At 69.1% G+C, this 56,295-nt stretch carries 60 protein-coding genes (2 of these 60 only partly in view); 38 read left to right on the top strand and 22 right to left on the bottom strand.

Translation table 11 applies throughout. The features are described 5' to 3' along the window. The 4 genes in view from MOM01_RS13780 to MOM01_RS13765 are tightly spaced (at most 37 nt apart) and all read right to left on the bottom strand, a layout consistent with a single transcriptional unit that may run on beyond the window. Positions 1-1,073 carry the beginning of an ATP-dependent helicase gene (locus tag MOM01_RS13780; protein ID WP_241385988.1) on the bottom strand. It extends 3,487 nt beyond the left edge of the window, so only the first 1,073 of its 4,560 coding nucleotides appear in the window; its start codon is at positions 1,071-1,073; its stop codon lies off the left edge, out of view. A gap of 28 nt (positions 1,074-1,101) precedes the next feature. Further along, a complete protein-coding gene (locus MOM01_RS13775; RefSeq protein ID WP_241385987.1) occupies positions 1,102-1,662 on the bottom strand; it encodes a hypothetical protein in 561 nt (186 codons plus the stop codon). A 37-nt stretch (positions 1,663-1,699) separates the two neighbouring features. Beyond that, entirely contained in the window at positions 1,700-3,094 is a 1,395-nt protein-coding gene (locus tag MOM01_RS13770) for an FAD-binding oxidoreductase (protein ID WP_241385986.1), read from the bottom strand. Next, positions 3,091-4,641, bottom strand: coding sequence for an AMP-binding protein (locus MOM01_RS13765; protein WP_241385985.1), 1,551 nt, complete (start codon positions 4,639-4,641; stop codon positions 3,091-3,093). The genes MOM01_RS13770 and MOM01_RS13765 overlap by 4 nt, the downstream gene beginning before the upstream one ends. A 95-nt stretch (positions 4,642-4,736) precedes the next feature. Between MOM01_RS13765 and MOM01_RS13760 the strand changes: the two genes are divergently transcribed. From MOM01_RS13760 to MOM01_RS23440, 3 genes are read left to right on the top strand one after another with little or no spacing between them, the layout of a single operon-like run. Then, positions 4,737-4,994, top strand: a complete 258-nt coding sequence (locus tag MOM01_RS13760) for a DUF7218 family protein (RefSeq protein ID WP_241385984.1) — start codon at positions 4,737-4,739, stop codon at positions 4,992-4,994. Between the two features lie 38 nt (positions 4,995-5,032). Then, the gene (locus MOM01_RS13755) at positions 5,033-5,497 is read left to right on the top strand and encodes a hypothetical protein (protein ID WP_241385983.1); all 465 of its coding nucleotides are present in this window, start codon (positions 5,033-5,035) and stop codon (positions 5,495-5,497) included. After that, positions 5,449-5,727 carry a pyridoxamine 5'-phosphate oxidase family protein gene (locus MOM01_RS23440; RefSeq protein ID WP_374112302.1) on the top strand — a complete coding sequence of 93 codons (279 nt, stop codon included), beginning with the start codon at positions 5,449-5,451 and terminating at the stop codon, positions 5,725-5,727. The genes MOM01_RS13755 and MOM01_RS23440 overlap by 49 nt, the downstream gene beginning before the upstream one ends. Here the strand turns inward: MOM01_RS23440 and amaB are convergent. After that, the gene (gene amaB, locus MOM01_RS13750; protein ID WP_241385982.1) at positions 5,678-7,183 is read right to left on the bottom strand and encodes an L-piperidine-6-carboxylate dehydrogenase; all 1,506 of its coding nucleotides are present in this window, start codon (positions 7,181-7,183) and stop codon (positions 5,678-5,680) included. The two genes, MOM01_RS23440 and amaB, sit on opposite strands and share 50 nt — an antisense overlap. Before the next feature lie 36 nt (positions 7,184-7,219). Here amaB and MOM01_RS13745 point away from each other — a divergent pair, with 36 nt between their 5' ends. The 3 genes from MOM01_RS13745 to MOM01_RS13735 all read left to right on the top strand — a co-directional run bounded on the left by MOM01_RS13745 (position 7,220) and on the right by MOM01_RS13735 (position 9,979). Then, on the top strand, positions 7,220-7,684 hold the full coding sequence (locus tag MOM01_RS13745) for an Lrp/AsnC family transcriptional regulator (protein WP_241385981.1): 465 nt from the start codon (positions 7,220-7,222) through the stop codon (positions 7,682-7,684). 68 nt (positions 7,685-7,752) lie between these two features. Next, positions 7,753-9,087, top strand: coding sequence for an L-lysine 6-transaminase (gene lat / locus MOM01_RS13740; protein ID WP_241385980.1), 1,335 nt, complete (start codon positions 7,753-7,755; stop codon positions 9,085-9,087). Positions 9,088-9,145: 58 nt separating this feature from the next. After that, positions 9,146-9,979 (top strand): tyrosine-protein phosphatase, encoded by an 834-nt coding sequence (locus MOM01_RS13735; protein WP_241385979.1) that lies wholly within the window; start codon positions 9,146-9,148, stop codon positions 9,977-9,979. Between the two features lie 33 nt (positions 9,980-10,012). On the opposite strand, the gene MOM01_RS13730 is transcribed toward MOM01_RS13735, so the two are convergent. The 7 genes from MOM01_RS13730 to MOM01_RS13700 form a co-directional block, all read right to left on the bottom strand. Continuing rightward, on the bottom strand, positions 10,013-10,309 hold the full coding sequence (locus MOM01_RS13730; protein ID WP_241386117.1) for a VanZ family protein: 297 nt from the start codon (positions 10,307-10,309) through the stop codon (positions 10,013-10,015). A 65-nt stretch (positions 10,310-10,374) separates the two neighbouring features. Then, on the bottom strand, positions 10,375-10,803 hold the full coding sequence (locus MOM01_RS13725) for a DUF1707 SHOCT-like domain-containing protein (protein ID WP_241385978.1): 429 nt from the start codon (positions 10,801-10,803) through the stop codon (positions 10,375-10,377). 46 nt (positions 10,804-10,849) lie between these two features. Next, positions 10,850-11,227 (bottom strand): DUF1707 SHOCT-like domain-containing protein, encoded by a 378-nt coding sequence (locus tag MOM01_RS13720; protein WP_241385977.1) that lies wholly within the window; start codon positions 11,225-11,227, stop codon positions 10,850-10,852. Between the two features lie 120 nt (positions 11,228-11,347). Further along, complete coding sequence (locus tag MOM01_RS13715; protein WP_241385976.1) at positions 11,348-13,138, bottom strand: acetyl/propionyl/methylcrotonyl-CoA carboxylase subunit alpha; 1,791 nt, start codon at positions 13,136-13,138, stop codon at positions 11,348-11,350. Positions 13,139-13,259: 121 nt separating this feature from the next. Next, complete coding sequence (locus MOM01_RS13710; RefSeq protein ID WP_241385975.1) at positions 13,260-14,696, bottom strand: condensation domain-containing protein; 1,437 nt, start codon at positions 14,694-14,696, stop codon at positions 13,260-13,262. 7 nt (positions 14,697-14,703) lie between these two features. After that, positions 14,704-15,117 (bottom strand): SufE family protein, encoded by a 414-nt coding sequence (locus MOM01_RS13705; RefSeq protein ID WP_241385974.1) that lies wholly within the window; start codon positions 15,115-15,117, stop codon positions 14,704-14,706. Then, on the bottom strand, positions 15,114-16,007 hold the full coding sequence (locus tag MOM01_RS13700; RefSeq protein WP_241385973.1) for a sulfurtransferase: 894 nt from the start codon (positions 16,005-16,007) through the stop codon (positions 15,114-15,116). Before MOM01_RS13700 ends, MOM01_RS13705 begins: the two co-directional genes overlap by 4 nt. Positions 16,008-16,069: 62 nt before the next feature. Between MOM01_RS13700 and MOM01_RS13695 the strand changes: the two genes are divergently transcribed. Beyond that, a complete protein-coding gene (locus tag MOM01_RS13695) occupies positions 16,070-16,498 on the top strand; it encodes a group III truncated hemoglobin (protein ID WP_241385972.1) in 429 nt (142 codons plus the stop codon). Here MOM01_RS13695 and MOM01_RS13690 read toward each other — a convergent pair. The 3 genes from MOM01_RS13690 to MOM01_RS13680 form a co-directional block, all read right to left on the bottom strand. Beyond that, a complete protein-coding gene (locus MOM01_RS13690; RefSeq protein ID WP_241385971.1) occupies positions 16,495-17,157 on the bottom strand; it encodes a Maf family protein in 663 nt (220 codons plus the stop codon). The genes MOM01_RS13695 and MOM01_RS13690 overlap by 4 nt on opposite strands. Position 17,158: 1 nt before the next feature. After that, entirely contained in the window at positions 17,159-17,485 is a 327-nt protein-coding gene (locus MOM01_RS13685) for an acyl-CoA carboxylase subunit epsilon (RefSeq protein WP_241385970.1), read from the bottom strand. 214 nt (positions 17,486-17,699) lie between these two features. Beyond that, on the bottom strand, positions 17,700-19,340 hold the full coding sequence (locus MOM01_RS13680; RefSeq protein ID WP_241385969.1) for an acyl-CoA carboxylase subunit beta: 1,641 nt from the start codon (positions 19,338-19,340) through the stop codon (positions 17,700-17,702). Between the two features lie 117 nt (positions 19,341-19,457). Here MOM01_RS13680 and MOM01_RS13675 point away from each other — a divergent pair, with 117 nt between their 5' ends. The 4 genes from MOM01_RS13675 to MOM01_RS13660 all read left to right on the top strand — a co-directional run bounded on the left by MOM01_RS13675 (position 19,458) and on the right by MOM01_RS13660 (position 23,026). Continuing rightward, positions 19,458-20,303: a biotin--[acetyl-CoA-carboxylase] ligase gene (locus MOM01_RS13675; protein ID WP_241385968.1), complete on the top strand. Its 846-nt coding sequence runs from the start codon at positions 19,458-19,460 to the stop codon at positions 20,301-20,303. An 82-nt stretch (positions 20,304-20,385) separates the two neighbouring features. Beyond that, on the top strand, positions 20,386-20,949 hold the full coding sequence (locus MOM01_RS13670) for a PH domain-containing protein (RefSeq protein ID WP_241385967.1): 564 nt from the start codon (positions 20,386-20,388) through the stop codon (positions 20,947-20,949). Positions 20,950-21,024: 75 nt separating this feature from the next. Beyond that, a complete protein-coding gene (locus tag MOM01_RS13665) occupies positions 21,025-21,708 on the top strand; it encodes a response regulator transcription factor (protein WP_241385966.1) in 684 nt (227 codons plus the stop codon). Between the two features lie 10 nt (positions 21,709-21,718). Continuing rightward, positions 21,719-23,026, top strand: coding sequence for a sensor histidine kinase (locus MOM01_RS13660; RefSeq protein ID WP_241385965.1), 1,308 nt, complete (start codon positions 21,719-21,721; stop codon positions 23,024-23,026). A gap of 9 nt (positions 23,027-23,035) precedes the next feature. Here MOM01_RS13660 and MOM01_RS13655 read toward each other — a convergent pair whose 3' ends face one another. Then, the gene (locus MOM01_RS13655; protein WP_241385964.1) at positions 23,036-23,569 is read right to left on the bottom strand and encodes a GtrA family protein; all 534 of its coding nucleotides are present in this window, start codon (positions 23,567-23,569) and stop codon (positions 23,036-23,038) included. A 214-nt stretch (positions 23,570-23,783) separates the two neighbouring features. Here MOM01_RS13655 and MOM01_RS13650 point away from each other — a divergent pair, with 214 nt between their 5' ends. The 7 genes from MOM01_RS13650 to MOM01_RS13620 all read left to right on the top strand — a co-directional run bounded on the left by MOM01_RS13650 (position 23,784) and on the right by MOM01_RS13620 (position 31,242). After that, on the top strand, positions 23,784-24,998 hold the full coding sequence (locus MOM01_RS13650; protein WP_241385963.1) for a 5-(carboxyamino)imidazole ribonucleotide synthase: 1,215 nt from the start codon (positions 23,784-23,786) through the stop codon (positions 24,996-24,998). After that, complete coding sequence (gene purE, locus MOM01_RS13645; RefSeq protein WP_308196987.1) at positions 24,991-25,503, top strand: 5-(carboxyamino)imidazole ribonucleotide mutase; 513 nt, start codon at positions 24,991-24,993, stop codon at positions 25,501-25,503. Before MOM01_RS13650 ends, purE begins: the two co-directional genes overlap by 8 nt. Positions 25,504-25,514: 11 nt before the next feature. Continuing rightward, the gene (locus MOM01_RS13640) at positions 25,515-26,705 is read left to right on the top strand and encodes a sensor histidine kinase (RefSeq protein ID WP_241385962.1); all 1,191 of its coding nucleotides are present in this window, start codon (positions 25,515-25,517) and stop codon (positions 26,703-26,705) included. A gap of 9 nt (positions 26,706-26,714) precedes the next feature. Next, positions 26,715-27,428: a response regulator transcription factor gene (locus tag MOM01_RS13635; RefSeq protein ID WP_308196986.1), complete on the top strand. Its 714-nt coding sequence runs from the start codon at positions 26,715-26,717 to the stop codon at positions 27,426-27,428. A gap of 113 nt (positions 27,429-27,541) precedes the next feature. Continuing rightward, the gene (locus MOM01_RS13630) at positions 27,542-28,327 is read left to right on the top strand and encodes an ABC transporter ATP-binding protein (protein WP_241385961.1); all 786 of its coding nucleotides are present in this window, start codon (positions 27,542-27,544) and stop codon (positions 28,325-28,327) included. Further along, positions 28,324-30,768, top strand: a complete 2,445-nt coding sequence (locus MOM01_RS13625) for an ABC transporter permease (RefSeq protein ID WP_241385960.1) — start codon at positions 28,324-28,326, stop codon at positions 30,766-30,768. The genes MOM01_RS13630 and MOM01_RS13625 overlap by 4 nt, the downstream gene beginning before the upstream one ends. Positions 30,769-30,861: 93 nt before the next feature. Then, positions 30,862-31,242, top strand: coding sequence for a hypothetical protein (locus MOM01_RS13620; protein WP_241386114.1), 381 nt, complete (start codon positions 30,862-30,864; stop codon positions 31,240-31,242). On the opposite strand, the gene MOM01_RS13615 is transcribed toward MOM01_RS13620, so the two are convergent. Further along, positions 31,220-31,930, bottom strand: a complete 711-nt coding sequence (locus tag MOM01_RS13615; protein ID WP_241385959.1) for a TIGR03089 family protein — start codon at positions 31,928-31,930, stop codon at positions 31,220-31,222. The two genes, MOM01_RS13620 and MOM01_RS13615, sit on opposite strands and share 23 nt — an antisense overlap. A 100-nt stretch (positions 31,931-32,030) precedes the next feature. Next, positions 32,031-33,506, bottom strand: a complete 1,476-nt coding sequence (locus MOM01_RS13610; protein ID WP_241386113.1) for an LCP family protein — start codon at positions 33,504-33,506, stop codon at positions 32,031-32,033. 318 nt (positions 33,507-33,824) lie between these two features. On the opposite strand from MOM01_RS13610, the gene rfbD reads away from it, so the two are divergent. From rfbD to MOM01_RS13590, 4 genes are read left to right on the top strand one after another with little or no spacing between them, the layout of a single operon-like run. Beyond that, complete coding sequence (gene rfbD / locus MOM01_RS13605) at positions 33,825-34,694, top strand: dTDP-4-dehydrorhamnose reductase (protein ID WP_241385958.1); 870 nt, start codon at positions 33,825-33,827, stop codon at positions 34,692-34,694. Between the two features lie 59 nt (positions 34,695-34,753). After that, entirely contained in the window at positions 34,754-35,656 is a 903-nt protein-coding gene (locus MOM01_RS13600; protein WP_241385957.1) for a glycosyltransferase family 2 protein, read from the top strand. A 13-nt stretch (positions 35,657-35,669) separates the two neighbouring features. Next, on the top strand, positions 35,670-36,755 hold the full coding sequence (locus MOM01_RS13595) for a sugar phosphate nucleotidyltransferase (RefSeq protein WP_241385956.1): 1,086 nt from the start codon (positions 35,670-35,672) through the stop codon (positions 36,753-36,755). A 14-nt stretch (positions 36,756-36,769) separates the two neighbouring features. Then, the gene (locus tag MOM01_RS13590) at positions 36,770-37,534 is read left to right on the top strand and encodes an SGNH/GDSL hydrolase family protein (protein ID WP_241385955.1); all 765 of its coding nucleotides are present in this window, start codon (positions 36,770-36,772) and stop codon (positions 37,532-37,534) included. Positions 37,535-37,559: 25 nt separating this feature from the next. On the opposite strand, the gene MOM01_RS13585 is transcribed toward MOM01_RS13590, so the two are convergent. The 3 genes from MOM01_RS13585 to cofD are packed head-to-tail and all read right to left on the bottom strand — an operon-like array spanning position 37,560 to position 40,473. Continuing rightward, positions 37,560-38,111 (bottom strand): NUDIX hydrolase, encoded by a 552-nt coding sequence (locus MOM01_RS13585; protein WP_241385954.1) that lies wholly within the window; start codon positions 38,109-38,111, stop codon positions 37,560-37,562. 2 nt (positions 38,112-38,113) lie between these two features. Continuing rightward, positions 38,114-39,484, bottom strand: a complete 1,371-nt coding sequence (locus MOM01_RS13580) for a coenzyme F420-0:L-glutamate ligase (protein WP_241385953.1) — start codon at positions 39,482-39,484, stop codon at positions 38,114-38,116. Then, entirely contained in the window at positions 39,484-40,473 is a 990-nt protein-coding gene (gene cofD / locus MOM01_RS13575) for a 2-phospho-L-lactate transferase (protein ID WP_241385952.1), read from the bottom strand. The genes MOM01_RS13580 and cofD overlap by 1 nt, the downstream gene beginning before the upstream one ends. A 334-nt stretch (positions 40,474-40,807) precedes the next feature. On the opposite strand from cofD, the gene MOM01_RS13570 reads away from it, so the two are divergent. Next, positions 40,808-41,074, top strand: coding sequence for a WhiB family transcriptional regulator (locus MOM01_RS13570; RefSeq protein ID WP_241386112.1), 267 nt, complete (start codon positions 40,808-40,810; stop codon positions 41,072-41,074). 134 nt (positions 41,075-41,208) lie between these two features. Here the strand turns inward: MOM01_RS13570 and MOM01_RS13565 are convergent, their stop codons facing one another. Then, positions 41,209-41,703: a metallopeptidase family protein gene (locus MOM01_RS13565; RefSeq protein WP_241385951.1), complete on the bottom strand. Its 495-nt coding sequence runs from the start codon at positions 41,701-41,703 to the stop codon at positions 41,209-41,211. Positions 41,704-41,790: 87 nt separating this feature from the next. Here MOM01_RS13565 and MOM01_RS13560 point away from each other — a divergent pair, with 87 nt between their 5' ends. The 15 genes from MOM01_RS13560 to hpf all read left to right on the top strand — a co-directional run. Then, positions 41,791-42,186, top strand: a complete 396-nt coding sequence (locus MOM01_RS13560) for a DUF3499 domain-containing protein (protein WP_241385950.1) — start codon at positions 41,791-41,793, stop codon at positions 42,184-42,186. 78 nt (positions 42,187-42,264) lie between these two features. Further along, positions 42,265-43,635 carry a phosphomannomutase/phosphoglucomutase gene (locus MOM01_RS13555; protein ID WP_241385949.1) on the top strand — a complete coding sequence of 457 codons (1,371 nt, stop codon included), beginning with the start codon at positions 42,265-42,267 and terminating at the stop codon, positions 43,633-43,635. A gap of 123 nt (positions 43,636-43,758) precedes the next feature. After that, a complete protein-coding gene (locus MOM01_RS13550; RefSeq protein ID WP_241385948.1) occupies positions 43,759-44,844 on the top strand; it encodes a tobH protein in 1,086 nt (361 codons plus the stop codon). Continuing rightward, a complete protein-coding gene (gene manA, locus MOM01_RS13545; RefSeq protein ID WP_241385947.1) occupies positions 44,844-46,118 on the top strand; it encodes a mannose-6-phosphate isomerase, class I in 1,275 nt (424 codons plus the stop codon). The genes MOM01_RS13550 and manA overlap by 1 nt, the downstream gene beginning before the upstream one ends. A 194-nt stretch (positions 46,119-46,312) precedes the next feature. Continuing rightward, the gene (locus MOM01_RS13540) at positions 46,313-47,557 is read left to right on the top strand and encodes an alkane 1-monooxygenase (protein WP_241385946.1); all 1,245 of its coding nucleotides are present in this window, start codon (positions 46,313-46,315) and stop codon (positions 47,555-47,557) included. Between the two features lie 5 nt (positions 47,558-47,562). After that, complete coding sequence (locus MOM01_RS13535) at positions 47,563-47,730, top strand: rubredoxin (protein ID WP_241386111.1); 168 nt, start codon at positions 47,563-47,565, stop codon at positions 47,728-47,730. Further along, positions 47,727-47,912, top strand: a complete 186-nt coding sequence (locus tag MOM01_RS13530) for a rubredoxin (protein WP_241385945.1) — start codon at positions 47,727-47,729, stop codon at positions 47,910-47,912. The genes MOM01_RS13535 and MOM01_RS13530 overlap by 4 nt, the downstream gene beginning before the upstream one ends. A gap of 83 nt (positions 47,913-47,995) precedes the next feature. After that, on the top strand, positions 47,996-48,601 hold the full coding sequence (locus tag MOM01_RS13525) for a TetR/AcrR family transcriptional regulator (RefSeq protein WP_241385944.1): 606 nt from the start codon (positions 47,996-47,998) through the stop codon (positions 48,599-48,601). 100 nt (positions 48,602-48,701) lie between these two features. After that, positions 48,702-50,171, top strand: coding sequence for an adenosylhomocysteinase (gene ahcY, locus MOM01_RS13520; protein WP_241385943.1), 1,470 nt, complete (start codon positions 48,702-48,704; stop codon positions 50,169-50,171). Positions 50,172-50,201: 30 nt separating this feature from the next. Beyond that, a complete protein-coding gene (locus MOM01_RS13515) occupies positions 50,202-50,867 on the top strand; it encodes a dTMP kinase (RefSeq protein WP_241385942.1) in 666 nt (221 codons plus the stop codon). Between the two features lie 5 nt (positions 50,868-50,872). Then, the gene (gene mtrA / locus MOM01_RS13510; RefSeq protein WP_277609669.1) at positions 50,873-51,550 is read left to right on the top strand and encodes an MtrAB system response regulator MtrA; all 678 of its coding nucleotides are present in this window, start codon (positions 50,873-50,875) and stop codon (positions 51,548-51,550) included. Positions 51,551-51,618: 68 nt separating this feature from the next. Continuing rightward, complete coding sequence (mtrB, locus tag MOM01_RS13505) at positions 51,619-53,271, top strand: MtrAB system histidine kinase MtrB (protein ID WP_241385941.1); 1,653 nt, start codon at positions 51,619-51,621, stop codon at positions 53,269-53,271. Next, entirely contained in the window at positions 53,268-55,052 is a 1,785-nt protein-coding gene (gene lpqB / locus MOM01_RS13500) for an MtrAB system accessory lipoprotein LpqB (protein ID WP_241385940.1), read from the top strand. The genes mtrB and lpqB overlap by 4 nt, the downstream gene beginning before the upstream one ends. 37 nt (positions 55,053-55,089) lie before the next feature. Then, the gene (locus tag MOM01_RS13495) at positions 55,090-55,734 is read left to right on the top strand and encodes a ComF family protein (protein ID WP_241385939.1); all 645 of its coding nucleotides are present in this window, start codon (positions 55,090-55,092) and stop codon (positions 55,732-55,734) included. Positions 55,735-55,967: 233 nt separating this feature from the next. Then, positions 55,968-56,295: the beginning of a ribosome hibernation-promoting factor, HPF/YfiA family gene (hpf, locus tag MOM01_RS13490; RefSeq protein WP_241385938.1), read on the top strand. 341 nt of this gene lie beyond the right edge of the window; the window shows 328 of its 669 coding nt (coding positions 1-328); its start codon is at positions 55,968-55,970; the stop codon falls past the right edge of the window.

The raw sequence follows: 56,295 nt of genomic DNA, 5'->3' as shown, positions 1-56,295 counted from the left end.
TCCTCGATCAGAGCGCGCTGGTCCTTGCTCACGGAACCGTGATGGGCCCGCGCCAGCACCGGTGCCGCGCCGGCGGACGTCTCGGTGGGTGAACCGAGCTGCGCGGGTGGCGCGCCGTCGCCGTCCACCGGATTCCCCGAACGTTCCGCGTAGATCTCGTTGAGCCGGGCGGTGAGACGTTCGGACAGCCGACGGGAGTTGGCGAACACGATCGTCGACCGGTGCTCGGTGATGAGATCGACGATCTGCTCCTCGACGTGCGGCCAGATCGAACCGGCCTGCGGCGTGGGGGAGAAGGATTCCTCGTCGGGTTCGGACACGCCGAGCTCGGTCATGTCCTCGACGGGTACGCGCACCGTCAGATCCCACTTCTTGGCCGACGGCGGGGCGACGATCCGGATCGGGGCCGAACCCACGAGGAAGCGTCCCACCTCCTCGTGCGGACGCACGGTGGCGGACAGGCCGATCCGCTGGGCAGGGGCCCGCAACAGCAGGTCGAGCCGCTCGAGCGACAACGCGAGATGCGCGCCGCGTTTCGTCCCCGCCACGGCGTGGACCTCGTCGACGATCACCGTCTCGACACCGGCGAGATTCTCGCGGGCCGACGAGGTGAGCATGAGGAAGAGGGACTCGGGCGTCGTGATGAGGATGTCGGGCGGGGTCCGGGCGAGTGCGCGCCGGTCGGCCTGCGAGGTGTCGCCCGACCGGACCCCGACGGTGATCTCGGGCGGGGTCAGGCCGAGGCGCTTCGCTGTCTGGGTGATGCCGACGAGAGGTGACCGCAGATTCCGCTCGACATCCACGGCGAGCGCCTTCAGCGGCGAGACGTACAGGACCCGGGTGCGGTGCGTGCGCGCGGCGTGTTCGTCCGCAGGGGTGGACGAGAGCCGGTCGAGCGACCACAGGAACGCCGAGAGCGTCTTGCCGGAGCCCGTGGGTGCCACGACGAGTGTGTGGGCCCCCGACGAGATCGATTCCCACGCGCCGAGCTGTGCCGGTGTGGGAGCGTCGAACGCCCCGGCGAACCATTCGCGGGTCGGCGCGGAGAAACGATCCAGGATGTCGGCCACCATTCCATGGTGCACCCGCGGACCGACAGGCTCAGTCCTCGAATGCGAACCGGGCGATCTGACGGCAGTGCTCGTCGGCGCGGCTGCTGCGCCCACCGCGCATGAGTTCCGTGACCAGCATCCGCGCAGGAGCACGCCAGGGCAGGGCGTCGAACTGCGACCGGGCGGCGGGCTCGTCGCTCCACAACACCGACACGACGGGGCCCTCGTCGACGAGGGTGAGCGCGGGCACGGCCCCCGCGGCCTGCTCGAAGGTCGTTCCCGTGGTCCTGTCGAATTCGGCGCGCGACAAGCGGACGTATCCGCCGAGACGGCGGTCGCCTCCGGAGAGATCGAGATACACACCGGCGACCTCGAGGTCGCCGACGTGGAGGACGACCAGAGGCTGCCGCGGATCGGCCGGATCCGAAGGCGGGAGGCACACGACCGACCAGTACTCGCATTCGCTCATGCGGGCGTTCGGCACGATCGACGAGACGACGTCTCGAAGCCAGGCCGTGACGGATGCGAATTCGGGATACCGCTCGAGTTCGCGGTACTTGGTCTCGCGCAGCGGCAGGGCGGCCGTCGTCGGGGTCACACGGGTGTTCACGCGACGATTATGACCGCTGTCGTTGTGGCGTGGATCATCAGAGCACGACGCCGGGATTGAGGATCGCGTTCGGGTCGAGCGCGTCCTTGATCCGCTGGGTCAACGCCATCACGTCCGGCCCCACCTGGCCGGGCAGCCAGGCCTTCTTCAGCCGCCCCACGCCGTGCTCCCCGGTGATGGTGCCGCCCAGGTCGATCGCCAGGTCCATGATCTTCCCGAAGACGGTGTGCGCCCGCGCGGTCATGTCCTCGTCGGCGGGGTCGTAGACGATGAGCGGATGGGTGTTGCCGTCCCCGGCATGTGCGATCACCGCGACGGTGACGTCGTGTGCGGCGGCGAGTTCGGCGATTCCGTTCACGAGCGCCGGCAGGGCGGGGATCGGTACCCCGACATCCTCGAGCAGCAGACTGCCCGTGCGTTCCACCGCCGGGATCGCCATGCGCCGCGCCACCGTGAACGCTTCGCCCTCCTCCGGATCGTCCGTCGCGAAGACGTCCTCGGCGCCGGCCTCACGACAGGCCCGCACCATGATCTCGATCTCCTCGGCCGCCGCCGCGCCGGGCGCGTCCGAGCGGGCGATGAGCATCGCCTCGGTGCGGCGTTCGAGTCCCATCCGGAGCATGTCCTCCACCGCGCCGACGGTGGGCCGGTCCATGAACTCGAGCATGGCCGGCCGGAGCACCGCGGTGATCGCCACGACGGCGTCGGCGGCTGCCTGAACGGATCCGAAGGTCGCGACCATCGTGGACGCGGGTGGCGGGGGTGGGACGAGCCGCAGGGTCACTTCCGTGATGACCCCGAGGGTGCCCTCGCTTCCCACGAACAGCTTCGTCAGCGACAGGCCCGCGACGTCCTTGACCCGCGGACCGCCGAGCCGCACCGCGGTGCCGTCGGCGAGGACCACTTCGAGGCCGAGGACGTAATCGGTGGTCACCCCGTACTTCACGCAGCACAGACCACCGGCGTTGGTGGCGGCGTTCCCGCCGATGGTGCAGATCTCGAACGACGAGGGATCCGGCGGGTACCAGAGCCCGTGTTCGGCGGCCGCCTTCTTCACCTCGACGTTGAGCAGACCGGGTTGGGCGACAGCGGTGCGGGTCGCGGTGTCGACGGTGATCGTGCGCATCTTCTCGGTGCTGAGCACGATTCCGCCGGCGAGCCCACCCGACCCGCCGGACAGGCTCGTGCCGGCTCCGCGAGGCACCACCGGCACACGATGGGCGTTCGCCCATCGCAGGGTCGCCTGCACGTCGGCGGTGGAGCCGGCACGCACGAGCGCGAGCGGAATCTCGGCGTCCGGGTCCTGCGCGCGATCGTGCCGGTAACCGGCGAGGATGTCGGGATCGGTGACCAGCGTGCCCGCGGGCAGCTGTCCGGCGAGTTCGTCGAGGGGGGCGGCCGTCGCCCTGGCCGTCCCCGCCTCCGACGTCATGACCGGCCCGCCGGGGTGGCGTAGCGGGCTCGCAGTCGATGTTTGACGAGTTTGCCCGTCGGCGTGCGTGGCAGCTCGTCGGAGAAGTCGATGCTGCGCGGTGCCTTGAAATGCGACACGCGTTCGCGCACGTAGGCGAGCAGTTCCTGTTCGAGCCCGGGGCTCGGGTCGACCCCGTCGGCGAGCTGCACCACGGCCTTGACCTCCTCACCCATCTCCTCGTTCGGCACTCCGATCACCGCGACGTCGAACACCTTCGGATGCAACGTCAGCACGTTCTCCGATTCCTGCGGGTAGATGTTCACCCCGCCCGAGATGATCGTGAAGGCGGCACGATCGGTGAGGTAGAGATAGCGGTCCTCGTCCAGATGGCCGATGTCACCGCTGGTCGTCCACGTCGGATGCTCGGGGTGGGTCGCCTCCTCCGTCTTCACCGGGTCGTTGTGGTACTCGAAGGGGCGCTCGTCGCGCTCCCACCAGACCGTGCCGGTCGAGCCGGCCGGGAGTTCGCGGCCCTGGTCGTCGCAGATGTGGACGATCCCCAGGACGCCGTCGTGGCCGACCGAGCCGGGACGCGCGAGCGCCTGCTCCGAGTCGATGAAGGTCGCCCCGGCACCCTCGGTCGAGGCGTAGTACTCGTGGATCACCGGCCCCCACCACTCGATCATCGCCCGCTTGATCTCGGGCGGACACGGCGCCGCGGCATGGATGGCCACCCTCATGCTCGACACGTCGTACTTCGCGCGGGTCTCCTCGGGAAGCTTGAGCATCCGCACGAACATCGTGGGCACCCACTGGCTCGCAGTCACCGAATACCGGTCGACGAGTGCGAGTGCCTCCTCGGCGTCGAAACGGTCCATCAGGATCACGGTGCCGCCCACCGACTGGATCGTCCCGCAGAAACGCAGCGGCGCCGCGTGATAGAGCGGGGCGGGGCACAGGTAGACCGTGCTGTCGTCGAATCCGTACATGGGAGCGAAGACCGCGGTGTACGGGTCGGGAACGTCCTGGACCTGCCCCTCGGGAAGCTTCGGCTTGATGCCCTTCGGCCGGCCGGTGGTCCCGGACGAGTACAGCATGTCCTGCCCGCGCGGCTGATCGTCGAGCGGCGTCGCGTCGAATCCACCCAGGGCGGCGTCGTAGTCCTCGAAGCCGTCCAGCGGCCCGCCGAAAACGACACGATGGGTCACGCCCGGATAAGCACCGGTGGACAGGTCGACGGCATCGACGGCCTGCGCCGACACGACGAGCGCCTTCGCGCCGCAGTCGTCCACGATGTAGGCGGCTTCGGCGGGTGTGAGATGCCGGTTGACGACGGTGATGTAGAGCCCGGACCGCAGTGCCGCCCAGTAGATCTCCATGACTCGCAGGTCGTTGTCGGAGATCAGGGCGAGATGGTCGCCGGGGACGAGTCCGAGGGACCGCAGGTATTTCGCCAACCGGATCGAGCGTTCGTCGAGCTCGCGATAGGACAGCGACTCACCGGTGGAGGGCCGGATGATCGCGGGCTTGTCGGGGGTTGCGGCGACGAAGTTCCCTGGGTACATGCCCCTGGTCTACCACAGGATGTGGCGCGGACCACACGATCCGATTGGGGGGAGCGTCGCCGGGTACCCATGCCGCAGATCGAAAGGAGAAGGTGATGCCGAATTCGTCGATCAAGAACGAGAAGATGTACGAGGAGTTGCGCGAGGACGGTGCGTCGAAGGAGAAGGCCGCCCGGATCTCCAACGCGGCCGCGAGCCAGGGCAAGTCGAAGGTGGGCGAGAAAGGCGGCAAGTCCGGCTCCTACGACGACTGGACCGTGGCAGACCTGAAGAAGCGTGCGAAGGAACTGGGTCTGACGGGATACTCCGACATGAAGAAGTCCGAACTGATCGACGCGCTGCGCAACCACTAGCGGCGCGGCGCAACCGGCAGTTCCGTGCGGAGGGGGACATGGGCCGCATCACCCAGCGGGTCGATCCGGGAGCGCTCGCGGACGAGCTGGAACGTCGCGGGCGGGCTGCCGTCGCCTTCGCGACCGCGGGGCGGATCGATGCCCTGCCCGCGCGGGTGCTGCGGCACGGGGAGTTGTTCGTCGGACTGGACCCCACCGCGCTTTCCGCCGACGCGAACGTCCGCCGGACCACGCTGATCCTCGACGACGGGTCGTTCTGGTTCGAACTGCGCGCGGTGAACAGCCGAGGGCACATGACTCCCGCGCAGGCTCTCCCACCCGGCGCGGTGGACGATCTCGCGTGGTTCGTCTTCCGTCCGGAGCGGGAAACCGCCTGGGACTACGGAACCCTCCACGAGGAGCCGGAAGGAGGACACCCGACGACCCTCTCGTGCGGGTGTATCTGGAGTCGTCGATGGTCGCGCGCGTGGCGACCCTCACGCCGAAGGGGCGGCCGGCGATGACACCCTTGTGGTTCCTCCTGCACGACGGCCGGATCCATCTCGGCACGGACCGGAGTTCGGTCGTCGTACGCAATGTGGAAGCGGATCCGGACGTCGTGGTGCTCCTCGACCTGCCCGGGCCCCGGGGCGGTTCGAGTCACCTGCTGCGTCTGAGAGGCCACGCCACGGTGCGCGCGGGGTTCACCCGAACTCGACGCCCTGCGCGAGAGGCAGTTCGGCCGAGAAGTTGACCGTGTTCGTCGCGCGCCGCATGTACGACTTCCACGAATCCGAACCCGATTCGCGCCCTCCGCCGGTGTTCTTCTCCCCGCCGAAGGCGCCACCGATCTCGGCGCCGGAGGTGCCGATGTTCACGTTCGCGATCCCGCAGTCCGACCGCGCCAGGAACAGCTCCGCTTCCTGCTGGTCCCGGGTGAAGATCGACGACGACAGGCCCTGCGGGACACCGTTGTGTACGGACACGGCCTCGTCGAAATCGTCGTAACCGAGGACGTACAGGATCGGAGCGAAGGTCTCCTCACGCACCACCTCGGTCTGCGCGGGCATGCGTACGAGCGCGGGGGAGACGTAGACACCCGCGCCCGCTACGTCCACGCGCTCACCACCGGTGACGATCCTGCCTCCGTCCGCCCGGGCGCGGTCGAGTGCCGCACACATCGACTCGTACGACCGCTCCGAGATCAGCGGGCCCACCAGGACACCCTCGTCGAACGGATTGCCCACGCGCAGACGTGAGTACGCGACCGCGATCCGATCCACCAGCTCGTCGGCGATCGAGCGGTGCACGATGAGCCGCCGCAGGGTGGTGCAGCGCTGGCCGGCCGTCCCGGCCGCGGCGAAGACCACGGCTCGGACGGCGAGGTCGAGATCGGCGGACGGCGTGACGATCGCTCCGTTGTTGCCGCCGAGTTCGAGCAGACTGCGGCCGAACCGCGCTGCGACCCGCGGTCCCACGAAGCGGCCCATCCGTGTCGACCCCGTGGCACTGAGCAGCGCGACGCGCGGGTCGTCGACGAGCGCCTCGCCGACGGAGTGATCGCCCAGCACCAGATGATGCAGGCCGTCCGGGGCGCCCTCGTCGGCAGCTGCGCGTCGAACCAGCGCATCGCAGGCCAGCGCGGTGAGCGGGGTGAGCTCCGACGGTTTCCACACCACCGGGTCGCCGCAGACCAGCGCGATCGCGGTGTTCCACGACCAGACCGCGACGGGAAAGTTGAAGGCCGAGATCACCCCGACCACACCGAGGGGGTGCCAGGTCTCCATGAGCCGGTGGCCGGGCCGCTCGGAGGGCATCGTGCGCCCGTACAGTTGCCGCGACAGTCCGACGGCGAACTCGCAGACGTCGATCATCTCCTGCACCTCGCCCGCGGCCTCCGACGGAATCTTTCCGGCCTCGAGAGTGACGAGTTCGGCGAGGTCTGCCTTGTGCTGCGTGAGCAGCTCCCCGAGACGCCGGACCACGCGTCCGCGCACCGGTGCCGGGATCTCGCGCCAGCGGTCGAATGCGCGCGCGGCGGCGGTGAGGGCGGCGTCGACCTCTCCTGGCGAGCAGGTGTGCACTCGGGCGATCACGCTGCCGTCGATGGGGCTGGTCACGACGAGTGGAGCGTCGTCGCCGTGCGGTTCCGCTCCGCAGCGCCGCAGTGCGGTCGCGGCGCGGTCGGCGAGATCGATGACCGCATTCATCGGTGGGCTCCCCTCCTGCTCGGATAGCCTGCGCTGATGCCGGACTGCTCCAAGAACGAATCGTCGAAGGACTCGCTGGACGACATCGACCGGATGCTGCTGCGCGAACTGGCCGTGGACGGCCGCGCCACACTCGCGGCTCTGGGCGAGAAGGCAGGCATGTCGATCTCGGCCGTCCAGTCGCGGGTGCGGCGACTCGAAGCACGCAATGTGATCCGTGGATACAGTGCGCGAATCGATCCCGAAGCGCTCGGACTGATGCTCTCGGCGTTCGTGGCGATCACCCCTCTCGACCCCTCTCAACCCGACGACGCCCCGGCCCGCCTGCGGCACATCGAGGCGATCGAATCGTGTCACTCGGTGGCAGGCGACGAAAGTTACGTCCTCCTCGTGCGGGTCCAGTCCCCGCGTGCCCTCGAGCAGCTCCTGCGGGAGATCCGGACCACCGCCGGAGTCGCGACCCGCAGCACCGTCGTGCTCCAGACATTTTACGAGCGATAAGTATCCGAAGTGTAAGTATTCCCGAAATACCGCCTGTCGAGAGTTATTTGTCGCGTACCTTACGGGATATGAGCACAGCGTTCCGGAACCCGGACGGTGCCGACGATCTGCCCGCGGACCGGGTGCACGACATCCTGGGCCACCACATGCTCACCGACGGGTTCGGCCTCGTCCTCGATCTCGAACGCTCTCGGGGGGTGCGGCTCGTCGACGCGCGCGACGGCACCGAATATCTCGACATGTTCGGGTTCTTCGCGTCGTCCCCGCTGGGAATGAACCATCCCGCACTCACCGGCCCGGATATCGCGGCCGAACTCGCTGCGGTGGCGGCGAACAAGCCGAGCAACTCCGACGTCTACACCGTGCCCATGGCACGCTTCGTCCGGACGTTCGCCCGCGTCCTCGGCGATCCGGCACTTCCGCATCTGTTCTTCGTCGACGGCGGAGGTCTCGCCGTCGAGAACGCGCTGAAGGTCGCCTTCGACTGGAAGAGCCGCCTCTGCGAATCCCGTGGACTCGGGGCGGCGCACGGCGGTTCGGTCCTGCATCTGACCGAAGCCTTCCACGGCCGTACCGGATACACCCTCTCGCTGACCAACACCGACCCGGTCAAGACCGAGAGGTTCCCCACCTTCGACTGGCCGCGGATCGACGCCCCCTATCTCGCCGACGGCCGGGACGTCGCCGCCGCCGAAGCGCACGCCCTCGCACAGGCCCGCCGGGCCTTCGCCGAGCGACCACACGACATCGCCTGCTTCCTCGCCGAGCCGATCCAGGGGGAAGGAGGCGACCATCATTTCCGGCCGGAGTTCTTCCGGGCGATGGCACAGCTGTGCCGGGAGAACGATGCCCTGCTCGTCTTCGACGAGGTGCAGACCGGCGCCGGCACGACCGGCACGACATGGGCGTACCGGCAACTCGGCGTGACGCCCGATGTCGTCGCCTTCGGCAAGAAGACCCAGGTGTGCGGAATCATGGCCGGCGGGCGCGTCGACGAGATCCCCGACAACGTGTTCGCCGTGAGCTCGCGGATCAATTCCACCTGGGGCGGCAATCTCACCGACATGGTGCGGGCACGTCGCATCCTCGAGGTGATCGAACGCGATCGGCTCGTCGACCGTGCGCGGCTGAGCGGGGCCCACCTGCTGTCCGGGCTGCAGCAGCTCGCCGCCCGGCGACCCGCGCTCACCGAACCGCGCGGCCGCGGGCTGATGTGCGCCCTCACGCTCCCGACCCGCGAGTTCCGCGACGAGGTGCTACGGCGGCTGTACGAGGACGAACGCGTCCTCGCGATCGGAACGGGTGGGCGAGGGGTGCGCTTCCGTCCTCCGCTGACGGTCACCCCGCACGAACTCGACGAGGCGCTCGATGCGCTCGACCGGGTGGTCGCACGGTGCGGGTGAGGGACGGAATCGGGCGGCGCGCGACCACACGGCGGTGCGCGACGGTAGCTTGTCGGATATGGCCGACGCACTCGACGAGACCGTAAGCGGTGGCGAATCCTTCGCGATTCCGTCACTGGTCAACCTGAGGGACATCGGCGGCTGCCCGAGTTCCTTCGGCGGCGTGGTCCGCACCGGCGTGGTCTTCCGCTCGACCGATCTGTCCCGGCTGACCGACACCGACCTCGAAACCCTCGATGCCTTGAACATCACGGCGGTGTTCGACCTGCGCACGCTCGAGGAACAGCAACGCCGCCCCGATCGTGTGCCCGACGGCGCCCGGCATATCGGGCTCGACGTCCTCGCCGACCGGCAGAGCGGGTCCATCGCGGCCTCGCTGCCGGAGATCATCGCCGACCCGGCCCTCGCCGCCGAAGCGTTCGACGACGGGCGGGCGGCCCGGTACCTCCGGGAGAGCTACCGCGATTTCGTCGCGCTCCCGAGCGCGGCAGCGTCCTACCGCGCCCTCGCCGAGGGCCTCGCCCGCGGCGAGGTTCCCGCCCTCGTGCACTGCAGTGCGGGCAAGGATCGCACCGGCTGGGCCGCGGCGTCGTTGCTCCTGTTCGCCGGTGCCGGCGAGGACGACGTCTTCGCCGACTATCTGCGTACCAACGACATGCTGCTCCCGCAGTTCGACGCACTGTTCGCACGGTTCGCCGAACTCGGCGGCGACCCCGAGATCCTGAAACCGATGCTCGGTGTCCGGCGCGACTATCTCGATGTCGCGATCGACGAGGCGCTCACGCGCTACGGCACGATCGAGCAGTACTTCGCGGAGGGTCTGGGGCTCGACGACGACAGCCTGCAGGCGCTGCGGACCCGACTGGTCGACACCGAGCCGTCGAGGGTCTGATCACCACGGCTCGCCGGTGCAGACTCGCCCGGTCTACGAACGGAGGGTTCTGCGCGAGCGCCGGTGCACCACGGCGAAGACCGCGATCCCGACGACCACGCCGAACAGATCGGCGCACCAGTCCCAGAACGAACCCGACCGGCGCACCGCGACCGTCGCCTGCAGCACTTCCGTGAGCACTCCGTAGAAGCCCAGCCACACGACGGTGAGAGCGGGCGGGATCCGTGCGTACCGTGAGCAGATCGCGAGCGCCGCGAACATCAGCGCGTGCGTGACCTTGTCCGCGTGCGGTGGACCACTGGGCACCGTGCCGCCGGGGGAGAGAAGCATGGCGGTGATGACGACGACCGCGAGGATCAGGGGCAGCGCGCGGTGCCGCAGGAGCGCAGCCACGTTCAGCCGTGCCTCTTCCGCTCGCCCTCGCGGGCGTCCGCGTCGTGCCCGTCGTCGTCCCGGCCCGCGAACAGGGCGATCCCCATCGCCGGGATCAGCAGGAAGAACAGCCAGGTGTCGAATGTGAAGAACAGGACCAGGGCGACGAGCGGCGTCAGTCCCATCACGACCTCGCGCCACCGCTCGGACTGCTTCGTCACGGTGATCACGGGAAGATCGTCCCGAGTGACCGCTGGTGCGGTCGTGGGGGTTCCGGGCAGGTCGGCGAACAATACGGCGAGATCGCCCCTTGTCGTGGCCATCGATGCCCTGGCGCTTCGTTCGTCGAACTCCGGCAGCGTCAGCCGGCCGAGTGAGAAGTGCTCACCGAGCAGATCCAGCGCCTCACTACGCTCGGCGTTGCCGATGCGGATGTCGGGGGAGTCGGCCATGCGGTCAGATTAGTCCGCGCCACCGCGGCGGCGACAGGCACAGGGGTCAGGACGGGCTCCGCCTCTCGCCGAGCAGTCGGTAGGCACGCCGACCGGCCACGAACAGCACTCCGACGGCAACGAGCAGCGCGATCGGATGCCGGAACACGACGATGACGAGCAGCGCGACGAGTACGAACGGAACCAGCGTCATCAGTTGCTCCGCCAGATCTCGTGGACCGGACGAGGACACGACGGCCGGCGCACTGGGTAGATCGGCGAAGAGGGGGACGAGATCCGCACGGATCGTGGCCTGCGTCGCCAGGGCGACCCGCTCGTCGAACTCCGCCAGGCTGAGGCGGCCCGCGGCGAAGTGCTCACCGAGCAGCGACACCGCTTCCTCACGCTCGGCGGTGCCGATCCGGATCTCGGGGCGTTCGGCCATGCATCCAGCCTAGTAGCCGCCGGTCTCGCGCGAGCACATGTTGCAGCGCCGGGGAGTACCCGGGAACGACGCGGGTCCCCTGCATCGTGACCGATGCAGGGGACCCGAAATGCAGTCGTGTTACTTGATCTCGGTGAGCACGGTGCCCTGGGTGACCGCTGCACCCGGCTCCACCGACAGGCCCGTGACGACACCGGCCTTGTGAGCGTTGACCGGGTTCTCCATCTTCATGGCCTCGAGCACGGCGATCAGCTCACCCTCGGCGACCTCCTGACCCTCCGTCACGGCGACCTTGACGACGGTGCCCTGCATGGGTGCGGTCACCGCATCGCCGGACGCCTTGCCGGCGCCGCCGCCACCGCGCTTGCGGGGCTTGGGCTTCTTGCGGATGACGCCGGCGCCACCGCCGTTACCACCGAGCGAGAACTGGCCCGGCAGCGACACCTCGACGCGACGTCCGCCGACCTCGACGACGACGTTCTGGCGCGGCAGCGCCTCGTCCTCGTCGTCGACGGGGGCACCACCGGAGTAGGGCTCGACGGTGTTCTCCCACTCGGTCTCGATCCACTTGGTGTAGACGTCGAACTTCTCGCCGTCGCCGATGAAGGCGGGATGCTCGACGATGTGGCGGTGGAAGGGGATGACCGTGGCCAGGCCCTCGACCTCGAACTCGGCCAGGGCACGACGGGCACGCTGCAGTGCCTGCTCGCGGTTCTCGCCGGTGACGATCAGCTTGGCGAGCATCGAGTCGAACTGGCCGCCGATGACGTCGCCTGCGACGACACCGGAGTCGACGCGCACGCCGGGGCCCGTGGGCTCCTTGTAGACGGCGATCGGGCCGGGGGCGGGGAGGAAGCCGCGACCGGCGTCCTCACCGTTGATGCGGAACTCGAAGCTGTGACCACGCGGGGTGGGATCCTCGGTGATCTCGAGCTTCTCGCCGTTGGCGATGCGGAACTGCTGGCGCACGAGGTCGATACCGGCGGTCTCCTCGGTGACCGGGTGCTCGACCTGCAGGCGGGTGTTGACCTCGAGGAAGGACACCGTGTCGCCCTGCACGAGGTACTCCACGGTGCCGGCGCCGTAGTAACCGGCCTCGCGGCAGATGGCCTTGGCGGACTCGTGGATGCGCTTGCGCTGTTCGTCGGTCAGGAAGGGCGCGGGCGCCTCCTCGACGAGCTTCTGGAAGCGGCGCTGCAGCGAGCAGTCGCGGGTGCCCGCGACGATGACGTTGCCGTGCTGGTCGGCGATGACCTGAGCCTCGACGTGGCGGGCCTTGTCGAGGTACTGCTCGACGAAGCACTCGCCGCGACCGAAGGCGGCGACGGCTTCGCGAGTGGCCGACTCGAACAGCTCGGGGATCTCCTCGAGGGTCTGCGCGACCTTCATGCCGCGGCCACCGCCACCGAAGGCTGCCTTGATGGCCACCGGAACGCCGTACTGCTTGGCGAACTCGACGACCTCGTCGGCGTTCTTGACCGGGTCCTTGGTGCCGGCTGCCATCGGCGCGTTGGCGCGCTCCGCGATGTGCCGCGCGGTGACCTTGTCGCCGAGGTCGCGGATGGACTGCGGCGAGGGGCCGATCCAGATCAGGCCCGCGTCGATCACGGCCTGCGCGAAGTCGGCGTTCTCGGACAGGAAGCCGTAGCCGGGGTGGATCGCGTCGGCGCCGGACTTGGCGGCGGCGTCGAGGATCTTGTCGAACACCAGGTAGGACTCGGCCGAAGTCGTGCCACCCAGTGCGAACGCCTCGTCGGCGAGCTTCACGAACTGCGCATCGGCGTCCGGTTCCGCGTAGACGGCGACACTGCCGTAGCCCGCGTCCTTGGCGGCTCGGATGACCCGCACAGCGATCTCGCCGCGGTTCGCGACGAGCACCTTCGTGATCTGCGCGCTGGCATGACTGGGCACGGAGCCTCCTGTTGATCGATCGTTAGGTTATTTCCGTCGACGGGCAGTCTAAGCGCCAATCGGATAGACGATGTAACCGGATGGCCCCTACACACTACGGCGCACCGTCGAGCGCGCAATGCTACCGATCGGTAGGTGGGACCGCCCCGGCCTGCGGTTGTCCGGCCCACGGTCCGCCGGCTGCGACCTCGTGCATCAACTCGCATGCCCGTTCCAGAAGGCGCGGGACGTTCTCGCCCGCGACGGTGTTGTCCGGGAATCGGGCCGAGACGTTCACCCCTTCGGGGGTGCGGTTGATCCACACGTATACATCGTGGGTGAAACTGCGGCTGCGCAGGGCCCGGGCGTTCCGTTCGGGCCACTGGGCCGCCATCGGGACGAATCGCACGTCCATGTAGGAGATGACGAACTGCGGGCGGATCGGGACTCCGAGAAGCTCACCCACCCGTACGAACGGGACCCGCGCGCTCGCCCGGGTGCGGTGCAGTTCCTCCGCCGCGCGTCCCGCCAGCGACGCGAAATCCGTTGTGTCCGTGAGATCCAGGTCGATCGGCCGGAGGCCGACGAACCAGCCGAGAGAGCCCGCCCAGATCGGGCCGGCGCGCGTGTGTGCGGGTGCGACCGTCCGGAACCGGCGCTCGCCGGTGATGTCGGCGCTCGCCCGCGCGAAAGACGCCAGTACCCCGGCGAAGAAGCCGGCCCCGGCACTGCGGCAGCGCGCCGAGAAGGCCGTGGCCTCGTCGTCGTCGAACCAGCGTGCGGCGAGTCGCCGCTGCGGTGTCGCGTGCGGGGACCGCTGCCCGATGGGAAGTGGGAATCCCGGTGGCTCACCGCCGCACTCGGTGAGGGTTCGCCTCCAGATGCGTACTGCCTCGTGATCGTCGTCGAGGTGTGCGGACTCGTCCCGTTCGGCGGCACCGAAATCGATGTAACTGCCCACCGGGAACAGGTCGGCCGCGCGGCCGGTGAGTTCCTCCTCGTACAGTGCCGAGATCTCGTGCGCGACGAGCACCACCGAGTATCCGTCGATGATGGAGTGATCGGCACCGAAGAAGACGGTGAACCGGTTCTCGGCACCGGACGGTGAGTCGTCGTCCGGTTCGAGCGTGGCGAAGACGTAGGGCGGCCACACGTGTGGAGTCGTGTAGTCGTCGAACAGGCCGAGCAGATGCTCGCGGATGGTGTCCGGGCCGGCGACCTCGTGCCGGATGAACCGCACCGAGATCTTCCCCGGAGAAGCGGTGCGCCGCACCAGAATTCCGCTCTTCTCCTCGGCGAGCCGGGCATGGCTGCGCAGCGGCTCGTGCCGGTCGATCCATCTGTGCAGCGCCCGCAGGAACGCCTCGGCGTCGAGCGGCCCGGCAATCTCGAAGGCCGTGCCGAGCCACGACTCCCGGCCACCGCCCTGCCGGCTGCCGGGCGTGCGTCGCAGGTGCGCTTCGTGGATGTACGAGGCGGGACGGGCATCCTCGTTCCAGTCTTCCTCGGCCGCGCACGGCAGCCATTCCGTCAGGACGCCGGCGTGGATCCGATAGTCGGCCAGCTCGGTGAACTCCATGAGCGCGTCAGGTGCGGAGGTGCCGCTTGATCCGCGCCAGCATCGCGCTCATACCCCGCAACCGCAACGGGCTCACCGCGTCGGCCAGGCCGAGCGAGGAGTAGAAGTCGTCGGGGACGTCGAGGATCTGCTGGGCGCTCAGACCGTCGAGCCCCTGGTGCAGGATCGATGCGAAACCACGCGTGGTCGGCGCTTCGGCCGGGGCACTGAAGTGCAGCCGGACGCGGTCGCGATCGGAGGAGTCGACGGACAGGAACAGCGGCGACTGGCACTCGGGGACCGGTTCCATCGCCGCCTCCTCGAGTTCGGCCGGAAGCGGGGGGAGCTCGCGGCTGAACTCGAGGAGCAGTTGCAGTTTGTTCTGACCGTCGACGGCGGCGAAGTCGTCGACGATCTCGGCGAGGGGTGCAGGGATACTCATGCGGCCGGAACGTCTCCCGGCTCGTCGCCCTTGACGATGGGCACGCGGACGGCGTTGCCCCATTCGGTCCAGGAACCGTCGTAGTTGCGGACCTTCGGGTAGCCGAGCAGATGGGTCAGGACGAACCAGGTGTGGCTCGACCGTTCACCGATGCGGCAGTAGGCCACGACGTCTGCGCCCTTGTCGATACCGCTGTAGATCTCGTCGAGCTCGGCGCGGGAGCGGAAACGCCCGTCCGGTGCCGCGGCCTTCGCCCACGGAATCGACACCGCCGTCGGGATGTGACCGCCGCGCAGGGCGCCCTCCTCCGGGTAGTCCGGCATGTGGGTGCGCTCGCCGGTGTACTCCTGCGGCGAACGGACGTCGATCAGCGGGCCCGTGCCCAGGTGCTCGAGGACGTCGTCCTTGAACGCGCGGATCTGTGCGTCCTTGCGCTCGACGACCGGATAACCGCTCGTCGTGGTGGACGGGATGTCGAGGGTCGTGTCGCGGTTCTCGGAGATCCACGCATCGCGCCCGCCGTCGAGCAGCCGGACGTCCTCGTGACCGAAGAGCGTGAAGACCCACAGGGCGTAGGCGGCCCACCAGTTGGACTTGTCGCCGTAGATCACCACGGTGTCGCTGCGCCGGATGCCCTTGCGGTCCATGAGCGCCGCGAACTGTTCGCCGTCGATGTAGTCGCGGGTGACGGGATCGTTGAGATCGAGATGCCAGTCGATCTTCACGGCACCGGGGATGTGCCCCACGTCGTAGAGCAGCACGTCCTCGTCGGACTCTACGACCTTCACTTCGGGATGGCCGAGATGAGCGGACAGCCATTCCGTCGAGACGAGACGGCCGGGATCCGCGTAGGCGGCGAACGAAGGATTGCTATCGGGTGCGACGGGCACATGGGCTCCTGAGGCTGTGGTGGCAGGTGCGTCGTCGATTCTAGGCGGTACCGTGTGCGGGCGTGACCTGCAGTAGTACCCACGGCGGCCCACCGGCCCGCACGGAACTCGTGTCGCGGGAACAGATCGATCTGCTGGTCCGGCGCTTCTACGAACGTGCACTACACGATTCGGTGCTCGCACCGGTCTTCGAGGTGCTCGGCATCGTCGGGCTCGACGAGCATCTGAGGGTCGTCGGGGACTTCTGGGAACAGATCCTGTTCCGCACGACCCGTTATCGCGGCGCGTTCGTACCGGTGCACCGCGCCCTGCACGACCACCACGGGCTCACTCCCGCGCGCTTCGACCGGTGGCTGCAGTTGTGGTGCGACAGCGTGGACGAATCGTTCCACGGTGTGGATGCGCAGCGTGCGAAGGCGAAGGCCGAGTCGATGGTGACGTCGTTGCAGAGGAGCCTGCACGGCGAGAGCGCCCGATCGGCCCGGGGCTAGTTCTCCAGCGCTTCGACGGGGATGGCCGCGTTCTCGGCCCACAACCGCGCCACGGAGATGCCCACCTCGGCGAGCAGACGCCGCACCAGCGGGAGACCGATGCCGATGACCGACGACGGATCGCCTTCGACGCCGTCGACGAACCAGCCGCCGTGACCGTCGAGGGTGAACGCACCGGCCACCTCGAGGGGCTCGCCGCTGTCGAGATACGCCTCGAGTTCCTCGTCCGTGGGTGTGCCGAAGTGCACGATCGTGCCGCTGTGGTCGGCCGCCTCGGAGACGAGCTCGTCGTCCCGGACGCGGAGCACCGCGTGGCCGGTGAGCAGTTCACCGCTGCGACCGGCCATCGTCTTCCAGCGTTCCCGGGCCGCCTCGACGGTGCGGGGCTTGCCCTGCAGGGCACCGTCGAACAGGAGCATCGAGTCGCAGCCGATGACGATCGCGTCGCGCAGCCCCTGTTCCCGCAGCACGGGCAGAACGTCCGTCGCCTTGGCCCGGGCGAGTTCGGTGACGACCCGCTCGTGGGGAGTGCCGGCCGGCAGGGACGCGACGAGGGCGTCCTCGTCCACCTCCGAGACCTGCACCAGCGGCTTCACGCCCGCCCCGTGGAGGACCGCGAGGCGGGCAGGTGAAGCCGAGGCGAGTACGAGCCGAGGCATGTCAGCCGCGATTCGGGTACGAATACGGCGAGAACGGCGCCCACTGGCGGTGCATCCGCGCCGGGTCACCCCAGGTCTCGGGAGGCCTGGTATCGATCGGTTCGTCCCCTGCCGATGCGGCGGCAGCGGCGAGAACGGTGACGAGAGCGGCGATGTCCTCGTCGCTCGGGTTGCCCTTGACGACGCGGACCGCGGCGGCGGTCTCGGAGGCCTCGGCGGTCTCCTCGGCGGACGCGGTCGCCGGTTCGGCGGCCGAAGCCTCGACCGTGGAGGACCGGTCGTCGGCCTCGAGTTCGGTGATGATCTTGTCCTCTGCCGTCGCTGTCACAGGGCACCCCCCGGATACGCGTCCACCCGGGCATCGTATGCCCACCGGGTCGCTGTCATGTCGATCCCTCTCTCGGGTCCATCGCACGCCGTCGGCGACGTGCTACGCCGTGTTGCCGGTCGCGATGCGATCCGGGCCTTCCGGTCGCGGGGCGGCCCGGGGCGCGGCCCGCCGGATTCACCGGCGAGCCGCGGCCCGGACGCACCGCCGAACGTCACAGCGGAATGTTTCCATGCTTCTTCGGCGGGAGCGAAACCATCTTCCGCTCGAGCAGGCGCAGTGCCGAGACGATCTGACCGCGCGTGTGCGACGGCGGGATCACCGCGTCGACGTAACCGCGTTCTGCGGCGACGTACGGGTTCACGAGCGTGTCCTCGTACTCGTTCTGCAGTTCGAGGCGCAACGCGTCGACGTCCTGGCCGTTCTTCGCGGCCTCGAGCAGGCGCTTGCGGTAGACGAACCCGACTGCGCCGGAGGCACCCATGACGGCGATCTGAGCCGTCGGCCACGCGAGGTTGACGTCGGCACCCATGTGCTTGGAACCCATGACGTCGTAAGCGCCGCCGTAGGCCTTGCGGGTGATGACGGTGATCTTTCCGACGGTCGCCTCGCCGTAGGCGTAGAGGAGCTTCGCGCCGCGACGGATGATGCCGTTGTACTCCTGTTCGGTGCCGGGCAGGAAGCCGGGGACGTCGACCAGGGTCAGGATCGGCACGTTGAAGGCGTCGCACGTGCGCACGAAGCGAGCGGCCTTCTCGGAGGCGTCGATGTCGAGGCAACCGGCGAACTGGGTCGGCTGGTTGGCGACGATGCCGACGCTGCGGCCGTCGATGCGTCCGAAGCCGATGATGATGTTCTTCGCCCGCTCCGCCTGCACCTCGAGGAACTCGTCGTCGTCGAGCAGACGACGGATGACCTCGTGCATGTCGTACGGCTGGTTCGGCGAATCCGGGATGATCGTGTCGAGTTCGATGTCCTCGGGGGTGAGGGAGTCCTCGATGGAACCGACGACCGGATCGCTCGGAGCCAGGCGGGGAGCGGCGGCCTGGTTGTTGCTCGGCAGGTACGACAGGAGGTCCTTGACGTAGTCCAGGGCGTCCTGCTCGCCGTCGGCGACGTAGTGCGCGACACCCGACTTGACCATGTGGGTGTGGGCGCCGCCGAGATCCTCCATCGTGACGTCCTCGCCGGTGACCGTCTTGATGACGTCGGGGCCGGTGACGAACATCTGGCTGGTCTGATCGACCATCACGACGAAGTCGGTGAGTGCGGGGGAGTAGACGTGCCCGCCGGCGGCGGGGCCCATGATGAGCGAGATCTGCGGGATCACGCCGGAGGCCTGCACGTTGCGGTGGAAGATCTCGCCGTAGAGCCCCAGGGAGACGACGCCCTCCTGGATGCGGGCGCCGGCACCCTCGTTGATGCCGATGAGGGGGCGCCCGGTCTTCAGTGCCAGATCCATGACCTTGACGATCTTCTCGCCGTAGACCTCACCGAGGCTTCCGCCGAAGACGGTGGCGTCCTGCGAGAAGACGCACACGTCGCGACCGTCGATCGTGCCGTATCCGGTGACGACACCGTCGCCGAGCGGACGGTTGTCGGCGAGGCCGAAGTTGGTGCTGCGGTGGCGCGCGAGGGCGTCGAGCTCGACGAACGAACCCTCGTCGAGGAGCGCGTGGATGCGCTCGCGAGCGGTCAGCTTGCCCTTGGCGTGAACCTTCTCGACTGCGGCCTCACCGACCGGGACCTGAGCCTGTGCCTGACGGTTGCGCAGGTCGGCCAGCTTGCCGGCGGTGGTGTGGATATCGGGCGTACTCGCCGCCTCGGGCGCGGACGGCTCCTGGACAGTGGTCATGGCCAGTCAGCTTAGCGATCGTCATACAAGGGTGCCGCACCCAGGTCCCGATCAGGTTGATCATTGAACCGAAGCTACCGGCGGGTAGGTGGTGCGGGGCCGTCCTAGTCTGTGCACATGGCATCCGACCGGCCCTCGACCGACGTCTCCTCCCTCCGTGCTCCGCTGGACGAGGCGGCCCTGCGCCGCGCCCTCGTCGGCGCCGAGCAGGACGGCTTCTATACCCGCCTCGACGTCGTCGCCGAGACCGCCTCCACCAATGCCGACCTGCTCGCGGTCGCCGCGACCGGCGAGGACCGCCGCGTGCTGCTCGCGGAGTTCCAGCACGGCGGCCGCGGCCGGCACTCGCGCACCTGGAACGGAGTGCCCGCAGCACAGGTCATCGTGTCGGTCCTGGTGCGCCTGCCCGAGTGCCCTCTGCAGAACCTCGGATGGCTGCCGTTGCTGTGCGGAATCGCCACGGTCGACGCCGTACGCTCGGTCGCCGACCTCCCGGCGCAGCTGAAATGGCCCAACGACGTCCTCGTCGACGGGCGCAAGCTCGCCGGGATCCTCGTCGAGGTCGCGGGTACCACGCCGGTGCCCGTGGTCGTCGCCGGGATCGGCATCAACGTCAGCCTCGACGACGGCGAACTGCCCGTGCCCACCGCGACGTCGTTGCTGCTCGAGAATGCGGGTGACCTCGACCGCAGCCGGATCGCGCAGGTTCTGCTCGAACAGCTCGGCGAGCGGATCCGGGCATGGGCGCGCGCGGGATGGGACACCGCAGCCCTGGCCTCGGCGTATCGCGAACGCTGCAGCACGATCGGGCAGCGCGTGCGCGCGATCCTGCCCGGGGACACCGAACTGCACGGCGTCGCCGTCGATGTCGACGACCAGGGCCGGATCGTGATCCGTCCCGACGACGGGGGAGACATCGTGGCGGTCGCGGCGGGAGACATCACGCATCTGCGCCCGGCCTGATCCACCGGGGAGCGCCGGGCCTCGTGCGGTCACCGCCGAGCAGGGCGCTGCGAGGCCGGACCGGTATGCCATCGTGAGCAGTATGGGATACCCCGAGGACGCTCTCGCACCCCAGGAAGAGCTGCTGTTGCACCGGCATCCGCACTGGAAGTCGCTCGTGCTTCCGGTGACGATCCTTCTCGTGGCGACCACGATCGCGGGCTTTCTGCTCGGGACGGTCCAGGCGCGGCTCGATGGGGCGGCGGCCACCGTCAGCGGTCTCGCCGTGGCGGCGCTCTGGCTCGGTATCGTCGGATGGCGGTGCGTCCCCCCGTTCGTCGGCTGGCTCACCACGCACTTCATCGTCACCGACCGGCGCATCCTCGTCCGGACCGGCGTCCTGACCCACACCGGTATCGACATCCCGATGGGCCGCATCAGCAACGTCCAGTTCCGGCACGGTCTCCTCGACCGCATGCTGCGGACCGGCACGCTCGTCGTCGTCTCGGCAGCCGACGATCCGATCGAGTTCGACGACATTCCCGATGTACAGCAGGTTCACGCCCTGCTGTACCGGCAGGCCTTCGACGCACACGATCCGCGTCCGGGTGACGGGTCCACGGCCCGGTACCGCCGGGACGAGCACGATCACCGCGAGTCGTGGTGACGGCGAGCATTTCGCCGACGACACGAGCCGCTCCGTAATCCCGACAAAGCGCACCCCGATCCGTACGCTGGGTTGGTGACTGCCGTTCTACTCGCCGAAGACGACGACGCCATCGCTGCACCGCTGTCCCGCGCGCTGGGACGCGAAGGTTACGACGTGACGGTCGCGGACAACGGTCCGGAGGCTCTCGAACAGGCACTGTCGGGCAGATTCGAACTGCTCATCCTCGACCTCGGCCTTCCGGGGATGGACGGACTCGAGGTGTGCCGCCAGATCCGCGCGAGCCGGTCCGATCTGGCCGTGCTCATGCTCACCGCTCGCACCGACGAGGTGGACTTCGTCGTCGGTCTCGACGCAGGCGCCGACGACTATGTCGGCAAGCCGTTCCGGCTCGCCGAGCTCATGGCGCGGGTGCGTGCGCTGCTGCGCCGTCGCGGCGGTCCGGAGAACGACGACATCGTGGAGGTCGCCGGTATCCGGCTCGAACGCGCCGCGCGCCGGGTGCTCGTGGACGGCTCCGAGGTCATCCTGGCCAACAAGGAGTACGAGCTGCTGCGGGTGCTGCTCGAGCACGCCGGTCAGGTCGTCTCCCGTGACGCCATCCTCGACGAGGTCTGGGGCGACGCCGACCTGCGTGGTTCGAAGACCCTCGACATGCACATGTCGTGGTTGCGCCGCAAGATCGGTGACGAGGGCCCGGCCGGGGAGCGCCGGATCGCGACGGTACGCGGCGTCGGTTTCCGGCTGAACACCGACTAGCGTCTCCGGCGTGCGCAGCCGAATCCTCAACGCCGTCCTGGCGACCGTGCTGCTCGTCGCGTTGTTGCTCGGTGTCCCGCTGGCCTACACGGCCTTCCTGTTCGTCGAGGACACGGCCCGGCGCGACCTGCAGACCCGGCTCGAACGCATGGCCGACGAGATCATCGCGCAGGAGGGAACCGACGGCTTCGTCGTCGGCGGGCTCGACACGAGTTCGCTGCGACTGCTCGTTCCCCGGGACGGCCGGGTCGTCGTGGTCTACCCGACACCCGAGAACGTCGCGGCCCGCCTGGACATCGGCACGCCGGTTCTCGGGGCGTCGATCGTCGAGTCGTTGTCGATGGGGACGTCCGGCTCATTGCTGATCGAGGTCCCGTCGGAGAGCATGCGCAGCCTGCAGCAACAGGTGCTCGCCGCGGTGAGCCTGCTGGTGCTGCTGTCCGTCGCGGCGGGCGCGCTGGTGGCGGTGGCGACCGCCCGACGGCTCGCGGACCCCCTGCGCGATGTGGCGAACCGGGCGGCCCGCCTGGCCGAAGGGGATTTCCGTCCGGTGGCCCGGCGGCACGGTATCCCCGAACTCGACCGCGTGTCGGATGTGCTGGATGCGGCGGCCGTCGAGATCTCCCACCGCCTGCAGCGCGAACACACCCTCGTCGGGGACGTCTCGCACCAGCTCCGCTCCCGGGTGACCGCGATCCGTCTGCGCCTGGACGAATTGTCGACCCACGACGATCCGGCCGTCGTGGAGGAGGCCGAAGCGGCGATGGCGCAGGTGGACCGGCTCACCACCGCGATCGACGGGCTGGTCCGCCAGTCCCGCGACAGCGGTGCCGATCAGCGCACGGAGGTCTCGGTGGTCGGCGAACTCACCGGCGTGATCGCCGACTGGCGTGGGCCCTACGAGGAGGCCGGGCGGGAACTCGTGCTGCGCGGAGACCCGTCGCTGCGGTCTGCGGTGACGGGCTCCCGCCTGCGCGAGGCCGTTGCCGTGCTCGTGGACAACGCGCTCGTCCACGGCGGGGGCACGTGCACCGTCTCGGTGCGGCAGGTCGCGACGCGCGGTGACGTCATCGTCTGCGTCGAGGTCTCCGACGAGGGGGAGGGCGTCAGCGACGAGCTCGCTCCGTACATCTTCGACCGCGGCTTCTCCGGGGGCGGGTCGACGGGTGTGGGACTGGCACTGGCCCGTGCCCTCGCCGAGGCCGACGGGGGCCGGCTCGAACTGCAACGGCGCAGGCCTGCACTGTTCGCTCTGTTCCTCGGGGCCCCGCGTGATCGGGACGGGTATTCGCGCAGCCAGGCACGCGAGCCGCGGTAGAGCGCCGGCTCAGGGCCGTCCGAGTTGCTCTGTGGGCTCGCCCACGGGGTCGTCGGGCGTCATGTCCTCGGGGAAGACGAACTTCCGGAAGCAGTAGAACCGGAAGACCATCTGCAGCAGATTGCCGATGATGTACGCGCTGACGAAGTCGGCGATGTTCTCCGTCGCGAGACTGACCTCCGGCACGCGCAGATCGAAGACGTAACTCGAGATCCACAGGGGGATGAACGACAGCACCACCCCGATGCCGCTGACGAAGAAGAACAGGAACGCCTCGTGGGTACGCTCGCGGCCGCCCCGGTTCCGGAACGACCATTCGCGGTTGAGGATGTACGAGCAGATCACCGCGATGACGCCCGCGATGATCTTCGCCGTCACGGGCTTCTCGGCGAGCACGGTGAGTTTGAGCGTGTAGAAGATCGTCGAGTCGATCAGGAACGTCGTGCCACCGACGATGGCGAACTTCACCAATTCGCGATGCCGGAGCAACAGCCCTCGGAACGGCTGCGGAATTCTGCTCAACGCTTCATCGACGAACGACACTCGGAGAAGTCTACGAAACGGTGAGGTTAATTTCCGAAATCCGACCCCCTTTGTCGGCATTCACACATTCGTGCGCAATCGCGGCGCCCCTGCCCTGCACCGGGAGGGGAGCGCACGGGAGGGGTCACGACGTGCTGTGACAACATGGACAGCCGTGACAGGCAGACCTGATTCGTCCCCCCGATCCGATACCCCCCGCGCTCCGGGCGCCGGTATGCCCGTCGTCACGATGATCGGCGGAGGACAACTCGCGCGGATGACCCATCAGGCGGCGATCGCGCTCGGTCAGACGCTGCGCGTGCTCGCGGGCAGCGCGGATGAACCCGCCGCCCGCGTGAGCCCCGACGTGGTCCTGGGCAGTCACGACGATCTCGACGCCCTCCGCAGGGCTGCGGTCGGTGCGCACGCCCTCACCTTCGACCACGAGGGTGTGCCGACCGAACATCTCGAGGTGCTGCAGCGCGAGGGTGTCGCGGTGCTGCCGCCGCCGCAGGCGCTGATCTACGCCCAGGACAAGATCGCGATGCGCAGGCGGCTCGGTGAGCTCGGTGCCCCCATGCCGAAGTTCGCGGAGATCACCTCGGTGGACGACGCCCGGGCCGCGCTCGGCACCCTCGGCGATCCCTACGTGCTCAAGGCTGCGCGTGGGGGTTACGACGGTCGCGGCGTGTGGATTCTCGACGATCACTCCGAGCTCGAGCGTGTCGTCTCCGAGCAGCTCGCCGCCGGCGTCCCGCTCCTCGCGGAGGAGAAGGTCGAGTGGACGCGGGAACTGTCGGCGATGGTCGCGCGGTCTCCTTTCGGTCAGGGCGCGTCGTGGCCCGTCGTCGAGACCGTGCAGCGTGACGGGCAGTGTGCCGTCGTCATCGCTCCCGCCCCCGACCTTCCCGAGGAGGTCGCCACCGCCGCGGAGCAGCTCGCGCTGCGGATCGCGGGTGAACTCGGGGTCGTCGGTGTCATGGCGGTCGAGTTGTTCGAGACGCGCTCCGGCGAGTTGATCGTCAACGAACTCGCGATGCGCCCGCACAACTCGGGCCACTGGGGAATGGACGGCGCCCGCACCGGGCAGTTCGAACAGCATCTGCGGGCGGTCCTCGACTACCCGCTCGGCGACACCACCCCCCTCGCCCCGGTGACGGTGATGGCCAACGTGCTCGGCGCGCCGGAAGCGCCGGAGATGGGCATGGACGAGCGCCTGCACCATCTGTTCGCCCGGATGCCGGATGTGCGCGTGCACCTGTACGGCAAGGGGGAGCGCAAGGACCGCAAGATCGGGCACGTCAACGTGCTCGGTGCCCAGTCCGGGTCGATCGACGACCCCGACTACGTCGCCGCGGTGCGCGAACGTGCCGAACGTGCGGCGCACTGGCTCTCGCACGCGGTGTGGACCGACGGTTGGAACGAACACACGGGAGAAAGCGGTGAGTGACGTGGCGCAGGGTGCACAGGTCGGCCTGATCATGGGAAGCGATTCGGATTGGCCCACGATGCAGGCCGCAGCCGAGGCGCTGGTGGAGTTCGGGATCCGCTTCGAGGTGGGTGTCGTCTCGGCGCACCGCACGCCGCAGCGGATGCTCGACTACGCGAAGGAGGCCGCGGGCCGGGGCATCAAGGTCATCATCGCCGGTGCCGGCGGTGCCGCCCACCTGCCGGGCATGGTCGCCTCGGCGACTCCGCTGCCCGTGATCGGTGTTCCCGTGCCGCTGAAATATCTCGACGGCATGGATTCGCTGCTGTCGATCGTGCAGATGCCGGCCGGCGTCCCCGTGGCCACCGTCTCGATCGGTGGTGCCCGTAATGCCGGTCTGCTCGCCGCGCGCATCCTCGGCGCGTCGGATCCGGCGCTGCGCGAGCGGATGGAGCAGTTCCAGGCGGGCCTCGAGCAGATGGTGCTCGAGAAGGACGAGGCGTTGCGGCAGAAGCTGCTCGGCTGATCGTCGGCGCCGTGCAGACGACCCCGCTGCTCGAACGCTGGAATCGGTGGGCCCGCTCCTACGGCGGAGTGGTCGACGCGATGTTCACCGGCGTGCTCGTGCTGGTCGGGGTGGTCCTCGGCCTTTCGGAGGACCGGTCCCTTCCGGTGCTGTTCGTCACGCTCGCGCTCACGGTGCCCCTGGCATGGCGCCGGAGCCGTCCGGTGGCGGCGGGTGCGATCGTCGCCGCGGCCGCCTACGTGCACCTGGCGGTCCTGCCGGACATGCTGCCGATCGTCACGATCGCCGTGCCCGCCGCCGTCTACGCGCTCGCGGCCTATTCGCCGCGCTGGGCTGCCAACACGGCCCTCCTGGCGGCCGTTGCCGGGGGTGCTGCCGCCGGAGTGCGGTATTTCGGGTACGAGGGGCGCACGGCCTTCGAAGCCGTCGCCTCCGCGACCTTCATCGCGGTCTTCCTCGCCGGGGTGTGGGCGTTCGGCCGGGTGCGCGGCCTGAGGCTGCGCGAGATGGTCTCGCTCACCGAGCGGAACCGTCTGCTCGAACTCGAGCGGCTCAAGGAGGCCGAGCTGGCCGCGACCCAGGAACGCACCCGCATCGCCCGGGAGATGCACGACATCGTCGCGCACTCGCTCACGGCGATCATCGCCCAGGCCGATGGTGGCCGCTACGCCGCCGCGGCGAATCCCCAGGCGGCCGCGGGAGCGTTGACCACCATCGCCGAGACCGGGAGGCGTGCCCTGACCGACATGCGGTCGTTGCTGTCGGTGCTGCGGGAGGACGCGCCGCGCGAGTTCACCACGACACCCGGTGTCGACGACGTTCCGGTGCTCGTCGAGCACATGCGCACGAGTGGGCTCGAGGTGTCGCTCTCGGTCGTGGGCGACGCCGTCGACGTGCCGGATGGATTCGGGTTGTCCGTCTACCGGATCGTGCAGGAGTCGCTCACGAATGTGCTCAAACACGCCGGTCCGCGCGCTCATGCTCGTGTCTGCCTCGAATGGCGGCCCCGGATGCTGGTCGTCGAGATCGTGGACGACGGCAGGGGAGCGGCCGCGCTCGTCGAAGCGCGACCGGGCGGCCAGGGGGTGACCGGGATCGAGGAGCGGGCACGATTGCACGGCGGCCGGGCGGTCGCCGGCCCCCGCGAGGGTGGCGGCTACCGCGTCCGTGCCGAACTCCCCGCCCCCGTCCGCTCGGCATAGGGTGACCCCGTGCCCGAACCAGCCCCCGCATGCGACACGGTCATCCGTGTCGGGCTCGTCGACGACCAGCAGCTCGTCCGTGCCGGTTTCCGCATGGTGCTCGAATCGCAGGCCGACATCGAGGTGGTCGCCGAGGCGTCCGACGGTGAGGCCGCGATCACCGAACTCGCGAGAGTTCGGGCCGATGTCGTGTTGATGGATGTCCAGATGCCACGCGTCGACGGGATCTCGGCGACGCGCTCGCTGCTGCGTTCCGCCGATGCCCCGAAGGTCGTGGTGCTCACCACCTTCGACAACGACGACTACGTGGTCCAGGCCATCGCCGCCGGGGCGAGCGGCTTCCTGCTGAAGGATGCCCCTCCCGAAGACCTGCTGTCGGCGGTCCGCACGGTGTACCGTGGCGACGCTGTCATGGCGCCTCGTGCGACTCGGTCACTGCTGCACCATGTCTCACCCCTGCTGGATCGGGCCGAGCGGAGAGCGTCGCCGGTCGAGATACCCGACGATCTGACCCCTCGTGAGCTCGAAGTGCTCGTTGCGATGGCACACGGACTCACCAACGGTGAGATCGCCGACCGGTTCGTGCTGTCCGAGACGACCGTCAAGACCCATGTCGGCAGGGTCCTCGCCAAGACGGGTTCGAGGGACCGTGTGCAGGCAGTCCTGTTCGCCTTCCGCGCAGGACTCGTGCGGACCGACGAGTTGCTCGGCGCCGGCGAGTAGGACCACGGTCCCACCTCCGGTCGGCTTCGTCCTCCCGGAGTAGGACCCCGCACGGAGCGAAGATCGGCCCTTGATCCGATGTGGCTGCACCGCAGCGCTTCTACCGTCGAGACATGACCTCGATCAGTTCTTTCGTCCCGGCGTGTTCCGCCGAGGAAGTCGTCCGCGTCTACGGACGTGGCGACGCCGAAGTCCGTGCCCTCGACGGGGTGTCCGTCGCCTTCGAAGGCGGGCGGTTCACCGCCATCATGGGCCCGTCCGGATCCGGGAAATCGACTCTCATGCACGCACTCGCCGGTCTCGACGGTGTCGACTCCGGACGGGTGACCCTCCACGGTGATCGTCACCGCCTCGACGTGGAGATCAGTTCCGCCCCGGACGCGGTGCTGACCGAATTGCGTCGTGACCGGATCGGATTCGTCTTCCAGGCGTTCAATCTGCTGCCGGTGCTGACAGCCCGCGACAACATCCTGCTGCCGATGCGTCTGGCCGGCACCCGGCCGTCTCCGGACTGGTTCGACGAGGTGACCGGGCGTCTGGGTCTGACGGACCGGCTCGATCATCTCCCCCACGAGATGTCCGGTGGGCAGCAACAGCGCGTCGCCGTCGCACGTGCGCTCCTGCCGCAACCCGACGTGATCTTCGCCGACGAACCCACCGGCAATCTCGATTCACACGCCGGTGCGGAAGTGCTCTCGATGCTCCGCTCGAGTGTGAGGGAAACCGGGCAGACCGTCGTGATGGTCACGCACGACCCGGTCGCCGCGTCCTATTCCGACCGGGTCGTGCTGCTCGCCGACGGCCGGCTCGTCGGGGAAATAACGGATCCCACAACGGATTCGGTGATGAACGCGATGCGTGATCTGCGACCGTCGGGTTCGGCGGTGCCGGTCCGATGAGGCATCTCGTTCTGGCGCAGGCGCGTGCCGGCCGGGGGAGATACCTCGCGTCCGCGCTCGCGGTCCTCGTGGCGGTCGGGTTCGTCGTCACCACCTTGGTGCTCGGCGACACCGTCAACGCCTCCATCGCGAAATCCACCGCGGCCCGGTACGAGGGCGTCACGGTGGCCGTCCTTCCCGGCGACTCGTCCGCCCGGGCCGACGAGGTACTCGAGGTGGTCGCGGGAGCCCCGGGTGTGGAGTCGACCGCGCTGGATGTGACCGGCCCCGTCCGTCTCGCCGGGACGGGCGGGACGCCCTCCTACGGAACCGCGACGAGCATCGCGCCCGAGGGAAGCCTGAGATGGCAGAGACTCGGGGACGGACGCTGGCCGTCGGAACCCGGCGAGGTCGCCGTGGGCTCGTCCTCGGGGCACAGCATCGGTGACGAGCTCACGGTGACGGACGTGGAAGGTTCCCGTCCCGCGGCCACCCTCGAGGTCGTCGGCATCGTCGATCTGGACGGCTCGCCGCTCGCGCTGAGTTCGGGGTCGATCTTCGGTGACCTTGCACAGGTGCGGTCCTGGGCGGGGGAAGCGACGGACTGGGAGGTGCGTGCCGTAGGTGATGCCGACGTCGTGCGGGAGGCACTGGCCGGCCCGGTCCCGGGCGTCGAGGTCGTCACCGGGGCGGACCGCGCCACCGAGGTCACCGACGGATACGTCGGGGACGTCTCCCTGCTGCGCAACGTCCTGCTGTGCTTCGCGGCGATCTCGATGGTGGTCGCGGGTCTGGTCATCGCGAACACCTTCTCGGTCCTGCTCGCCGCGCGCACCCGCGAACTCGCCCTCATGCGGTGCGTGGGTGTCACGGCCCGCCAGGTGCGCCGCAGTGTCCGTGGGGAAGCGCTCGTCGTCGGTTCCGTCGCATCCGTTCTCGGTGTGCTGGGCGGCTGTGGGCTCGCCGCTGCCGTGGTGGCCGCTGCACGTGCCGCCGACGTCCCGGTACCTCTCACGTCGATCGCCGTGACGCCCGTGACAGTGGTCGCGGGCCTCGTCCTGGGAACAGCGATGACGGTGGTCGCTGCGAACGGTGCCGCGCGGGCCGCTACCCGCGTGCCGGCGCTGGCGGCACTGCAACCGCTCGAGACCCGGCCCGAGCCGGTCCGTGATTCGTGGCTGCGCCGCATCTGTGCCGCGTCGGCGGTCCTCGGTGGAGCGGCACTGCTCGGGATCGGCGTGGCCACCGCGAACGTGCTCGTCGCGTGCCCAGGAGGACTTCTCCTGTTCGTCGGTGTCGTGCTCGCGTCCCGCCGCCTCGTGCCCGCCGCTGTCGGGGCGGTGGGCGACGTGCTCGCCCGCGCCGGTGGTCCGCTCGCGGTGCTCGCGGCAGGCAACGCACGCCGCAACCCGCGCCGCACCGCGTCGACGGCCACGGCGCTGTTCATCGGCGTGACGCTGACGTCGACGATCGTCGTCGGGATCGGCACCCTGAAGGCCGGCGCACCGGAGGTGATCGACGAGAACTTCCCCGTCGATATCGCGGTGACCGCCGCCGGGGACGGGATACCGCCGGGTGTGTCCGAACGTTTCACCGCGCTCGACAAGGTCCGGGCGGCGACCGAGGTCGTGACCGCGCGGCTCGACCTCGGCGGCACGGAGTTCTCCGTCCTCGGGGTCGATCCGGCTGCGGCGGCCTCGACCGTCCGGACGGACGTGCGTCTACCGGAGACGGGGTCGATCGTGCTCGAGGAATCGCTCGCACGCACGGTGGGCGCGGAGGACGGGCAGGTCGTCACGGTCGGGGGCCCGGTGGGCACGCGCGCTCTCACCGTCGTCACTACCGAGGTGGGGATGCCGGACATGATCGAACCGAGCGATCTCGCAGCCCTCGCCGGCCCGCTGGTGGCGGACACCCTGTGGCTGAAACTCGACGACGGACTGTCCGACAACGAACTCGTCGCGGTCTCGGACGAGCTGGCCGAGCTCGCCGCGGCGACGCTTCCGGGTAGCGACGTGGTCGGCGCGGTCCAGATGAGGACGATGCTCGAGAAGATTCTCGACACCATGTTGCTGATCGTCGGCGGACTGTTGTCGGTGGCGGTGGTGATCGCCCTGATCGGGGTGGGCAACACGATGGCCTTGTCGGTCCTCGAACGGCGGCGGGAGACGGCGATGCTGCGCGCTGTCGGTCTCTCGCGGGCCGGAGTGCGGAGTCTGCTCGTCAGGGAGGCATCGATCGTCGCCGGTGTCGCCTCGTTCCTCGGCGTCGCCCTCGGCCTGCTCCTGGGGACGGCCGGCACCGCCTCGGTGATCGGTGCGGGCCACCTCGCTCTCGGCGCGGTGCCGTGGTGGCAGCTCGCGGCCATCGTGCTGGTGGGCGGCATCGCGGGCGTGGTGGCTTCCCTGGTCCCGGCCCAGCGGGCGAGCCGGATCTCGCCGGTCGCGGCGATGGCCGGCTGACCGGCCGGGTACGCCGCGCGGCCGCGTCCGCCTGTGCGCCGATGGTCGTAGGCTCAGGACGTGAGCGGACGTGACCGGGGTGCGGACAGGTTGATGCGGGCGTCGCGCGGCGTACCGGGGGCGCGCGTGGCCACCCTGGTGGCGTTGGCCTGGAGCCGGTTGCTGGGCGGTTCGGTCTCCTTCGACGACGAGTTCGGGATGTTCGTCTGCACGGGCATGCGGACAGGATTCGCCCGCGGAGGCACCACCGTCGGAGGTGTCTTCCTCACCCGGAGGCCACCCACGCGCAGGTTGCTCCGCCACGAAGCGGTGCACGCGGATCAGTGGGCCCGTCACGGCCTCGGCTTCGCGGTGCGCTATCTGTGCGAGGAGCTCCGCAATCCGGGCGCGCGCAACAGATTCGAGATCGAGGCGGGGCTCACCGACGGCGGCTACCGGGCGGCGGGCGAGATCACCCGTCCAGGCGGATCGTGACCTTCTCGCTCACCACGCGACGCTCGGTCGCCGCCGCATCGGGATTGCTCACCTGCACGAGCGCGGCTCGTGCCGCGAGGACCGCGACCAAGCCGTCGACGAGATCGTCGGGCCGCGACCAGGAACGGGACGACAGCACGCGGTCGCCGTGTCCGATGCCGGCACGGGACGCCGAATCCGACGCCGCGGCAAGTACTTCGGGCATGGATCGGCCGTCGAGAACGGCGTCGCCCGAACCCGAGGACCGGAATTGGTCCCCGTGTATCCGCACGTCCGTCGCGTAATCCGTGATCCCGGGCGGCAGATCGCGCACCGGCGCGCCGAAGGCATCGAGCGACAGTGCTGCGACCTCTGCGAGGGTGGCCACCTCGTCGAGCCGGTCCGGCGTGACGAGCGCGAGATCGACATCCGGATCGGCCTCGAGTACGACCTCGGCTCCGGCCCACCACGCACCGAGCAGGACCGCGGCGCTCTGCCAGTGGGCGGGCAACAGTACCGCGATCCGGCCGCCGGGAAGGATGCCGAACTGATCGCGGATCATGTTGGCGGTCTTGGCCGCCCAGTTGGCCAGAGTGAGTGCCGACAGCTCGATACGCGCGCCGGTCGCGTCGTCGTACCAGGTGACCCGCGGGCCCGCCGGATCGTCGGCGAGAATCGGATCGAGCAGGGCGTCGGTCAGGGTGGTCACATCTACCTCGTTCTCGGATGTCGGTTCATGCGGCCGTTCTCACGGCGCTCAGTTCACACAGCGCGGACCCGGCGCTCGGTTCACAGCGCGGGCCCGGCGCTCAGTTCACACAGCGAGGGCCGTCGGAGCCCGCGTCGATGGGTGGCGCTGCGGGTGCAGGGGTGGCGGTGCCGTCGGCCGGACTCACGCCGACGTCGGCGTCGGATTCCGATGTGGACGGAGACGAACCGGAATAGGCCGACGAGCCGGGGCCGGTGTAATCGCCGGCGAGCACCACCCGGACGGTGCCGGAGGGGAGCGACGGATCGGACGCGGTGTCGAGGCCGCCGAGCATCGCGGCGACCGCGCGGGTTTCGTCGTCGTCCTCGTCGGCACCGAAGACGGTCGAGGTTCCCACCGCGGAGCCGGTGTAGTTGCCCACTTCGCCCTCGACGTATCCCTCGTCCGACAGGGCCGAGGCGACCTGCGATGCCAGACCGGAGACCGAGCCGGCGTTCGCGACGTCGACCGTGACGGTCGACGGGTCGATGTCGGGAGCGGGCATCTCGGTCGAGGTGGTCTCGCTGCCGTCGGGCTCGCGGCCGATCAACTTCGCCACGAACTCGCGGACCTCGTCCGGATCGACCTGAACCACCGACTCGCCGTAGTCGGTCATCGCGTTGATGTCCCGCACCGGAATGGTCGAGAAGGTCACGTCGCCACCGGCGAGGCCCTGCAGCTGGGTGGCCAGCGCCATGATGTCCCAATCGGAGTCGAGCGTCACGGATCGCTGGACTGCGGCGGTCAACTGGCTCACCTTCGTGGGATTGGACAGGGTCTTGGCGTTGAGCACCTTCTGCGCGAGCGATGCCATGAACACCTGCTGCCGCACGATCCGGTCGAGATCGCCGCGCGGCAGGTTGTGGCGCTGGCGGACGAAGCTCAATGCGTCCGATCCCTCCAGGGTCTGCACACCCGCCTCGAATTTCGCACCCGAGAGCGGCTCGTCGACGGGGGCGTTCAAGCACACCTCGACACCACCGACGGCATCGGTGAGAAGCACGAAGCCGAGGAGCCCGACCTCCGCGTAGTGATCGACCGTCACTCCGGTGAGGTCGGCGACCGACTCGATGAGCGCCTCGCGGCCCGCCTGTGTCGACTCGGCTTCGAGTTCCGTCTCGCTCGTGTCGGCGTCCGCCTCGACCAGTTCGGTGCGCCGGGCCGCCTTCGTGGCCCCGTATGCCGCGTTGATCTTGGACATGCCGATTCCGGGCACCTCGACGTAGGTGTCACGCGGGATCGACATCGCGGTCGCGGACCGGCCGTCGTTCGGCACCCGGATCAGGACGATCGTGTCGGTGTTGTTCGCGACCTCCTCGCCGGCCCGCAACGCGTCGAGTTCGCGTTGCGAGAGCGGGTTGCCGTGGGCGTCGGTGCGGCTGTCCGTGCCCACCAGCAGGATGTCGACCGCGCCGTCCTCCCCGTTGCCGAGCGCGAGTCCCCGGACCGACGCGAGAGACGACTGCAGCGAGTCGATGCTGCGCCACGCCACCCCGGTGACGACGAGAACGAGGCACGCCGCGATCGCGACACCGATCTGCCAGGGTCTGCCGCTGTAGACCCGGGCCGAGCCCGGGGTGGTCGCGGCCGGAGGCGGTGGTTCGCGTCGTGGGGTACGCCGGGACTGCCCGGCGCGGGGTTCGCGCCGGTACCTGCCGTCGGCAGCGGTCGGATCGCCCGCGCGGGTGCGGCGTCCCCTCTGGGTGGGACGCCCGCCGGTGCGGCGACGCGGCTCTGGCGGCACCTGGTGCTCCTCCTGTCGGTCGGACGGGCTTCGACGAAGCCTCTCGTTCGAAGGCTACTGGTGCGCGTGCTCGCCCGGCGTGCACCACTCCGGCGTGCCAGACTTCTTCGGGTGCGTACCGTCCTCGTCACCGGAGCCCGTGGCCAACTCGGCCGTCAACTCGTGAACCGCGCCGCCGACGCAGGCATACCCGTCCGGGGCGCCGGATCATCCGAGGTGGACATCACCGATCCGCAGAGTGTGGCCGCGGCCGTCGAGCCCGGTTCCGTGGTGATCAACGCGGCGGCGTACACCGCGGTCGACGCCGCCGAAACCGACGAGGAACGGGCCGCTGCCGTCAACGGCACGGGACCGGGTGTGCTGGCCGCGGAGTGCGCCCGCAAGGGTGCCCGTCTCGTCCACGTCTCCACCGACTACGTCTTCGGCGGTGACGCGACCGAGCCCTACCGGGTGGACGCCCCGACCGGGCCGCGCACCGCCTACGGCCGCACGAAACTCGCCGGCGAACGGGCGGTCCTGGAGCAGCTGCCCTCCGCGCACGTCGTGCGCACCGCCTGGGTCTACACGGGCGACGGCAACGACTTCGTCGCGACCATGCGACGTCTCGAGGGTGAACGCGAGAGCATCCGTGTGGTCGACGACCAGCGGGGCTGCCCCACCTATGCGCGCGATCTCGCCGATGCCCTGCTCGAACTCGCGGGCCGCGCCGACGGGATACCCGGCGGGATCCTCCATGCGACCAATGCGGGTGACGCCACCTGGTTCGATCTCGCGTGTGCGGTCTTCTCCGAGATAGGGGCGGATCCGGGGCGGGTGCAGCCCTGCGGCAGCGACGAGTTCGTCCGCCCGGCTCCCCGGCCGGCCTATTCGGTACTCGACGGCAGCGCCTGGGCCGGGGCCGGGCTGACGCCGCTGCGTCCCTGGCGTGAGGCACTGCACGAGGCGCTGTCGCGGGACGAATACGCCCGGTCCGGGGAATGACGTCCGGCAACGCGCCCTGTGAGGTGTCGCACACCGGCACGGTCGCTAAGGTGGCCCGCGTGGATGCGACGCTGGCCGTGGTGACGGTGACCTATTCGCCCGGTGAGCACCTCGAGAACTTTCTCGTCTCGCTCACCTCCGCGACGGCTCTGCCGACGCAGGTGATCCTCGCCGACAACGGTTCGGTCGACGGTGCTCCGGAAGCTGCCGAGAAAGCCCACGCGAACGTGCGCCTGCTGCGCACCGGGGGGAACATCGGGTACGGCGCGGCGGTCAACCGCGCCGTCGCCGAGGTCGACCCCTCCGCGGAGTTCGTGGTGGTCGCCAATCCGGACGTGTGCTGGGGTCCGGGCTCGCTCGACGAGCTCCTGGACGCCGCGCGTCGCTGGCCGCGGGCGGGTTCGCTCGGGCCGCTCATCCACGAACCCGACGGGAGCATCTATCCCTCCGCGCGCACCGTCCCGACACTGGTCTCCGGTGCCGGTCACGCGCTGCTCGGCACCGTGTGGCCGGCCAACCCGTGGACACGCCGCTACCGCCAGGAGAACGAGGAGATCAGCGAACGCCCCGTAGGGTGGCTGTCCGGTTCGTGCCTGCTTCTGCGCCGCGCCGCTTTCGACTCGATCGACGGCTTCGATTCGCGATACTTCATGTACATGGAGGACGTGGACCTCGGTGATCGGCTCGGCCGGGCCGGCTGGCTCAACGTGTACGTACCGTCCGCGGTGGTCACGCACGCCAAGGGGCACGCCGCCGGCCGGCATCCCGAACTGATGCTTCCGGCGCACCACGAGAGTGCCTACCGCTTCCAGGCGGATCGGCACCCTCACCGGTGGCAGGCACCGCTCCGGTGGGCGCTGCGCGCCGGGCTCGGTGTGCGGTCGCGGATCGCGGTCGCTGCCGCGGTGCGGGAGCGTCGGAACGGGAGGACCGGCCAGGACAATCCGGTCGGCAGAGAGTGAACAAGGGGAGACGATGACGAGTGAGACGGCACCGCACACGGATGCGGTGATCCTGGTCGGTGGACAGGGAACGAGGCTGCGGCCGTTGACCTTGTCGGCGCCCAAGCCGATGCTGCCCACCGCCGGGGTGCCTTTCCTGACCCACCTGCTCGCGCGGATCCGTGAGGCCGGGATCAAGCACGTCGTCCTCGGTACGTCGTTCAAGGCGGAAGTGTTCGAGGAGTACTTCGCCGACGGCTCCGATTTCGGCCTCGAGATCGAGTACGTCACCGAGACCGAGCCCCTCGGTACCGGCGGTGGCATCCGCAACGTGCTGCCGAAGCTGCGCGCGGACAACGTCATGGTGTTCAACGGCGACGTGCTCGGCGGCACCGATCTCGGCGCGGTCCTCGACACCCATGTGCGGACCGAGGCGGACGTGACCCTGCACCTGGTGCGCGTCAGCGATCCGCGTGCCTTCGGCTGTGTACCCACCGATGCGGACGGCCGGGTGACGGCCTTCCTCGAGAAGACCCAGGATCCGCCGACCGACCAGATCAACGCCGGTTGCTACGTCTTCCGCCGTGAGATCATCGAGCAGATCCCCGAAGGCCGCCCCGTCTCGGTCGAGCGCGAGGTCTTCCCGACCCTGCTCACCGAGGGCAAGAAGGTCTACGGGCACGTCGACGCCGCGTACTGGCGCGACATGGGAACTCCGGAGGACTTCGTCCGCGGTTCGGCCGATCTGGTCCGCGGCATCGCCCCGTCCCCGGCACTGCCCCCGCAGCGCGGGGAGTCGCTCGTGCATCCGGGTGCGTCGGTGGCGCCCGGAGCGTTGCTGATCGGCGGCACCGTCGTCGGTCGCGGTGCCGAGATCGGTGCCGGTGCCCGCCTGGACGGCGCGGTGATCTTCGACGGTGCCCGTGTCGAGGCGGGGGCCGTGATCGAACGGACCATCATCGGTTTCGGCGTACGCGTCGGTCCCCGCGCGCTGATCCGCGACGGCGTGATCGGCGACGGCGCCGACATCGGGGCCCGGTGCGAACTGCTGCGCGGTGCCCGGGTGTGGCCGGGGGTGAAGATCCCGGACGGGGGCATCCGCTTCAGCACCGACGTGTGAGCCGAGAGGGAGAAGTGAGTTTCGAAAGGTATGTGGCGCTCGGTGATTCGTTCACCGAGGGGGTCGGCGATCCGGATCCCTCGCGTCCCAACGGAGTACGTGGCTGGGCCGACCTGGTCGCGGCCGAATTGGCACGCCACTCGGACGATTTCGCGTACGCGAACCTTGCCATCCGCGGCAGGCTGCTGCGGCCGATCATCGACGAACAGCTCGAGGCGGCCGTGTCGATGCGCCCCGATCTCGTCACCATCTATGCCGGTGGCAACAACCTCATGCGCCCGAAGCTGGATCTCGACGCGCTCGCGGCAGAATACGACGAGGCGATCGGGAAGCTCGCCACCACCGGAGCCCGCATCCTGATGTGGACGGCCTACGACGGTAGCTGGGCGCCGGTCTTCGGCATCCTGCGCGGACGCTGGGCCGTGTACAACGAACTCGTCCGCGAGATCGCCGACCGGCACGGCGCGACCATCGTCGACTTCTGGCGGTTCGACGAGTACCGGGATCTGCGCATGTGGGATTTCGACCGGTTGCACATGTCCGCGGCCGGCCACCACAACATGGCGATCCGCGTGCTCGACCTGCTCGGCATCGAACACGCTCTCGGTCCGGTGCAGTTCGACGAGGCACCTGTCGTCACCCGGGCTCAGGAACGTGCCGCGGATCGCGCGTGGATGCGCGACTTCTTCGTCCCCTGGCTGGGCCGGCGGTTGCGCGGCGTGTCGTCCGGTGACGGCATCACGCCGAAATATCCCACGCTCGAACCGGTTCGGTTCTGACCTCGGCTCGTCCGGCCCGGCGCGATCAGCGCCGGGCGGCAGCGAGCCCGAGCAGATGAGCGATGGTGTCGTGCTCGGCGTTCTCGGGCAGCGCGTCGACCGGCCACCACTGCAGGTCGGTCGACTCGTGGCTGCGCACCGGGCGGGCGCCGACCGGGGCCGTCACCAGGAAGCGCAGGTCGAGGTGACGGGTCGGGACGCCGAGCGAGCACGTGATGGGATGCGTGTGCGCCGAGAGCAGTTCCGGGTCGATCACCAGACCGGGGATGCCGGATTCCTCGGTGGCCTCCCGCAGTGCGGCGTCGACGACGGTCTCGTCCGTCGGTTCGCAGTGCCCGCCGAGCTGGATCCACCGGCCCACCCGGGGATGCAGGGTGAGCAGTACGTTCCGGTGCTCGGCATCGACGACGAGCGACGACGCCGTGATGTGCCCGGGCGCATGCTCGCGCAGGCATCCCTGCGGCGCCGAGTCGAGGAAGGCCAGCATGGTGTGGCGGAGGGACTCGGCGTCGGGCGAGTCGGTCCGCCACGCCGAGAGCCGAGCGAGGGCGGAGGCGTGGAGCGACGATGCCGACACGACTACAACTCCACGAAGGCGTCGCCCGGGTCCGCGGGTTCGCGCGGACCGGTCTCGTCCAGCGGATGGCCGACGGCGATCGCGCCGAGCGGCGCCCAGTCGCCGGGAAGCCCGAGTTCCTCCCGCACCACATCCGGGGCGAAGATCGTCGATCCGATCCAGCAGCTTCCCAGCCCGCGGGTGGCCAGGGACACGAGCAGCCCCTGGACCGCCGCACCCACCGCGACGGTGAACATCGTCTCCTCGGCAGCGGTGCGCCGGGTGTCGGGATAGTGGTGGGCGCCGTCCATGACCCGGAACGGGACGATCACTTCCGGGGCGTCGTAGAGGATGGCGCCGCGTGCGAGACGCCGTTCGACGGCGACGGGGTCGAGTCCGTCCCCGGCGAGGTCCTCGGCCCACCGGTCGCGCATGCGGTCGAGCAGTCGGCGCCGTACCTGTTCGGTGCGTACCCATACGAACCGCACCGGCCGGGTGTGGTGCGGCGCGGGAGCGGTGAGGGCGTCGCCGATCGCGTCGCGCAGATCCTCCGGGTCCACCGGCTCACCGGAGAACTGCCGCACCGAACGGCGCAGCAGCAGAGTCTCGTTCCTGCCGCGTTCGATCGCTTCGGCGGTCCCGAGCCAGAACAGGTCCTCCTCGCCGCCGCGGATCAGCTCGCGTGCGGTGGACCCGTCGTCGGGGAGATCGAGCCCGCGCACCACGGCGACCGGGACGCCACCGAGCTTGCCCTTCACCAGATCTCCGGCGGCGGCGATCTCGTCGGCGATCGCCACCGAGGTCACCTGCAGCTCGTTGCCCTGGCCGTCGCGTGAGCCGGCATATGCGTGCAGCACGGGAACACCGGACGAGCCGATCGCGGCGTCGGTCTGGCCGACCCGCCAGGCGCGCCCCATGGTGTCGGTGACGACCACGGCGATCCGCACGCCCAGCGCAGCGCCGATCCGCTCCCGGAGGGCGGCGGCACTGGCGTCGGGATCCTCCGGCAGCAGGGCGAGTTCGGCGCCGTCGACGTTGGAACCGTCGATGCCGGAGGCGGCCTGCACGATGCCCAGCCGGTTCTCGGTGATGAGGGTGCGGCCCTTACGTGCCAGCACCCGCACCGCTTCCTGGTTCACGAGGCGGCGGCGGAGCGCGTCGCGCGCATCCGGATCGGAAGGGGCGGACACGATCCGTCCCTCGACCTTCGAGACCACCTTGCTCGTCACCACCAGGACGTCTCCGTCGCGGAGCCACGGCGCGGCCTGTGCGACGGCGGCGGCGAGATCGTCGCCCGGCCGGAATTCGGGAAGCCCGTGCACGGGCCGGATCTCGACCGGGCCACCCGGTGCGTGGTCGCGCACCGCGGGGTCCGTGACGGAGTCAGGGGACATCACAGGGTCACTCCGGCGAGTTGGAGGGCGGCGCGCGCCATGTCGGCCGTCGCGTCCGTATCGGTCATGAGCAGTGGCACCGACCGCACCTCGACACCCGGTACCTCGGCCCGGTCGGTCGAGTGCACGAGCCATCCGTCGAGAATGCCCGTCGCGGAGCGGGCGCCGTAATACCGGCCGACGGCTTCGGCGCTCGTTTCCACCCCGATGACGTCGAGGCATGCGTCGGCCATTCCGCGCAGCGGCGCACCGCCGATCACGGGGGACAGCCCCACGACCTTCGCGGACGTGGTGCGCAGGGCCCCGCGGATTCCGGGGATCGCGAGGATCGCACCGACGCTCACCACAGGATTCGACGGCGCCAGCAGCACCGCATCGGCGTTCTCGATCGCCTCGAGCACACCGGGTGCGGGCTTCGCCTCCTCCGCGCCGATGTGCGCGAAGCTGTGGGTGGGTACCTGGGCGCGGTGGCGGACCCACCACTCCTCGAAGTGCACGGCACGTGGCTCGCCGTCCTCGGGGTCGGTGATGACGACATGCGTCTCGCTGCGGTCGTCGGACACGGGCAGCAGGTCGACACCCGGCTTCCACCGAGTGCACAGGGCCTCGGTGACGGCAGAGAGGGGATAGCCGGTCCTGAGCATCTGGGTGCGGATGAGATGCGTGGCGATGTCCCGATCACCGAGACCGAACCAGTCGGGGATCGCACCGTAGGCGGCGAGTTCCTCCTTGGCGTTCCACGTCTCGCCGGCGCGGCCCCAGCCACGTTCCTCGTCGATCCCACCGCCCAGGGTGTACATGCAGGTGTCGAGGTCGGGGCAGATCCTCAGCCCGTGCATCCAGACGTCGTCGCCGACGTTGACGATCGCCGTGATGCGGTGCGGCGCGTCAGGATCCGGCTCGACTCCCGGGGAAATATCGAGAAGTCGGCGCAAACCTGACAGAAAACGCGCCCCACCTACACCTCCGACCAATACAGTCACATTCACGGCCCAAGCCTAAGCGGTGCGCCTCCTACCCGGACGCGCACCGTCCGAAACGCGTTTCGGCAAAGCGGCCGATGATATGTGAACAACGCCGCTCCGCTTGACCACGACACACCCGAAGTGTGTAATCACATACATGTCATTCGATAATCGAATTCGAGATTCCTTGCGGTGAACCCGCATTCGAACGACCATTCGAAGGATGGCAGCGGGTTGATCCCCGGTCATGATTCGGCGCTGCAGGTGAGGAGGGACAATGGCCGGCGAGCGCGACAGCTTCGAGGTCACTCGGAGCGACACTGCAGTCGAGGCTGTCTGTGACGACCCGGACGTCGGGGTGCCCGTCCTGAGCTTGATTTCGGGATTCGGCGACCTGACGGACGGCGAGGAGCAGTGGCAGGAGCGTGCGCTCTGTGCGCAGACCGACCCCGAGGCATTCTTCCCCGAGAAGGGTGGCTCGACCAGGGAGGCCAAGCGCATCTGCATGGGGTGTGAGGTCCGGGACGACTGTCTCGAATACGCACTCGCCCACGACGAGCGGTTCGGTATATGGGGCGGGCTTTCCGAGAGGGAACGCCGTCGCCTCAAGCGCGGAATAGTCTGACACCGGGTTCGGCCCGGTACGGGGAGTACGGGACCGAGTAGAACATCCGAGTCGGACGACGAGGTCGGGTTGCGGCCGTGGGGGACGAGCAACCCGGCCTTCGTCATGTTTCCGGGGCGCCGCCCGAAGAGCGATCAGTCCTCGTCCTCCTCGCCGAGTGTCGGATCCACCACTTCGGGATCGACACCGAGATAGGTCGCCACCTGGTGCACGAGGACGTCGTGCACCAGATCCGTCAGATCGTCCGGATCTTTCGCCCGGACCTCGAGCGGCCGGCGGAACAGCACGATGCGGGCGCGGGTCGCCGCGCCTCGGCGGTCGATGCCTGCGGGGACGAGCCGGGACAGGGGCACCGGCCCGTCGGCGACCACCTCGTCCGGCCAGTTGACCGAATCGGGGTCGCGGGCGCGGATCTTGGGAACCTCGTCGACGGCGATGTCGAGCTTGGTCAGCCGGTTGTGCCAGCGTGCGTCGATCGGGGCGAACGCGCCGAGCACGAGCAGGTCGAACTTCTCGGCGCGCGTCTTCCAGGCCGGCAGGCTCTGCGGAAACAGGGGGCCGCGGATTCCCCTGCCGCGGCGCGCCACGGAGCGGGACGACACGGGGCGGGAACGTCGTGCACGGACCATGCCATGGACATTACGACACGAAAATTCGTCCATCCTCTCGGTGTGTCCGAATAGTCCTGCGGCGTTCGGCGCGCTACGCTCCCAGTCGTGAGAACACTGCGTCGATGCTGCCGGCCTGGGTGCAAGAACCCTGCTGTTGCGACGCTGACCTATGTGTACTCGGATTCCACCGCCGTCGTCGGGCCACTGGCGACCGTCGCGGAGCCGCACTCGTGGGATCTCTGCGAGACGCACGGCTCGCGCATCACCGCCCCCAAGGGATGGGAGCTGGTGCGTTACGAGGGCGCGTTCTCCTCGGCCACTCCCGACGAGGACGATCTGACGGCCCTCGCCGAGGCCGTGCGCGAGGCGGGCCTGGGCGAACGATCCCGTTCCGACTCCTCGGACGAGGGTTCCGAGGAGGAACCGCGTGCCGTCGTACCCCCTACGGCACGCACGGGTCGACGCGGTCACCTGCGGGTTCTTCCCGATCCGACATCCTGACCCGTTCGCACTAGGCTGGGCGGAGTGCGACGCCGCGGAGGACGGCGGCGCACAAGTCGAGGTTCAGGAGCGAATACAGTGGCGAGAGCTGCCGAGTCGGTGTCAGCGGTCATCAAGGCGTACGACGTCCGGGGAGTCGTCGGGGAGCAGATCGACGAAGAGTTCGTCCGCGATGTCGGAGCGTCGTTCGCACGTCTGATGCGCAGTGAGGGCGCCGCGGACCGCGTGGTGATCGGGCACGACATGCGCGCCTCGTCGCCCACGCTGGCGCGGGCGTTCGCCGAGGGGGTCACCGCACAGGGACTCGACGTGGTGTCGATCGGGCTCGCGTCCACCGACCAGCTCTACTTCGCCTCCGGGCTGCTCGACGCGCCCGGCGCGATGTTCACCGCCAGCCACAATCCGGCCCGGTACAACGGGATCAAGCTCTGCCGCGCCGGCGCCAAGCCGGTCGGGCAGGACACGGGCCTCGCACGGATCTCGGCCGAACTCGTCGCCGGTGTTCCGGAATACGACGGCGAGCGCGGCAGCGTCACCGAACGCGACGTCCTCGAGGACTACGCGTCGTTCGTCCGCGGTCTCGTCGACCTGTCGGAGATGCGCCCGCTCAAGGTCGCGGTCGACGCCGGCAACGGTATGGGCGGGCACACCGTCCCCGCCGTCTTCGGCGTCCTGCCCGTCGAGCTGGTGCCGCTCTACTTCGAACTCGACGGCACCTTCCCGAATCACGAGGCGAACCCCCTCGACCCCGCGAATCTCGTCGACCTGCAGCGTCTGGTCGTCGAATCCGGTGCCGATCTCGGTCTGGCCTTCGACGGCGACGCCGACCGCTGCTTCGTGGTCGACGAGCGCGGCGAGCCGGTCACACCCTCGGCGGTCACGGCGCTCGTCGCCGCGCGCGAACTCGCCAAGGAGCCGGGCGCGACGATCATCCACAATCTGATCACCTCCCGTGTGGTTCCCGAACTCGTCGCCGAACAGGGCGGTAAGCCGGTGCGGACCCGGGTGGGGCACTCGTTCATCAAGCAGCAGATGGCCGAGACCGGAGCCGTCTTCGGTGGCGAGCACTCGGCGCACTACTACTTCCGCGACTTCTGGGGCGCCGACTCCGGCATGCTCGCGGCGCTGCACGTGCTCGCCGCGCTGGCATCCCAGGACGCCCCCCTCTCGGAGTTGATGAGCTCGTACAACAGGTATGCGGCCTCGGGGGAGATCAACTCCACCGTGGCCGACGCGACGGAACGCACCGAGGCGGTCGTCGCGGCCTTCGCCGATCGGGCGCTGTCGACCGACCGGCTCGACGGCGTCACCGTGGAACTGCCCGAGAACGCGTGGTTCAACCTGCGTGCCTCCAACACCGAGCCGTTGCTGCGCCTGAACGTGGAAGCGCGCACGGAGGGCGAGGTCGAGGCCCTGGTGAAGGAGATCCTTTCCGTCGTTCGTGCGTAGACGGCGTGACAACAGCAATAATCGAAGTGCCGGTGCACGGCGCGTCGATGTCGATACGGCGAAGCGCCGGTGTCGATTCGGCGAGTCGCCGGGTCGCGTCGGCGGAAGGAAGGTGATGCGGTCGTGACGGCACCCTCACCGCTGTTCGACTTCGACGACGCGGGTGGCGTACTCGCCGCCGATGTCGACGGCGTCCTCAGGAGCGCGGCCCTCGGCGGCGCCCAGATCCGGGCGGTCGCGGCGGCCGTCGAGGAAGGTCTGCTCGACCGGCTGACCGGTATGCATCCTCGCAGCGTCGTCTTCGTCGGTACCGATGCCCGTGCGCGGTCGGCCGCAGAACTCGTCGTCGCCCTGTTCGGCGATCAGGCCGGCGTTCCGCTGGTCTCCGCTCCGGCCACGCCACCCTGGGTCGGAGCGCTCGACGTGGTGGTGGTCGCCGGTAACGATGCCGGCGACCCCCAGCTCGCTCGCGCAGTCGACGTCGGACTGCGACGCAGCGCGGAGGTCGTCGTGGATGCACCGGACGAGGGCCCGGTGCGAGCGGTCGCGGCAGGTCGCGCGATGTCCCTGCCGCCACGGGTGCAGGTGCAGACCCGTTACGTGCTCGCTCGGCACGTCGCGGTGTTCTGCGCGGTGCTCGGTGTGATGCAGAGCGCCGTGCGGATCTCGGGAGCTCCGGGGCTCGCCGAGATGGCCGACAGCGTCGACGAGGAAGCGGCGCGGAACCACCCCGCGAACGAGGTCTTCCACAATCCTGCGAAGGCACTCGCCGTGCGGATGCAGTCGCGGCGGGTGGTGCTCGCCGGTGATTCCGCCGCCACGGTGGTGCTCGCCCGGCACGCGGCCGAGTCGCTGCTCCAGGCCGCGGGGATCGTCGCCGGTGCCGCCGCGCTGAGCGACGTGCTGGTCGCGCGTGATCGGCTGCTGGCGGCCGGCAACGCCGGCGGCGAGTCGTACGACCCGTTCTTCCACGACGAAGAACTGGACGGGCCGGCTCCGATCGCACCGGCCCGCGTGTTCGTCTACAGCACGGACCCGGATCGAGCCGCCGCCCAGCGCAGGACAGCAGCTCTACCGGATGTGGAAGTGGTGTCGATGACAGGTGAGTTCGAGTCCGGCGCGATACCCACGGTGCTGGAGCAGGTGGCCGTGCTGACCGTCCGTACGGAAATGGCGGCTGCCTATCTCGGACTGGCAGGGGGAAGATAGTGCACCGTCTCGAAGGTGCGGTGCGGTCGTACGCCTGGGGGTCGCGTACCGCGATCGCCGGTCTGCGTGGCCGCCCGGTGCCGTCGGATCATCCCGAGGCCGAGCTGTGGCTCGGTGCGCACCCGGCGGATCCCGCCCGGTTGGTGGATGCCGACGGTGAACGACTGTCCCTGCTCGACGTTCTGTCCTCCGATCCGGACCGGCACCTGGGCGAGCGCGTCGTCGGGGCGTTCGGCCCCCGTCTCCCGTTCCTCCTGAAGCTCCTGGCAGCGGAGGAGCCCCTGTCGCTGCAAGCGCACCCGAGTGCTCTGCAGGCGGCCGAGGGTTACGCGCGGGAGGAAGCGCTGAGCATTCCGATCGACTCGCCCGTCCGCAACTACAAGGACGCGAGCCACAAGCCGGAGCTGGTGGTCGCGTTGACGCGGTTCGAAGCGCTGGCCGGTTTCCGCGACCCGAAGCGGACCGTCGAACTGTTCGAGGCGCTGGCGGTTCCGGAGCTCGATCCGTATGTCGGGCTGCTCGCCGGACAACCGGATTCCAGTGGTCTGCGGGCGTTGTTCACCACCTGGATCACCTTGCCGCCCCCGGCGCTGGCGGCGTTGCTGCCACGTGTACTCGACGGATGCGTGACCTATCTCGCGTCCGGGCGTGAGAACGAACGTGACTTCGTTCCGGAGGTGCGCACGGCTCTGCAGCTGGCCGACTTCTATCCCGGGGACGCGGGGGTGCTGGCGTCGCTGCTGCTCAACCGCATCACGCTGGAACCGGGGGAGGGGCTGTACCTCGACGCCGGGAACCTGCACGCCTATCTGCACGGGATGGGCGTGGAGATCATGGCGAACTCCGACAACGTGCTGCGCGGGGGTCTCACGCCCAAGCATGTGGACGTACCCGAACTGCTGAGGGTTCTCGACTTCGGTGCCGCTTCGGTGCCGGTCCTCGAGGCGGTGCCGGAGAGCGGGGCGGGCGCAGGCGCGGCCGGACCGCTGGAACGGCGCTACCGCACCCCGGCGCCGGAGTTCACGCTGTCGCGGATCGATCTCGGGGCGGGCGATGTGCTTCCGGTGGGCGCGAAGGGTCCGCAGATCCTCCTGTGCACGGCGGGCAGTGCCCGTGTGGAGTGTGCGGGGGAGACTGTGAACCTGGCCCCGGGCGACTCGGCATGGTTGTCGGCCTGCGATCGGGCACCCGAAGTCCACGGCTGCAGCGCCGGGACACAGTTGTTCCGCGCGCGTCTCGGTGACGTGCCGGAGGGAGTGGCCGAGGAATCCTGAGAGGGGTTCTCGACGGGAGGCGAGCTCGGGAGAGCTCGCCTCCCGTCGTTTCCGGACCCGGATCGTGAGATTTACAAATTCGATGATATGTCTAGACCTCGGACGAATGCCGTTCTAGAGTCAACTCATCAGTGGTGCGCGTCACTGTCGCGTGTGGCGCAGCGGCACCTCCGACGGTGATGAGGAGACCCGACATGAGTACGGCTTCGGCGGACTCGCTGGACGAACCCGACCTGCGCTGGCACGACCGCAAACGGCATCTGTGGCTCCTGGGACTGGTACCCCCGACGGCCCTGTTCGTCGCCACCGCGCTGGTGTGGGCCGGTAACCAGTTCGGACTGCAGAGCGTGACACCCGTCCTGTGGTGGATCGGGCCGATGTTGATCTACGTCTTCGTTCCGACGCTCGATCTGTTCGTCGGCCCCGACGGGGAGAACCCGCCCGACGAGATGTTCGAACAACTCGAGAACGACCGCTTCTACCGCTACTGCACGTATCTCTACCTGCCCTTCCAGTTCGCGTCCCTGATCCTGGCCTGTTATCTGTGGTCGGCGGACGATCTGTCCTGGCTCGGAGTCGACGGCGGTCTCGGAATCGCGTCGAAGATCGGGCTGGCGATCTCCCTCGGCGTGGTCGCCGGGATCGGCATCAACACCGCCCACGAACTCGGCCACAAGAAGGTCGAATTCGAACGGCGGCTGTCGAAGTGGGCGCTCGCGCCCTCCTTCTACGGGCACTTCTACATCGAGCACAATCGCGGGCATCACGTGCGTGTCGCGACTCCGGAGGATCCCGCGTCGGCGAGGTTCGGGGAGAGCTTCTGGCGTTTCCTGCCGCGCAGTGTGGTGGGCAGCCTGCGCTCGGCGTGGCGCCTCGAAGGCGCCCGGCTCGAGCGTCTCGGCAAGCCGGTGTGGAGTGTGCACAACGACGTCCTCAACGCGTGGGCGATCTCCGTCGCGCTGTACGCGGTGCTGCTCGCCGTGTTCGGGATCGGCATCGCGCCCTATCTCGTGATCCAGGCGGTCTTCGGATTCTCGCTGCTCGAGGTTGTGAACTATCTCGAGCACTACGGCCTGCTCCGGCAGAAGACCGACAAGGGCCGCTACGAGCGCTGCTCGCCGGCGCACAGCTGGAACAGTGACCACCTGGTGACGAACATCTTCCTGTACCACCTGCAGCGGCACAGCGACCACCACGCCAATCCGACGCGCCGCTACCAGACGTTGCGCAGCATGGAGATCTCCCCGCAGCTGCCCGCCGGTTACGCGACGATGATCGTCCTCGCCTACATTCCCCCGCTCTGGCGCAAGGTCATGGACCATCGCGTACTCGACCACTACGACGGCGACATCACCCGCGTCAACATCGAGCCGAGTCGGCGGGAGAAGATCCTGGCGCGCTACGGGTCGTCGGATTCTGCTGCTGCGGAAGGTCGGTGACCGCGATGTCCGCCTACCGCTGTCCTGTCTGCGAGTTCGTGTACGACGAGAGTGCCGGGGTGCCCCGTGAAGGGTTCCCCGCCGGAACCCCCTGGGACGCAGTGCCCGAGGACTGGCCGTGCCCCGACTGCGGCGTCCGCGAGAAGAGCGACTTCGAGGAGTACATCCGATGAACACCGACCACCGATTGTTCCGCTGCATCGTGTGCGGTTTCGAGTACGACGAGGCCGAAGGATGGCCGGACGAGGGGATCGAGCCCGGCACCCGCTGGGAGGACATCCCGGACGACTGGTCCTGCCCGGAGTGCGGCGCCGCCAAGGCGGATTTCGAGATGGTGGAAATCGTCCGCCGGTGAGGCGGGATCGCGCGGGGGCGACGACGCGAGCGCCGGGGTGTGCGGCTTTGACGAGCACACCCCGGCGTGAGAGCGTTCCCGGCATGTCGAACGCGCGCGTTCCCTTCCACGAGGCCAGTCGGGTGCTGCTGCGCTCGACGATCCTCGACGCCATGCGCGAGCTGCTGTCCGAGCGCGACTGGTCGGCCGTCACCATGAGCGACGTCGCCCGGGCCGCGGGCATCAGCCGTCAGACGCTGTACAAGGAATTCTCCTCCCGGCAGGGGCTCGCACAGGGCTATGCGCTGCGCCTGGTCGACGAGTTCGTCGATGCGGTGGCCGACTCCGTATACGCGCACGTCGGGGACGCGCGGGCCGCCCTCGTCGACGGCTTCACCTCCTTCTTCGAGGCGTGCGCCGCCGACCCCCTGGTGCGGTCACTGCTCGACGGGGAGGCCAAACCCGACCTGCTGCGGCTGATCACCACCGACGCGGCGGACATCCTCGAACGCGGAGCGGGCCGTCTCACCGACACCTTCCACCACAGCTGGATCGCGGCCTCCGAGACCGACGCGGGGATCCTCGCGCGGGCCGTCGTGCGCGTCGCCCTGAGTTTCGTCTCCATGCCCCCGGCCTCGGGACGCGACGTGGCCGCCGACCTCGCCGACCTGCTCGTGCCGTTCGTGGAACGAGCAGGGGTGCACGGCTGACCGGCTCCGCAGCTGTACCGGAGTGCGACCGGACCGCTCGTCGCGCAGGTTGTATAGCCTGGAACCAACATTGTCTGCCGACAGGAAGAGGCATCTGCACGTGTCTGACACCACGCTCGTCGCCGACCGGATCAACGGTCTCGATTTCAAGGTCGCCGATCTGTCCCTCGCCGAATTCGGGCGCAAGGAGATCCGGCTCGCGGAACACGAGATGCCGGGCCTGATGGCGCTGCGCCGCGAGTACGCGGAGGTTCAGCCGCTGAAGGGCGCACGGATCTCCGGGTCGCTGCACATGACGGTCCAGACCGCGGTGCTCATCGAAACCCTCGTCTCGCTCGGCGCGCAGGTGCGCTGGGCCTCGTGCAACATCTTCTCCACCCAGGACCACGCCGCCGCGGCGATCGTCGTCGGCCCGCACGGGACGGTCGAGGAGCCGAAGGGCGTTCCGGTCTTCGCGTGGAAGGGCGAGACGCTCGAGGAGTACTGGTGGGCGGCCGAGCAGATGCTCACCTGGCCGGACGAGCCCGCCAACATGATCCTCGACGACGGCGGCGACGCCACGATGCTCGTGCTCAAGGGCGCACAGTTCGAGAAGGCCGGCGTCGTCCCGCCGATCGACGACGAGCAGGACTCCGCGGAGTACAAGGTCTTCCTGGAGCTGCTGCGCCGTTCGCTCGCCGCCGACTCGAAGAAGTGGACCACCATCGCCGAGTCGGTCAAGGGCGTCACCGAGGAGACCACGACCGGCGTGCTGCGCCTGTACCAGCTCTCGGCCGCCGGGGAGCTGGCGTTCCCCGCGATCAACGTCAACGACTCGGTCACCAAGAGCAAGTTCGACAACAAGTACGGCACCCGACACTCGCTGCTCGACGGCATCAACCGTGGCACCGACGTCCTCATCGGTGGCAAGGCCGCGCTCGTGTGCGGTTACGGCGACGTCGGCAAGGGATGCGCCGAGGCGCTCCGCGGACAGGGCGCCCGCGTGTCGGTCACCGAGGTCGACCCGATCAACGCGCTGCAGGCCATGATGGACGGCTACGACGTCGTAACCGTCGAGGACTTCATCGGCCAGGCCGATATCGTCATCACCGCGACCGGCAACAAGGACATCATCACCTTCGAGCACATGAAGGCGATGAAGCACCAGGCCATCCTCGGCAACATCGGCCACTTCGACAACGAGATCGACATGGCCGGCCTCGAGCGGGCATCCGACGTCACGCGGATCAACATCAAGCCGCAGGTCGACGAGTTCACCTTCGCCGACGGGCATTCGATCATCGTCCTGTCGGAGGGGCGCCTGCTCAACCTCGGCAACGCCACCGGACACCCCTCGTTCGTGATGAGCAACTCGTTCGCCAACCAGGTGATCGCCCAGATCGAGCTGTGGACCAAGCCCGACGAGTACGACAACGAGGTCTACCGCTTGCCGAAGCATCTCGACGAGAAGGTCGCCAAGATCCACGTCGAGGCGCTCGGCGGACAGATCACGAAGCTGACCAAGGAGCAGGCCGAGTACATCGGCGTCGACGTCGAGGGCCCGTACAAGCCCGAGCACTACCGCTACTGATCCGGATACGCGGCGGGAATCGCACAGCACATGGGTGATCTGATCGTCGTCGAGGGTCTCGACGGGGCCGGGAAACGGACGTTGTCCGCTGGTCTCGTCGAGACCTGGCGCGAGGCCGGAAGCACGGTCGCGACACTGGCCTTCCCCCGTTACGGGCGGTCCGTCCACGCCGATCTGGGCGCGGAAGCACTGCGGGGCCGGCACGGGGATACTGCGTCGAGCGTGGAGGCGATGGCTCTGCTGTGGGCCCTGGACCGGCGCGAGGCGGCCGGCGAGCTGCGAAAGCTGCTCGCCGACAACGATATCGTGCTGCTCGACCGGTATGTCGCGTCCAACGCCGCCTACACGGCGGCACGCCGGAACCAGGGCGCGGACGGATCCGCGGTGGAGTGGATCCGCGAGCTCGAATTCGAACGGTTCGGGCTTCCGGTGCCCGATCTGCAAGTGCTGCTACGCGTTCCCGTCGCGCTCGCCGCGCAGCGGGCGCGTGACCGCGCCGCGACCGAAGCGGATCGCGATCGTGACGCCTACGAACGCGACGCCGGTCTGCAGGAGCGGACCGGCGCGGTGTACGACGCGCTCGCACAGCAGCACTGGATGTCTCCGTGGGAGGTCGCAGGCCCGGAGACCTCCCCGCAGCAACTCGCCGTTCACATCTCAAATCTGCTTCACGATGGTCAAGGGGTGACACGATAGAGGTTATGAAGCCGAGGATTCTGGTAGTCGACGACGACACTGCGCTGGCCGAGATGCTCACCATCGTGCTGCGCGGCGAGGGATTCGAACCGTTCGTGGTGGGAGACGGCACGCAGGCGCTCGGCGCTGTGCGCGAGATCCGGCCCGACCTGGTCCTGCTCGACCTCATGCTGCCCGGAATGAACGGAATCGACGTCTGCCGGGTGCTCCGCGCCGACTCCGGTGTGCCGATCGTGATGCTCACCGCCAAGTCCGACACCGTCGACGTCGTCCTCGGCCTCGAATCCGGTGCCGACGACTACATCGTCAAGCCGTTCAAGCCCAAGGAACTCGTCGCGCGCGTGCGTGCCCGGCTGCGTCGCACCGAGCAGGAACCCGCCGAGGTCCTGACCATCGGGGACGTCACCATCGACGTTCCCGCCCACAAGGTGACGCGCGGGGACGAGTCGATCTCCCTCACGCCCCTCGAATTCGACCTGCTCGTGGCCCTCGCCCGGAAGCCGCGCCAGGTCTTCACCCGCGAGGTCCTCCTCGAACAGGTCTGGGGCTACCGGCATGCCGCCGACACCCGGCTGGTGAACGTCCATGTCCAGCGGCTTCGCGCCAAGGTCGAGAAGGATCCCGAGAATCCCGAGGCAGTGCTCACGGTGCGGGGGGTCGGCTACAAGGCCGGACCGCCGTGAGCCGTACCTACCGGCTTCGGCGGCGGATCACCCGTAGAACGCTGCCGCTGGTGAGGTGGTCGCGGTCGATGAGCAGCCGGCTCGCGCACACCTGGCGACGATCGCTGCAGTTGAGGGTCGTGACATCGACCCTCACGCTGTCGCTGATCGTCATGTTCGTGCTCGGAGTGGTGCTCACGAGCCAGATCACCGACCGGCTGCTCGAAGTCAAGATCGACGCGGCCACCGAGGAGATGGAGCGCTCCCGCGCCCTCGTGGAGGGACAACTCGCGGGAGCGGACGACTCGGGTTCGCTCGCGGTCCGTCTCGACGGTGCCGCGGCGATCCTGACCAGTCGGGGGAGCGACGGGGGACAGGATACGGGGGTGGCAGGAACCTTCGACCCCGTCCTCATCGTCCCCGGCGACGGCCCGAGGGCGCCCACCTCGAGCGGACCCGCCGACCAGATCCCCCAGAACCTGCGTGCCTTCGTCCAGAACGGACAGATCGCCTACCAGTTCGCGACCGTCGCAGATCCGGACGGATATACCGGACCAGCGCTCATCGTGGGCAGCCCCACCGACTCCGACATCTCCACCCTCGAGCTCTACCTGGTGTTCCCCCTCGGCGGAGAGGAACGCACCCTCGCTCTGGTCCGCGGCACCCTGCTCGTCGGTGCCGTGGTCCTGCTCGTCCTGCTGGCGGCGATCTCGATGATCGTCGCGCGGCAGGTGGTGCTGCCCATCCGATCGGCCTCCCGGATCGCCGTGCGGTTCGCCGACGGGCGGCTCAAGGAACGCATGCCGGTACGGGGAGAGGACGACATGGCCCGGCTGGCGATGTCGTTCAACGAGATGGCCGAGAGCCTGTCGCGTCAGATCACCCAGCTCGAGGAGTACGGCAACCTGCAGAAGCGGTTCACCTCGGATGTGAGCCACGAATTGCGCACGCCGCTGACCACGGTGCGCATGGCCGCGGATCTCATCCACGACGGCAGCGACGAACTCGATCCCGTCCTCAAGCGCTCGTCCGAGCTGCTCGTCGCCGAACTGGACCGTTTCGAGAGCCTGCTCAACGATCTCCTCGAGATCAGCCGTCACGATGCCGGCGTGGCCGAACTGGCGTCCGAGCGTCTCGACCTGCGTATGTGCGCGCGTGCTGCCGTCTCAACCGTGCGTCACCTGGCGCGTGAGACGGCGACGGAGCTGATCGTGGATCTGCCGGACGAACCTGTCGAAGCCGAGGTCGATCCGCGGCGCGTCGAACGCATCCTCCGGAACCTCCTCGCCAACGCCATCGACCACGGTGAGGGAAAACCCATCCTGTTGCGGCTGCGCGCCGACGACGCCGTGGCCGCCTTCGTCGTCCGCGACCAGGGAGTGGGGTTGCGACCGGGCGAGGAGAAACTCGTCTTCAACCGGTTCTGGCGCTCGGATCCGTCCCGGGTCCGGCGTTCGGGCGGAACCGGCCTGGGGCTCGCGATCAGTGTCGAGGACGCCAACCTGCACAACGGTAAGCTCGAAGCGTGGGGCGAGCCCGGCCGAGGTGCCAGTTTCCGCCTCACACTGCCGCGCGAGCGCGGACGTAAGGTGGGCCGCAGCCCGCTGCCGCTCGTCCCCAGTGCGGCGAAGGCCGTGCAGGGCAAACCACCCCCGGAGGGCTCCGAAGCCTCGGAGCAGTCCCCGGCCGGCGATCAGCCGAGCGACACTGCGAGCTCACCGTCCGAAGGAGCCAGTACATGACCCGCCCGGCTCCGCGCGCAGCGGGCGTGTTCGTCGTACTCCTGTCGGTGATCGGTCTGCTGCTCTCGGGGTGCGCCACACTGCCCGATTCGTCGTCTCCGCAGGCTGTCGGAACGCTCGAACGGGGTCCGGCGACCACCGAGGCCGCCGCGCCCGTGCCCGGCCGCGAACCCGACCTGCTGTTGCGCGACTTCCTCCAGGCCAGCACCGACCCGACGAACCGGCATCGCGCGGCCCGCCAGTTCCTCACCCCGGCGATGTCCGAGACGTGGGACGACGCGGCGAGCGCGACGATCGTCGACAAGGTCGACGTTCTCGTCGCGGAACGCGACGGCGACAGCGCGACCTACGTGGTGCGGGCGAGCACGGTCGGGCACCTCGAGGAGGGCGGGGTCTACCGTCCCGACGAAGGTGACTTCGAGGCGCGCTTCTCGCTCGTGCGCACGGACGGGGAATGGCGGATCGACGGAATGCCACCCGGCGTCATCATGGACCGGCCACGCTTCCTCAACAGCTATCAGAGCCGATCGCTGTACTTCCTCGACCCCACCGGCACCGCCGTCGTTCCCGACCCGCGATGGATCTCCGGGACACCCGAGCAGATCGCCTCCCAGCTCATCGGCCTGCTCGTCGAAGGACCCAAGGCCGCGCTCGCGCCTGCGGTGAGAAATCTCCTCGAGGACGTCACCGTCATCGGGTCGGTGACGAAGGCCGACGGTCGCACGACCGATGTGGGAGTCGGGCTCGGCGGGATCCGCATCGATTTCCAGGGCGTGGGGTCGATGGGACGGCAGGACCGCGAACTGCTCGCCGCGCAGGTCATCTGGACCCTCGCGAATGCCGACATCAGCGGGCCGTATCAACTTCTCGCCGACGGGCAGCCGTTGGACGAGCGTTTCCCGAACGGGTGGACCACCGCGGACGTGGCGTCGATGAACCCGCTCGCCGCGTCGAGCGTGACGGTCGGCCTGCACGCCCTGCTCGACGGCGCGCTGGTGAGCGTCGCCGAGACGGGCGTCACGCCCGTCGGCAGCGTCTTCGGGGAATCCGACGATCTCCAGTCGGTCTCCCTGTCGCTCGACGGTGAGCTCGTCGCCGGTGTCGAGAGCACCGGAAGGCCCGAACCGGAACCCGCTGTGCAGCTCATGGTGGGTACCTACAGCGACGGTACGGCCGAACCCGCGGTGGACGGCGAATCGATCACGCGCCCGTCCTGGGCACCCGACAACAACTCGGTCTGGGCCGTCGTCAACGGGACCGCGATCGTGCGTGCAATTCGCGAACCCGGCACCGGGAGGGTCACCGTGGTCGGGGTGGAGGCCGGTGCGATCCGGGCTATCGGAGGCCGGATCAGCGAACTGCGCCTGTCGCGCGACGGTGTCCGCGCCGCGCTGATCATCGACGGCCGCGTGTTCGTCGCGACGGTGGTGCCGACGCCGAACGGCCAGTATTCGCTCACGAATCCACGCGAGATCGGCTTCGGGCTCGGCGGTCCGGCGCTGGCGTTGGACTGGAGCACCGCCGACACGATCGTGGTCTCCCGCGCGGCGGCCGATGTCCCGGTCGTGCAGATCGCGGTGGACGGTTCCCGTATCGACGCCCTGCCGAGCCGTAATCTCACGCCTCCCGTGGTCGCCGTCGAGGCATCCACGGCCAGCGAGTTCGTCGCCGACTCCCGCACGGTCTTCCAGCTCAACAATCGGGACCCCGCCGGCGACCGGTACTGGCGTGAAGTGCCCGGACTCGCGGGCATGGCGGCGATCCCCGTCCTTCCGGGCTGAGACCTGCCCTGTCGGTGACGGAGGGCACACTTCCGGTGTGCTGACCGCCCTGCTCGATCTCGTCCTGCCGTCCGTGTGCGGCGGCTGCGCCACCGCCGGGACGGGTTGGTGCCGGTCGTGCGCGCACGAACTCGCCGACGATCCGGGAAGGGTCTCTCCGCGCGTCGATCCAGGGGTTCCGGTGTGGAGCCTGGGCCCGTATTCCGGTCCCCGCCGGCGTGCCGTGATCGTTGCCAAGGAACGCGGCCGCCGCGACCTGGGGACGCCTCTGGGCCTGGCATGGGCCGTCGCGATCTCGCGGCTGCGAAGGTGGGGAGAGCTCCCGACGGGGCCGTTGATCGTGGTGCCCGCGCCCACGCGGGCGCGGGCGGCGCGGGCGCGCGGTGGAGATCCGGTCACACGCGCCGCGCGGGCGGCTGCGGCGCACGATCGTCGTCTCCACGTGCATCCGATCCTGTGCACGGCGGCGGGTGTGCGCGACTCGGTGGGGCTGAGGGCCGCGGACCGGCAGCGCAATCTCGCGGGCCGAATCTCGGTGCGCTCCGACGGCCTGCCCCGAACCGTGCCGGTGCTCGTCGTCGACGATGTGCTCACCACCGGAGCCACGGCGCACGAGTCCGTGGGGGCTCTCCGGCGGGCGGGATTCCACCCTGTGGGAGTCCTCGTGATCGCCCACGCGTGAGCCGTCGCTGCCGGTCGGAGAGCCGTGCGCGAGTGAGCGATCGGGGACACGAAGTGAAATAGGGCGGGAACGGTGGCAGACCTCCGAGTTACGTACTACCGTCGCCATCAGACCCGGAAACAACAAGGTAGACGGGTGGAAACGCCTGTTCTTCCGATGCCGGGCGAGCGCGCTTCGCGCTCATCGATCATGCCGGTGCGAGGGCTGCGCCGGCCGTAACTCGGGAGGTACGCGTGACGACCCCTTCGAAGTCCAGTGGTTCCGTTGCAGAGGCCGATGCCGCCACGGAAGGCCCCCGTGCCGACGTTGTCGTGAAAGGACGCAACGTCGAGGTCCCGGATCACTTCCGGATCTACGTCTCGGAGAAGCTGGCTCGACTCGAACGATTCGATCCGACGATCTACATCTTCGACGTCGAGTTGCAGCACGAACGCAACCGGAGGCAGAAGAAGAGTTGTCAGCGGGTCGAGATCACGGCCCGGGGCAAGGGACCGATCGTGCGGGCCGAAGCGAGCGCCGACAGCTTCTACGCCGCCTTCGAGTCGGTGATCAACAAGCTCG

Origin of the sequence: Rhodococcus sp. CH91, assembly GCF_022554085.1 — a bacterium.
Classification (GTDB): Bacteria; Actinomycetota; Actinomycetes; order Mycobacteriales; family Mycobacteriaceae; genus Rhodococcus.
Note: the sequence above shows the minus strand (reverse complement) of the source record. Positions and strands in the feature narration are given on the sequence as shown.

What these genes read in the sequence shown, in the direction of transcription:
- MOM01_RS13770 (WP_241385986.1), bottom strand. Translation starts at nt 3,094, where the DNA reads ATGACGTCGGAGGCGGGGACGGCCAGGGCGACGGCCGCCCCCCTCGAC.
- MOM01_RS13765 (WP_241385985.1), bottom strand. Translation starts at nt 4,641, where the DNA reads ATGTACCCAGGGAACTTCGTCGCCGCAACCCCCGACAAGCCCGCGATC.
- MOM01_RS13760 (WP_241385984.1), top strand. Translation starts at nt 4,737, where the DNA reads ATGCCGAATTCGTCGATCAAGAACGAGAAGATGTACGAGGAGTTGCGC.
- MOM01_RS13755 (WP_241385983.1), top strand. Translation starts at nt 5,033, where the DNA reads ATGGGCCGCATCACCCAGCGGGTCGATCCGGGAGCGCTCGCGGACGAG.
- MOM01_RS23440 (WP_374112302.1), top strand. Translation starts at nt 5,449, where the DNA reads ATGGTCGCGCGCGTGGCGACCCTCACGCCGAAGGGGCGGCCGGCGATG.
- amaB (WP_241385982.1), bottom strand. Translation starts at nt 7,183, where the DNA reads ATGAATGCGGTCATCGATCTCGCCGACCGCGCCGCGACCGCACTGCGG.
- MOM01_RS13745 (WP_241385981.1), top strand. Translation starts at nt 7,220, where the DNA reads ATGCCGGACTGCTCCAAGAACGAATCGTCGAAGGACTCGCTGGACGAC.
- lat (WP_241385980.1), top strand. Translation starts at nt 7,753, where the DNA reads ATGAGCACAGCGTTCCGGAACCCGGACGGTGCCGACGATCTGCCCGCG.
- MOM01_RS13735 (WP_241385979.1), top strand. Translation starts at nt 9,146, where the DNA reads ATGGCCGACGCACTCGACGAGACCGTAAGCGGTGGCGAATCCTTCGCG.
- MOM01_RS13730 (WP_241386117.1), bottom strand. Translation starts at nt 10,309, where the DNA reads ATGCTTCTCTCCCCCGGCGGCACGGTGCCCAGTGGTCCACCGCACGCG.
- MOM01_RS13725 (WP_241385978.1), bottom strand. Translation starts at nt 10,803, where the DNA reads ATGGCCGACTCCCCCGACATCCGCATCGGCAACGCCGAGCGTAGTGAG.
- MOM01_RS13720 (WP_241385977.1), bottom strand. Translation starts at nt 11,227, where the DNA reads ATGGCCGAACGCCCCGAGATCCGGATCGGCACCGCCGAGCGTGAGGAA.
- MOM01_RS13710 (WP_241385975.1), bottom strand. Translation starts at nt 14,696, where the DNA reads ATGGAGTTCACCGAGCTGGCCGACTATCGGATCCACGCCGGCGTCCTG.
- MOM01_RS13705 (WP_241385974.1), bottom strand. Translation starts at nt 15,117, where the DNA reads ATGAGTATCCCTGCACCCCTCGCCGAGATCGTCGACGACTTCGCCGCC.
- MOM01_RS13690 (WP_241385971.1), bottom strand. Translation starts at nt 17,157, where the DNA reads ATGCCTCGGCTCGTACTCGCCTCGGCTTCACCTGCCCGCCTCGCGGTC.
- MOM01_RS13680 (WP_241385969.1), bottom strand. Translation starts at nt 19,340, where the DNA reads ATGACCACTGTCCAGGAGCCGTCCGCGCCCGAGGCGGCGAGTACGCCC.
- MOM01_RS13675 (WP_241385968.1), top strand. Translation starts at nt 19,458, where the DNA reads ATGGCATCCGACCGGCCCTCGACCGACGTCTCCTCCCTCCGTGCTCCG.
- MOM01_RS13670 (WP_241385967.1), top strand. Translation starts at nt 20,386, where the DNA reads ATGGGATACCCCGAGGACGCTCTCGCACCCCAGGAAGAGCTGCTGTTG.
- MOM01_RS13650 (WP_241385963.1), top strand. Translation starts at nt 23,784, where the DNA reads ATGCCCGTCGTCACGATGATCGGCGGAGGACAACTCGCGCGGATGACC.
- MOM01_RS13630 (WP_241385961.1), top strand. Translation starts at nt 27,542, where the DNA reads ATGACCTCGATCAGTTCTTTCGTCCCGGCGTGTTCCGCCGAGGAAGTC.
- MOM01_RS13625 (WP_241385960.1), top strand. Translation starts at nt 28,324, where the DNA reads ATGAGGCATCTCGTTCTGGCGCAGGCGCGTGCCGGCCGGGGGAGATAC.
- MOM01_RS13620 (WP_241386114.1), top strand. Translation starts at nt 30,862, where the DNA reads ATGCGGGCGTCGCGCGGCGTACCGGGGGCGCGCGTGGCCACCCTGGTG.
- MOM01_RS13595 (WP_241385956.1), top strand. Translation starts at nt 35,670, where the DNA reads ATGACGAGTGAGACGGCACCGCACACGGATGCGGTGATCCTGGTCGGT.
- MOM01_RS13580 (WP_241385953.1), bottom strand. Translation starts at nt 39,484, where the DNA reads ATGTCCCCTGACTCCGTCACGGACCCCGCGGTGCGCGACCACGCACCG.
- MOM01_RS13565 (WP_241385951.1), bottom strand. Translation starts at nt 41,703, where the DNA reads ATGGTCCGTGCACGACGTTCCCGCCCCGTGTCGTCCCGCTCCGTGGCG.
- MOM01_RS13540 (WP_241385946.1), top strand. Translation starts at nt 46,313, where the DNA reads ATGAGTACGGCTTCGGCGGACTCGCTGGACGAACCCGACCTGCGCTGG.
- MOM01_RS13535 (WP_241386111.1), top strand. Translation starts at nt 47,563, where the DNA reads ATGTCCGCCTACCGCTGTCCTGTCTGCGAGTTCGTGTACGACGAGAGT.
- MOM01_RS13530 (WP_241385945.1), top strand. Translation starts at nt 47,727, where the DNA reads ATGAACACCGACCACCGATTGTTCCGCTGCATCGTGTGCGGTTTCGAG.
- MOM01_RS13525 (WP_241385944.1), top strand. Translation starts at nt 47,996, where the DNA reads ATGTCGAACGCGCGCGTTCCCTTCCACGAGGCCAGTCGGGTGCTGCTG.
- MOM01_RS13515 (WP_241385942.1), top strand. Translation starts at nt 50,202, where the DNA reads ATGGGTGATCTGATCGTCGTCGAGGGTCTCGACGGGGCCGGGAAACGG.
- mtrA (WP_277609669.1), top strand. Translation starts at nt 50,873, where the DNA reads ATGAAGCCGAGGATTCTGGTAGTCGACGACGACACTGCGCTGGCCGAG.
- mtrB (WP_241385941.1), top strand. Translation starts at nt 51,619, where the DNA reads ATGAGCAGCCGGCTCGCGCACACCTGGCGACGATCGCTGCAGTTGAGG.
- lpqB (WP_241385940.1), top strand. Translation starts at nt 53,268, where the DNA reads ATGACCCGCCCGGCTCCGCGCGCAGCGGGCGTGTTCGTCGTACTCCTG.